This is a genomic window from Zhongshania sp. (genome assembly GCF_029212375.1).
Classification (GTDB): domain Bacteria; phylum Pseudomonadota; class Gammaproteobacteria; order Pseudomonadales; family Spongiibacteraceae; genus Spongiibacter.
Map to the genome: position 1 here is coordinate 1 of NZ_JARGNU010000024.1, position 42,049 is coordinate 42,049.

General features: G+C 48.7%; 40 protein-coding genes. 20 read left to right on the forward strand and 20 right to left on the reverse strand.

The window, feature by feature from the left end:
* The 10 genes from P1U47_RS17000 to P1U47_RS17045 form a co-directional block, all read left to right on the forward strand.
* A partial coding sequence (locus P1U47_RS17000) for a hypothetical protein (RefSeq protein ID WP_301030403.1) occupies positions 1 to 185 on the forward strand: 185 nt, incomplete at its 5' end.
* 432 nt (positions 186 to 617) lie between these two features.
* The gene (rfbA, locus tag P1U47_RS17005) at positions 618 to 1,502 is read left to right on the forward strand and encodes a glucose-1-phosphate thymidylyltransferase RfbA (RefSeq protein ID WP_301030405.1); all 885 of its coding nucleotides are present in this window, start codon (positions 618 to 620) and stop codon (positions 1,500 to 1,502) included.
* Positions 1,499 to 2,038 (forward strand): dTDP-4-dehydrorhamnose 3,5-epimerase, encoded by a 540-nt coding sequence (gene rfbC / locus P1U47_RS17010; RefSeq protein WP_301030407.1) that lies wholly within the window; start codon positions 1,499 to 1,501, stop codon positions 2,036 to 2,038. Before rfbA ends, rfbC begins: the two co-directional genes overlap by 4 nt.
* Positions 2,035 to 2,931, forward strand: coding sequence for a dTDP-4-dehydrorhamnose reductase (rfbD, locus tag P1U47_RS17015; RefSeq protein ID WP_301030409.1), 897 nt, complete (start codon positions 2,035 to 2,037; stop codon positions 2,929 to 2,931). The genes rfbC and rfbD overlap by 4 nt, the downstream gene beginning before the upstream one ends.
* A gap of 88 nt (positions 2,932 to 3,019) precedes the next feature.
* Entirely contained in the window at positions 3,020 to 3,826 is an 807-nt protein-coding gene (locus P1U47_RS17020; RefSeq protein ID WP_301030410.1) for a glycosyltransferase family 2 protein, read from the forward strand.
* Between the two features lie 82 nt (positions 3,827 to 3,908).
* Positions 3,909 to 4,664, forward strand: coding sequence for a DUF4422 domain-containing protein (locus tag P1U47_RS17025; protein WP_301030412.1), 756 nt, complete (start codon positions 3,909 to 3,911; stop codon positions 4,662 to 4,664).
* A gap of 64 nt (positions 4,665 to 4,728) precedes the next feature.
* Positions 4,729 to 5,670 carry a glycosyltransferase gene (locus P1U47_RS17030; protein WP_301030414.1) on the forward strand — a complete coding sequence of 314 codons (942 nt, stop codon included), beginning with the start codon at positions 4,729 to 4,731 and terminating at the stop codon, positions 5,668 to 5,670.
* Between the two features lie 80 nt (positions 5,671 to 5,750).
* On the forward strand, positions 5,751 to 6,158 hold the full coding sequence (locus P1U47_RS17035) for an FdtA/QdtA family cupin domain-containing protein (protein ID WP_301030415.1): 408 nt from the start codon (positions 5,751 to 5,753) through the stop codon (positions 6,156 to 6,158).
* The gene (locus tag P1U47_RS17040; protein WP_301030416.1) at positions 6,146 to 6,685 is read left to right on the forward strand and encodes a GNAT family N-acetyltransferase; all 540 of its coding nucleotides are present in this window, start codon (positions 6,146 to 6,148) and stop codon (positions 6,683 to 6,685) included. The genes P1U47_RS17035 and P1U47_RS17040 overlap by 13 nt, the downstream gene beginning before the upstream one ends.
* 75 nt (positions 6,686 to 6,760) lie before the next feature.
* The gene (locus P1U47_RS17045; protein WP_301030418.1) at positions 6,761 to 7,861 is read left to right on the forward strand and encodes a DegT/DnrJ/EryC1/StrS aminotransferase family protein; all 1,101 of its coding nucleotides are present in this window, start codon (positions 6,761 to 6,763) and stop codon (positions 7,859 to 7,861) included.
* A gap of 25 nt (positions 7,862 to 7,886) precedes the next feature.
* On the opposite strand, the gene P1U47_RS17050 is transcribed toward P1U47_RS17045, so the two are convergent.
* The 3 genes from P1U47_RS17050 to glf are packed head-to-tail and all read right to left on the reverse strand — an operon-like array spanning position 7,887 to position 10,792.
* On the reverse strand, positions 7,887 to 8,660 hold the full coding sequence (locus tag P1U47_RS17050; RefSeq protein WP_301030420.1) for a DUF4422 domain-containing protein: 774 nt from the start codon (positions 8,658 to 8,660) through the stop codon (positions 7,887 to 7,889).
* Entirely contained in the window at positions 8,660 to 9,658 is a 999-nt protein-coding gene (locus tag P1U47_RS17055; RefSeq protein WP_301030422.1) for a hypothetical protein, read from the reverse strand. The genes P1U47_RS17050 and P1U47_RS17055 overlap by 1 nt, the downstream gene beginning before the upstream one ends.
* A 39-nt stretch (positions 9,659 to 9,697) precedes the next feature.
* The gene (gene glf, locus P1U47_RS17060; RefSeq protein ID WP_301030424.1) at positions 9,698 to 10,792 is read right to left on the reverse strand and encodes a UDP-galactopyranose mutase; all 1,095 of its coding nucleotides are present in this window, start codon (positions 10,790 to 10,792) and stop codon (positions 9,698 to 9,700) included.
* A gap of 599 nt (positions 10,793 to 11,391) precedes the next feature.
* On the opposite strand from glf, the gene P1U47_RS17065 reads away from it, so the two are divergent.
* From P1U47_RS17065 to P1U47_RS17080, 4 genes are all read left to right on the forward strand, one after another.
* A complete protein-coding gene (locus P1U47_RS17065; protein ID WP_301030426.1) occupies positions 11,392 to 12,423 on the forward strand; it encodes a hypothetical protein in 1,032 nt (343 codons plus the stop codon).
* Positions 12,424 to 12,592: 169 nt separating this feature from the next.
* On the forward strand, positions 12,593 to 14,086 hold the full coding sequence (locus P1U47_RS17070) for a SulP family inorganic anion transporter (RefSeq protein ID WP_301030428.1): 1,494 nt from the start codon (positions 12,593 to 12,595) through the stop codon (positions 14,084 to 14,086).
* The gene (locus P1U47_RS17075; protein WP_301030429.1) at positions 14,086 to 14,937 is read left to right on the forward strand and encodes a universal stress protein; all 852 of its coding nucleotides are present in this window, start codon (positions 14,086 to 14,088) and stop codon (positions 14,935 to 14,937) included. The genes P1U47_RS17070 and P1U47_RS17075 overlap by 1 nt, the downstream gene beginning before the upstream one ends.
* Before the next feature lie 322 nt (positions 14,938 to 15,259).
* The gene (locus P1U47_RS17080) at positions 15,260 to 17,281 is read left to right on the forward strand and encodes an acyltransferase family protein (protein ID WP_301030431.1); all 2,022 of its coding nucleotides are present in this window, start codon (positions 15,260 to 15,262) and stop codon (positions 17,279 to 17,281) included.
* A 64-nt stretch (positions 17,282 to 17,345) separates the two neighbouring features.
* On the opposite strand, the gene P1U47_RS17085 is transcribed toward P1U47_RS17080, so the two are convergent.
* Entirely contained in the window at positions 17,346 to 19,289 is a 1,944-nt protein-coding gene (locus P1U47_RS17085; RefSeq protein ID WP_301030432.1) for an acyltransferase family protein, read from the reverse strand.
* A 281-nt stretch (positions 19,290 to 19,570) separates the two neighbouring features.
* Between P1U47_RS17085 and P1U47_RS17090 the strand changes: the two genes are divergently transcribed.
* A complete protein-coding gene (locus P1U47_RS17090; protein ID WP_301030433.1) occupies positions 19,571 to 19,987 on the forward strand; it encodes a DUF4124 domain-containing protein in 417 nt (138 codons plus the stop codon).
* 106 nt (positions 19,988 to 20,093) lie between these two features.
* Here P1U47_RS17090 and P1U47_RS17095 read toward each other — a convergent pair whose 3' ends face one another.
* Positions 20,094 to 20,552 (reverse strand): MarR family transcriptional regulator, encoded by a 459-nt coding sequence (locus P1U47_RS17095; RefSeq protein WP_301030434.1) that lies wholly within the window; start codon positions 20,550 to 20,552, stop codon positions 20,094 to 20,096.
* A 105-nt stretch (positions 20,553 to 20,657) separates the two neighbouring features.
* Between P1U47_RS17095 and P1U47_RS17100 the strand changes: the two genes are divergently transcribed.
* Positions 20,658 to 21,125: a DUF1499 domain-containing protein gene (locus P1U47_RS17100; RefSeq protein ID WP_301030435.1), complete on the forward strand. Its 468-nt coding sequence runs from the start codon at positions 20,658 to 20,660 to the stop codon at positions 21,123 to 21,125.
* Between the two features lie 75 nt (positions 21,126 to 21,200).
* A complete protein-coding gene (locus P1U47_RS17105; protein ID WP_301030436.1) occupies positions 21,201 to 22,175 on the forward strand; it encodes a zinc-dependent alcohol dehydrogenase family protein in 975 nt (324 codons plus the stop codon).
* A gap of 385 nt (positions 22,176 to 22,560) precedes the next feature.
* Here the strand turns inward: P1U47_RS17105 and P1U47_RS17110 are convergent, their stop codons facing one another.
* The 5 genes from P1U47_RS17110 to hsdR all read right to left on the reverse strand — a co-directional run bounded on the left by P1U47_RS17110 (position 22,561) and on the right by hsdR (position 31,378).
* The gene (locus P1U47_RS17110) at positions 22,561 to 23,454 is read right to left on the reverse strand and encodes a DUF3800 domain-containing protein (RefSeq protein ID WP_301030437.1); all 894 of its coding nucleotides are present in this window, start codon (positions 23,452 to 23,454) and stop codon (positions 22,561 to 22,563) included.
* Positions 23,447 to 24,982, reverse strand: coding sequence for a restriction endonuclease subunit S (locus P1U47_RS17115; RefSeq protein ID WP_301030438.1), 1,536 nt, complete (start codon positions 24,980 to 24,982; stop codon positions 23,447 to 23,449). The genes P1U47_RS17110 and P1U47_RS17115 overlap by 8 nt, the downstream gene beginning before the upstream one ends.
* Positions 24,982 to 26,598, reverse strand: coding sequence for an N-6 DNA methylase (locus P1U47_RS17120; protein WP_301030439.1), 1,617 nt, complete (start codon positions 26,596 to 26,598; stop codon positions 24,982 to 24,984). Before P1U47_RS17120 ends, P1U47_RS17115 begins: the two co-directional genes overlap by 1 nt.
* A 10-nt stretch (positions 26,599 to 26,608) precedes the next feature.
* Positions 26,609 to 27,682: a Fic family protein gene (locus tag P1U47_RS17125; RefSeq protein WP_301030440.1), complete on the reverse strand. Its 1,074-nt coding sequence runs from the start codon at positions 27,680 to 27,682 to the stop codon at positions 26,609 to 26,611.
* Positions 27,683 to 27,865: 183 nt separating this feature from the next.
* A complete protein-coding gene (gene hsdR, locus P1U47_RS17130) occupies positions 27,866 to 31,378 on the reverse strand; it encodes a type I restriction-modification system endonuclease (RefSeq protein WP_301030441.1) in 3,513 nt (1,170 codons plus the stop codon).
* Between the two features lie 1,016 nt (positions 31,379 to 32,394).
* On the opposite strand from hsdR, the gene P1U47_RS17135 reads away from it, so the two are divergent.
* Complete coding sequence (locus P1U47_RS17135; RefSeq protein WP_301030442.1) at positions 32,395 to 32,592, forward strand: hypothetical protein; 198 nt, start codon at positions 32,395 to 32,397, stop codon at positions 32,590 to 32,592.
* Positions 32,593 to 32,722: 130 nt separating this feature from the next.
* Here P1U47_RS17135 and P1U47_RS17140 read toward each other — a convergent pair whose 3' ends face one another.
* The 10 genes from P1U47_RS17140 to P1U47_RS17180 all read right to left on the reverse strand — a co-directional run bounded on the left by P1U47_RS17140 (position 32,723) and on the right by P1U47_RS17180 (position 39,597).
* Entirely contained in the window at positions 32,723 to 33,994 is a 1,272-nt protein-coding gene (locus P1U47_RS17140; protein ID WP_301030443.1) for a hypothetical protein, read from the reverse strand.
* Complete coding sequence (locus P1U47_RS17145; RefSeq protein ID WP_301030444.1) at positions 33,972 to 35,048, reverse strand: zonular occludens toxin domain-containing protein; 1,077 nt, start codon at positions 35,046 to 35,048, stop codon at positions 33,972 to 33,974. The genes P1U47_RS17140 and P1U47_RS17145 overlap by 23 nt, the downstream gene beginning before the upstream one ends.
* Before the next feature lie 3 nt (positions 35,049 to 35,051).
* Positions 35,052 to 35,435, reverse strand: a complete 384-nt coding sequence (locus tag P1U47_RS17625; RefSeq protein WP_366943193.1) for a DUF5455 family protein — start codon at positions 35,433 to 35,435, stop codon at positions 35,052 to 35,054.
* Positions 35,436 to 35,446: 11 nt separating this feature from the next.
* On the reverse strand, positions 35,447 to 36,898 hold the full coding sequence (locus tag P1U47_RS17155) for a hypothetical protein (RefSeq protein ID WP_301030446.1): 1,452 nt from the start codon (positions 36,896 to 36,898) through the stop codon (positions 35,447 to 35,449).
* A gap of 75 nt (positions 36,899 to 36,973) precedes the next feature.
* Positions 36,974 to 37,201, reverse strand: coding sequence for a major coat protein (locus tag P1U47_RS17160; RefSeq protein ID WP_301030447.1), 228 nt, complete (start codon positions 37,199 to 37,201; stop codon positions 36,974 to 36,976).
* 112 nt (positions 37,202 to 37,313) lie between these two features.
* The gene (locus tag P1U47_RS17630) at positions 37,314 to 37,412 is read right to left on the reverse strand and encodes a tail virion protein G7P-2 (RefSeq protein ID WP_366943194.1); all 99 of its coding nucleotides are present in this window, start codon (positions 37,410 to 37,412) and stop codon (positions 37,314 to 37,316) included.
* Positions 37,412 to 37,759, reverse strand: coding sequence for a DNA-binding protein (locus tag P1U47_RS17165; RefSeq protein WP_301030448.1), 348 nt, complete (start codon positions 37,757 to 37,759; stop codon positions 37,412 to 37,414). The genes P1U47_RS17630 and P1U47_RS17165 overlap by 1 nt, the downstream gene beginning before the upstream one ends.
* Positions 37,756 to 38,826 (reverse strand): replication initiation factor domain-containing protein, encoded by a 1,071-nt coding sequence (locus P1U47_RS17170; RefSeq protein ID WP_301030449.1) that lies wholly within the window; start codon positions 38,824 to 38,826, stop codon positions 37,756 to 37,758. The genes P1U47_RS17165 and P1U47_RS17170 overlap by 4 nt, the downstream gene beginning before the upstream one ends.
* A complete protein-coding gene (locus P1U47_RS17175) occupies positions 38,819 to 39,283 on the reverse strand; it encodes a hypothetical protein (protein WP_301030450.1) in 465 nt (154 codons plus the stop codon). The genes P1U47_RS17170 and P1U47_RS17175 overlap by 8 nt, the downstream gene beginning before the upstream one ends.
* A 98-nt stretch (positions 39,284 to 39,381) precedes the next feature.
* Positions 39,382 to 39,597, reverse strand: coding sequence for a hypothetical protein (locus P1U47_RS17180; RefSeq protein WP_301030451.1), 216 nt, complete (start codon positions 39,595 to 39,597; stop codon positions 39,382 to 39,384).
* Positions 39,598 to 39,768: 171 nt separating this feature from the next.
* On the opposite strand from P1U47_RS17180, the gene P1U47_RS17185 reads away from it, so the two are divergent.
* Together P1U47_RS17185 and P1U47_RS17190 are read left to right on the forward strand one after the other, a co-directional pair.
* Positions 39,769 to 40,473 (forward strand): helix-turn-helix transcriptional regulator, encoded by a 705-nt coding sequence (locus tag P1U47_RS17185; RefSeq protein ID WP_301030452.1) that lies wholly within the window; start codon positions 39,769 to 39,771, stop codon positions 40,471 to 40,473.
* A complete protein-coding gene (locus P1U47_RS17190; protein ID WP_301030453.1) occupies positions 40,463 to 41,476 on the forward strand; it encodes a tyrosine-type recombinase/integrase in 1,014 nt (337 codons plus the stop codon). Before P1U47_RS17185 ends, P1U47_RS17190 begins: the two co-directional genes overlap by 11 nt.
* Positions 41,477 to 42,049 lie beyond the last annotated feature (573 nt).

Here is a 42,049-nt window from a genome sequence, read left to right on the forward strand (position 1 = left end):
GGGGGATTATAAATTGGACCGGATTGGTGATGGCTAATTTTTTAGTCATTCTGAATTTGCAGCGTAGTCATTCTGAACTTGATTCAGAATCTGGTGCTACGGAGCTGGCTGGGTGCCGCCCGCTGAGATACCGGATCAAGTCCGGTATGACGCATTTTTTTACGTCCGGTATGACGGTTTTGTAGCCGCCGGTATGACGGCTTTACCGCCTACGGTATGACGCATTTTTTAAGTTTGGTAGGGCGGCGATGTTTTTGAAGTCATTCTGAACTTGATTCAGAATCTGGTGCTATGAAGCTGGTTGGGTGCCGCCCGCTGAGATACCGGATCAAGTCCGGTATGACGCATTTTTTTACGTCCGGTATGACGGTTTTGTAGCCGCCGGTATGACGGCTTTACCGCCTACGGTATGACGCATTTTTTAAGTTTGGTAGGGCGGCGATGTTTTTGAAGTCATTCTGAACTTGATTCAGAATCTGGTGCTACGTAGCTGGTTTGGTGCCGCCCAATGAGATACCGGATCAAGTCCGGTATGACAGTTTTTAAATGCTCGGTATGACGACTAGGTTTTAATTGTACGCTTGGCGCGCCACAGCGCAGCCGCTAAAGGAATCACCATGAGTAAGAAATACAAAGGCATTATCCTCGCCGGCGGTTCGGGCACGCGCTTGCACCCAATTACCATGGGTTGCTCTAAGCAGTTATTGCCGATCTACGATAAACCGATGATTTACTATCCGCTGTCGGTGCTGATGCTGTCGGGCATTAAAGACATACTCGTTATCTCTACCCCCACTGATTTACCCGGTTTCCAGCGCTTATTAGGTGATGGCAGTCAATTTGGCACTAACATCAGCTACGCCGAGCAGCCGAGCCCAGATGGTTTGGCCCAAGCCTTTACCATTGGCGCCGATTTTATTGGCAATGACAATGTTAGCCTCGTGCTGGGCGATAATATCTTTTACGGCCAGCACTTCTCCGACAATCTCAAAAGCGCGATTGCCAAAGAGACTGGTGCCACGGTGTTTGGTTACCATGTCACCGACCCAGAGCGCTTTGGGGTGGTGGAGTTTGGCGAGGATGGCAAGGCGATCAGTATTGAAGAAAAGCCAGCCAAGCCAAAATCGCCCTATGCGGTTACCGGCCTGTATTTTTACGACAACGACGTGGTAGACATTGCCCGTAACATCAAGCCCTCTGCGAGGGGCGAGTTGGAAATCACCGATGTAAACCTCGCCTACCTCAAGCGCGGCGACCTTAATGTTGAAGTGCTGGGCCGTGGCTTTGCTTGGTTAGATACCGGCACCCACGACTCCTTAATCGACGCCGGTCAGTTTGTGCAAACGGTGGAGCACCGCCAGGGCCTCAAAGTCGCCTGTCTAGAAGAAATTGCCTATCGTCAGGGCTGGATTAGCACCGAACAATTATTACAGCAGGGCGAAGCCCTTAAAAAGACCGGCTATGGCGAGTATTTATTGCGTGTTGCCGCGGGGTATAAATGAAACTGATTCCCACCAAACTTAAAGACTGCGTGATTATTGAACCCAAAGTATTTGGTGATCATCGCGGTTTCTTTTTAGAAACCTTTCAGGCCGAGCGTTACCGAGACATGGCCGGCATTAGCCTGCCTTTTGTGCAAGACAATCACTCGCGCTCTGCCAAGGGCGTGTTGCGCGGTCTGCACTTTCAAAAGACCAAACCGCAAGGCAAATTGGTGCGGGTGGTCAGTGGTGAGGTATTTGATGTGGCCGTGGATATTCGTCCCAGCTCGCCCAGCTTTGGATTGTGGGAGGGGGTGGTTCTTTCGGAAGAAAATAAACGCCAATTCTGGGTGCCGCCAGGCTTCGCCCACGGCTTTGTGGTGCTCAGCGACACCGCTGACTTCGAGTACAAATGCACTGACTATTACGACCCCAGCGATGAAGGCTGCCTAATTTGGAATGATCCCGCGATGGCGATTGATTGGCCGCTGGCAAACCCCACCCTGTCTGCCAAAGACAGCGCCGCCCCCACTCTTGCCGAGCTATTTCAGCAATGAGTGAGCCGCATGCTATGCATTTGCTGGTGACCGGCGCCAATGGCCAGCTAGGCCAATGCTTGGCTGACCAGTTAAATGCGCAAAATATCGTCCACACCCTGCTGAGTCGCCAAGACGCCGACATCAACGACACTGTGGTCCTAGAAAAGCTTATTGCTGATAAAGGGATCACAGCGATCATTAATGCCGCTGCGTATACTGCGGTGGATAAAGCCGAGTCTGAACCGGAATTAGCGAAGCGGGTCAACGAAGATGGCCCACTAGCTCTGGCTAAGCTCTGCGCCCGATTTGATATTCCGCTACTGCACGTGTCGACCGATTATGTATTTGATGGCAATAAAACCACACCCTATGTGGAAGCCGATGCTGTTGGTCCAACGGGTGTGTACGGGCAGACCAAACTGGCTGGCGAGCAGGCGATTAGCCGCCACGCCACTAAATATATTATTATGCGCACCGCTTGGGTATTTAGTGAATACGGCAATAATTTCTTTAAAACGATGCTGCGTTTGGCTAAAGAGCGCGACACCCTTGGGGTGGTGGCTGACCAGTTTGGCTGCCCGACCTATGCCGGTGATATCGCCAAGGCCTTGATCGCCATTGCCAGCCAGTTGCACACCGGTACCGACAAGCAAACCGCGCGCTACGGCATATACCATTATGCTGGTGCCGAGGCGGTTAGCTGGCACGGCTTTGCCGAGGCGATTTTTGAGCAAGCGTACGCGCAGGGCATTATCGCGCGCCGGCCCACGGTAAATGCAATCGCCACCGCGGCCTATCCCACGCCGGCAAAGCGGCCGGCGTATTCGGTGTTAAGTTCGGCTAAGCTCGCACAAGATTACGGCGTGCAAGCCAGTGACTGGCGACTGGCACTCAAGGGCTTGTTGCGTTAAAGCGTATCGCTTGGAAGCGAGAAATTAACATTTTTGTGAAATGGTTTGCGAAAATGTCGTAATGAATTAGGTGGAGTACAGGGCGAGCATGCAAGATCTTTTTAGTGAGATGACCTTGGTCACCATAACGTATAACAGTGCCGAGGTATTGCCTGCGCATATCGAATCTTTGCGTGATAGCGCGAAACATAAACTGCCGCGCTGGTTGATTGTCGACAACGCGAGTACTGACGGCAGCGAAGAGCTGCTTGCGCGTTACGGGCAAGATGTTGAATTAGTAAAGTCGCCGAAAAACCTTGGTTTTGGCAGCGCCTGTAATTTGGGTATTCACGCCAGCACTACCCGCTATGTAGTGGTTTTAAACCCCGATACTCAGCTAGACGAAGCCGAGTTGGAAAAACTGCTGGCCGAACTGAAAAAACACGGCGCGGCTATTGCTGGCCCCGCGCTAGAGCCAACGACGGATAAACGCGTTGAAGCGACCGATTGGCTCGTCGGCGCGGTATTGCTATTCGATACCGAGTTGATGAACGCAGTTGGTTATTTTGACGAGCAATTCTTTCTGTATGAAGAAGACGTCGATATTTGTAAGCGCGCCAATGACGCTGGTCTAAAAGTAATCCACTGCCGTAATGTGAGTATTCCCCATGTTGGTGGTGGCTCAACGGTGCGCAATAAAGCGGTAAACGAATTTATTCATTTTCACAAAGGGCGATCTTTTGTGTTGTACGCCCGTAAACATGGCTCGCCGGCTAGTGTCGTTGAAAAATACGTTGGCGATAATCGCCGCCGCAAATTCATTGCTTTGTTGACGTTTGGCCGCAACCGCTATTTGCGCGCTCGCGCCAAGCTTGAAGGCGTTGCGTCGGTTTTGGCGCCCGGTGAAACGTCCTGAGTGGATAGCCTAATTGTTGAGAATGATTTGTGGTAGTGCTTCAGTGGCTCGTGATCATAACGGTCTAATGCGTGGTGTACACATGAAAATATATATTGCCACTCACAAAGATTTTGTCAGTGAGGTGCCTGAAATCTACGAGCCTATTCTCGTGGGTAGTGATATTAATCAGTCGAGCTCACCAATTAAAAAAGATAATATTGGCGACAATATTTCGTCTAAAAATCCGTACTACTGTGAGCTAACCGCGCTGTATTGGATGTGGAAAAACGAAACGGCAGATATTCAGGGCCTAGTGCACTATCGGCGATTTTTTTCTGGTATTGATGTGCGCGGCAGTCTTTTTGGCTTGCTGACTAAAAGCGAAATACTGCATTACCTCGAAAATCATGATGTGATTCTCATCAGGCCCTATCAGTTTAAAGAGCGCAGTGTTGGTGAGCAGTATAAGGCTTTTCATCTTGATAAAGATTTGCAGGCTATGAAACAACTCATAAATACTCGCTGCCCTGATTATAGCGCGGCCTTTGACCAGGTTATGCAGGGCAATAAATTGATTCGTTACAATATGTTTGTCGCTCGAAAGCCCTTGGTGCAGGATTATTGCAGCTGGCTTTTCCCCCTGCTGTTTGAACTTGAAGAAAGCATTGATCCGGCATCTTACGACGCTTATCAAAAGCGGGTTTTTGGCTTCTTGGCCGAGCGCTTATTTACGGTTTGGCTAATGAAAAACAAGCCAAAAACAAAATATTTGCCGGTGCGTAATATTGGTCGCCGCGGGCGTAGTTATTCCTTGCGTTTATGGCTGGCGGCAGTGCTGCGTCGGATTGCCGCGTGAGCGTTTTAATTTTGCTTGGTAGCGGTGGTTTACGAAATAGCGCTTTGCCTAAGACGGCCGCGTTATGAATAACGAAATGGTGTCGGTCACTTTTTTGGTGCTGTGTTATAACCAAGCAGAATTCATTGACGAATGTGTGAAGGGCGCACTCGCGCAGGATTATCCCGTGGCGGAATTTGTTTTCTCAGATGACGCCTCCAGCGATGGAACCTACCAAAAACTATGCTCCGCAGTTGCGCGCTATGGTCACGATAGGCCGGTGACTGTTAGGCGAAATCCAGTAAACATGGGTTTGATCCCGCATTTTAACCTAATGATGTCGATGGCTCAGGGCGAGCTGGTGGTATTGGCCGCTGGCGATGATATTTCGTTTCCCGAGCGGGTTTCGACCCTCGTTGCGCGTTATCTTTCCGCAGGAAAGCCTGCACTATTGTGTTCCAATGTTGCGGCGATAGACCATGCGGGGCATGCGGCCAATTACGAGCCGCCTGGGGGTGAATTTTGCGCAGCGCTGAGCGTTCGCGAAGCGGCATTGTCGAAATTTATCTATTTGGGGGCCTCGGGTGCATTGTCGCGGTCGTTATGGGCGAATTATGGCGACATTCACTACGCGCATGCATATGAAGACTTGGTACTCGGTTTTCGAGCGCTATTGGATAATAGTTTGGAGTTTATTGACCAGCCTTTGCTGTATTATCGCCTTGGCGTCGGCATATCGACATTACCAGACCCGCTGGGCGCCGATCGGCAGGAGTTAATCGCCGGTCGCTTAAAAGAAATCCGGCTTCGGCATGATGTTTTAGCCCAGCGGTTAAGGGATGTTCGGCACTCCAATCAGCGTTTGCCCGCTGTTGTAGGGCTATTAAATAAGCGTGTTACACGCTTGGCGGTTCGGGTAAATTTTTATAGCGCGCGCTGGAAGTTGTTTTTCGATCTGTTTCGGCGGCCTGCGGCATTTTGGTCTGGAATTAAACGAGAATTTCGTTATCTTCGGGACCTTACTTAATATTGTTACGGAAGTAACCGCGGCAGGTGTCTTTTTAGGTGACTTGAGACGGTCCGTTAAATGATTTTTCAGGAGGAAGCTTGAGTCTAATTGAGCTAATTGAACTACCTGCCAACGGCGATAGCCGTGGGCAATTAGTTGCCCTTGAGTCTGGGAAGAATGTGCCCTTTGAATTCAAGCGAGTCTACTATATTTTTGATACCGCGCAGGGCGTTGCGCGTGGCTTTCACGCCCACAAAAATCTGAAGCAAGTATTGGTGTGCGTCAGCGGTAGCTGTCGTGTGATTTTAGATGACGGCGCTAGCCGCCAAGAAGTGTGGTTAGATAAGCCAACACAGGGTTTGCTCGTGTGCGATATGGTGTGGCGCGAGCTGCACGATTTGAGTGAAGGTTGTGTGCTGCTGGTGTTGGCAGACCAATATTACTATGAAAATGACTATATTCGAGATTACGACGAGTTTTTGGGGCAGTTAGCGTGGAAGTCGTAACAAGTCGTAGTATCTATCTGCGCTTAGTAGAAATTGAGGACGCCGCGTTTATTCATTCGCTACGGATCGATCCGCGTTATAATCGCCACTTGTCGGCGGTGCATGGCGGGGTTGAGGTTCAGGAGGCGTGGCTAACAGCGTATAAGCAACGTGAGGCGGCTGGCCGCGAGTATTATTTTATTATTTGCCGTCGTCGTGACGATATGGCCATTGGCACAATACGCATGTACGACTTTATCGGTGACCGAGATTCATTTGGGCTTGGCAGTTGGATTTTGACAGAAAATAAGACCGCTTCCGCTGCATTGGAAAGCGCGAGCTTGGCCTATCGCTACGGATTTCAGGTGTTGGGTTTTCGCGCTTGCCATCTGGACGTGCGCAAAGAAAACACCAAGGTGAATAGCTTTCATCACAAGTTTGGGGTGATCACCACGGGTGAAGATGCGCTGAATTATTATTATTCAATGACGCCCGCGACCTTTAAGAAATTTGCCGAATCGAATAAACGGTTTTTGACGGCCAACTAAGCCATTTCCAAAATCTATTACATAGCCTTTAGTTAGCGCAGAGTCTCGTTGTGAAACTTTGTTTGGAGATTTCTGGTGGTTCCATTTTTTAATTTACACGCCATAAACCAACAATACCGCCAAGAAATATTGGCGGCGATGGCGCGGGTTGTCGATTCGGGTTGGTATATTCGCGGCGAGGAACTCTCGGCCTTTGAGGCTGAGTTTGCCACCTACTGCGGCAATCGCTTTGCGGTAGGGGTAGGCAGTGGTTTAGACGCCTTAAGCTTGACCTTAAGGGCGTGGATTGAGCTGGGCAAACTTAAGGCCGGCGACGAAGTGTTGGTGCCCGCCAATACCTATATAGCCACAATTTTAGCGGTGTTAAATAATGGCCTGCGGCCGGTCTTCATTGAGCCAGATGCCAAGTGGTTTAATTTATGCCCGCGCAATACCGCCAAAGCGATTACGGATCGCAGTCGGGTTATTTTGCCGGTGCATTTGTACGGGCAATTGGCCGATATGACGGCGATTAATCAGTTGGCAGAACAGCACAATTTACTGGTGCTAGAAGACGCCGCGCAAGCGCACGGAGCGGTAGCCGCAGGGCGGCGAGCGGGAAGCTTGGGTCACGCTGCCGCGTTTAGCTTTTATCCGAGTAAAAACCTTGGCGCCCTTGGCGACGGTGGCGCGGTGGTAACCGCAGACCAGGAGCTTGCCGAGACGGTTCGCCTACTGGGTAATTACGGCAGCGCGCAAAAATATGAAAATACCTTAAAGGGCGTAAACAGCCGCCTTGATGAGTTACAGGCAGCGGTGTTGCGCGTGAAGTTGCGTTTTCTGGATGCGGAAACCCAGCGCCGCCAAGCGCTGGCTAGGCAGTATCGCGATCTTATTCGGCACCCCGATATTGCTCTGCCGAGCTTTAAGGATGATGGCTCGCATGTATTTCATTTATATGTTGTGCATACGGCGCGCCGCGATGCTTTACAGGCCTACTTTGCAGAAAATGGCGTGGAAACTTTAATCCACTACCCCATTGCGCCGCATAAACAAGAAGCGCTTAGCGAATGGAATGCCATGTCGCTGCCGCTAACCGAACGCCTGAGTCATACCGCACTGAGCCTGCCGCTGGGACCGGCGATGAGCGATGCGCAATTGGCTGAGGTGGTGCAGCTCTGTAATGACTGGGGCTAAGCTCGCGCTCTGCGGTGGCGCAATACTACTTGCTAAAATAGCGGCGCCACAGCTGTAGTCGCCGCTTAAGTGATATTGGCGATCGTTTTTTGTCGATGCGATGTACCCGCGAGGTGAGGCAGCGGAGCTGGTTTTTTTGCAGCCAAACATTGAACAGGCGCTCGGCGATAAAACCGTAGATTCTGCTCTGATAGTTGTCGTAGCTGGAAATATCGCAGCGCTCTTCTAGTTCAAATAAAATCGGAAACAACCAGCTGCAGTAATTGTCGACGAGGGGCTTCTTGGCAACAAACATATTGAAGCCAGAAAAACTGTAACTGGCCATTACGGCGTCAAAATCACTCAAGTACTCTGGGCACTGCCGCGCAATTACCGCTCTACATTGATCTAGGTCTTGAATGTGGTGGGCGTCGCGATATTGCTCATATACGGTTTTACTGTCGTGTACTGACGGATTGGCAATAATAATATCGAAATTATCTAGAAACTTGTGGACCTCTTTTTCGGACAACAAGTTTGGCGTTAGGCCGCCGCGGCCACTGCTCAGGCCACTAAAAAGCCGGCGGTAATGCACAAGGCCGGTAATCGCGGCACTGTCGTTTTTCCATATCCAATACAGTGCTGTTAGCTCGCAAAAACTGGGATTGCGGTCTGCAATTTGCTCGCCACTATTATCTCTGAGCATCGCCCCCGCAGCGTTATTTACATTGCTGCCGACCAATATTGGCGTGTAAATATCAGGCAGTTTGGCCGTAAAATCTTTGTGGGTGGCTATGAAGATGCGCACAGGGCTATTCATTAGTTAGTTTCCGCCAAGGGCTGTAGAGAAAGGCTAGATAAATCGATGCCAAATTGGGTTTTTATCCGAGTGCGGATGTCATCAGCTTGGTACTGCTGTTTGCCGCTGCCCTGATCGACCCAAATAGCGTGGCCAGAGTGGCCTTGGAATCCGTGTTGATACCAGTTAGAGCGCTGGTTGATGTTGATCTGCTGGGGCAGTGACTCTTCCGGCAGCGGGTCGGCGATCCTATAGCCTAATTTAACCGCATTATAAAACCAGAGGGCCGCGACATCGGCGCGGCGATAATAATTGCCGAATAGGCAGCCGCTTTTGCGGCTTATCTCGCGGCATAGCGCAACATCAAGCATGCAGCACCATTCGTTGATGCGACAGGCGAAATGTCCCTCGTCGGCGCTGAAACTAGCTGCTTTATCCGCTGATGGGGCGGTCATTGGCCAGTGCGGCGAGGGGCGGTAGCCGTCCATAATACGCTTGGGGTTGCAGCTGGTGGCGTGGCCGCAGCGCCAGCACTGGCCTAGATCACCAACGGCAGCGGTATTGGGCTTGGCATTAATCGCTTGCAAGTATAAGCCGACGATATCGCGCCGAAACTCGACATCGTCATGAATAATGAACAGAAACTTCTTGTCGGTATTGTCGATGGCATACTGATAGCGCACATCGTCTTTGTTGTGGGTGCTGCTGTTGTAAAAGCGGTGAACTTTACTGATAAAAAACCACAGCCCCATGTATTTGGGGCGGTATTTCGCTAAGTAGATTTGCTTGACGCCCGCGGGCTTGGAATTAGACCTGAGGTGGATCTTCCACGGTTTAAAATACGCCCGTATGGTCTCGTTTTGGTAGTAGGCGAGTGTTGCGTCGCCTGAACAGTCGTCGTTGATATACACGGTGTCGATGCGGTCGCCAGCCACCGCTTTTAAGGTCATTAAGGTATAGAGCAATGACTCTGGCTTTTTGTAAGACTGCACTGCAACGTCGACTTTTGCGAATTCCATTTTGTCGCCTTATAAAAAATTCATTGTGGACTATTCGCCTTAGCTCATGGATTGCAGGTCTTTTAGCGCGGAGCCGATAATCTGGTGCATATCGTAGTAGCGGTACTCGGCGAGGCGCCCGCCAAAAATGACCTTAGTGTCGGCCTTGGCCAGCGCGCGATAACGTCGGTAAAGACTGTCGTTAAGCTCATTGTTGATTGGGTAGTAGGGTTCCATGCCCTCCTGCCACTCAGCGGGGTATTCCCTAGTAATAATAGAGTGGGGGGTGTCCACGGGGTCGAAATGCTTGTGCTCAATGATGCGAGTATAGGGCACGTCGCGCGCCGTGTAATTGACCACAGCATTGCCTTGAACATTGGGAATTTCATGGCGCTCAGATTCAAAGCGCAGGCTTCGGTACTCTAGCTTGCCAAATTGATAAGAGAAATATTGGTCGATTGGCCCAGTGTAAATAATGTGCTTAGCAAGGCTGCGATACTCCGCCTGCTTTGTAAAGAAATCGGTGTTGCAGCGCACCTCGATGCCGGTCAGCATTTTTTCAATGATCTGCGTGTAGCCGCCAATGGGTATGCCTTGAAATTGGTCGTTAAAATAGTTGTTGTCGTAGGTGAAGCGCACCGGCAGCCGTTTGATGATAAAAGCAGGTAGCTCAGTGGCCGAGCGACCCCATTGCTTTTCGGTATAGCCTTTAACCAGTTTTTCGTAAATATCGCGGCCCACAAGGCTAATAGCTTGTTCTTCTAGATTGCCCGGCTCCCGACCGTCGAGTTCTTGGCGCTGCGCAGCGATCTTCGCTTGGGCTTCGGCTGGGGTGCGGCTGCCCCAAAGCTGATAAAAGGTGTTCATATTAAAGGGCAGGTTGTATATTTTGCCCTGATAATTAGCGACCGGCGAGTTGGTGTAGCGGTTGAAATCGGCAAATTGATTGATGTAATCCCAAATCTCGCGGCTATTGGTGTGGAATATATGCGCGCCATAGCGGTGAACTTGAATGCCATCGACATTTTCGGTGTAAATATTGCCACCAATATGATCGCGTTTTTCGATGACCAGCACGCGTTTGCCGCGTTTTTTAAGTTCGTGAGCGCAGGTTGATCCGTAAAGGCCGCTGCCTACAATAAGGTAATCGTACATTGCTGGTTACTCGCGGTCGTATAGTCGTTGGCTTGCATTGCATGCCCAAAATTAGAGCGCGTAATATAGCATTTCACTGCTTCAGTCTGCAGGTGTTTCTTAAAGCTAGCGCCGAGTCGGTGTGAGCACGGAAAACCGCGTATAATACCGCCTGCTCGGCAAGCTCGTTAGCGGCCTAGGGCCGCGTGCGTTGGGGTGGCAGGCATTGGCTCTTGGGGCCTACAATAAAACACTGCCATTAGTGCAAGGCCTTACATCATGGTGTTTAATCAAGGTGTACACCTATCACAACTCGGCATGGCAGCGACGGTATGCGCTGCCGCCATTGCGTCGCTGGACTCAGCGCCAGCGGATGAACATAGCGTTGCTAGAACTGGCTGGCATACTTACTTGGTGCAGTACTGGTGGTTGATACAGAGAAAGTGAGTATGGCCTGCCATATTGATGAGTATTTGTTCCCGCGTATTGAGACTTTATTTTCGTAATAGCGACTGCTAAGAGCGGATCGCAATGGTAATTATTGGTTTGGTGAAACAGGTCGGAGCTGACGCTAAGGTAAAAAGTGCAGAGCCTGCTTTGGTGCGCTAGGAGGAGTTTGCGTGAAAATCCTATTTACTTTAGGTGTTTATCAAAAGGATCGCCCCGAGCGCTGGGCTTCAAAACACAGTGTTTTTGCGGGCTTGTCAAACTCGCTCGCCAAGCTTGGCCATGACATTTTTTTTTACTGTAATAAAAAGTCCGTTAAACCTCGATTTATTACTGCAAATGATCGCTATTATTTTGAAGGCGAAGCGAGCTTGGCAGAGGTCGTAACAAAGCATGATATTCGCTGTGTGGTTATTTGGGGCGGGCGCACCGCGGCGGATGACCGCGTGAGATCGGAATGCCCCGCCGATACCAAGTTTGTTTACGCGGAGGCCGGTTGGTTTCCGCAATCGCGAACCTGCTATTTCAGTGATTTTGGCACTAATGCAAGTGCTCGATTTGTAATGGAAGGGCTGGTGCCGCATCAGTTCGATAAACCCAAATTTATGCGCGCTAGACGAAAAATTTTGCTGTCGTCTATTGGGTTTTTGAATTACGTAAAGTTGGGGGAGTTTTTCCAAACCAAAAAATTCGATTCCTCAAAGCCAATATTTGTCCCCTTACAAGATGAGGCAGACACCAATATAGTGTTGTCGTCGCCAGTGGAAAAAATGGCCGATTTCATTAATACGCTGGTTGCACGCTATCCAACTGTCCAGTTTGTGGTTCGCCCCCATCCGCGAGCGAGCTATACCGATTTACCGTTACACGCCAATGTGAGCTACCAAAGCGCCCAAATTAGCCCGTATACCCATTTTGCAGAATACGGTGGCGTTGTTGGTATCAATTCCACCATGCTGCTTCAATATGCCTTGCTTGGCGTGCCTGTTGCGGGAGTAGGGCAGGGGATTGCGACTGGCAGCGGCGCGTATTTTGACCTGCCTTACGATCAGTTGCCCGAGCAGCTAGATGAAATAACGTATGACATAAATTCATCTGCGAAATTTTTTGATTATTTACTGCGAAATAAGCAGCTCGATGTGAAAAAGTTACGAAATGCAAAATACGTGAGTAAATCGTATTTGATGCGTAATTTTAGCATCTAAGGGTAAACCGCCAACCACGGCAGTTAAGTCCTTGCCGTTAGCTTTATTACTTAACAGTGGCTAGCGCTTGAGGGTTTGGCCATTGTTGGAGTGGCATTAATTATACAGTGTATAATGCCCGCTCTTTACGCAAGCTTGCTTGTGCTCTCCTATAAATTCTAGGTTAATTATGCTTTTGTTATCGAAGAAAGAAGACTGGCTGGGTAATGTCCGTGGAGACGTTCTCGCCGGTTTGGTTGTTGCTCTTGCCCTCATTCCTGAGGCTATTGCCTTTTCTATTATTGCCGGCGTAGACCCTAAAATTGGCCTTTACGCCTCATTTTGTATTGCAGTGGTAACGGCAATTGTTGGCGGGCGGCCTGGTATGATCTCGGCGGCCACCGGTGCCATGGCCCTGTTGATGGTGACCTTGGTAAAAGATCACGGTTTACAGTATTTGCTGGCCGCGACCTTATTAACGGGGCTTTTTCAGATCGTTGCCGGCTATTTTAAGCTTGGCCAGCTAATGAGCTTTGTGTCGCGCTCGGTGGTCACCGGTTTTGTGAACGCCTTGGCTATACTCATTTTTATGGCGCAATTGCCTGAGCTAACCAATGTTACCTGGCATGTCTACGCGATGACCGCCGCGGGGCTTGGGGTGATTTATTTATTCCCGCTGCTGCCGGTGATTGGCAAGGTTATCCCTTCGCCGCTGGTTTGTATTCTGAGCTTGACCGCATTTAGCTTGTTGGTGGGGCTGGATATTCGCACCGTTGGCGATATGGGCGAACTGCCCGACACCCTACCCATTTTTCTGTGGCCAGAAGTGCCACTGAATATGGAAACCCTCGCCATTATCTTTCCATACTCAGCGGCCCTAGCGGTGGTTGGCTTGTTAGAGTCGTTGATGACGGCAACGATTGTTGACGATTTAACCGATACCGGCAGTGATAAAAATCGCGAGTGTAAGGGTCAGGGTGTCGCCAATATATTTTCTGGCTTACTCGGCGGTATGGCCGGTTGCGCCATGATTGGTCAGTCGGTCATTAACGTAAAATCCGGTGGTCGCGGCCGGCTGTCAACCATGGTTGCCGGGGTAATGTTATTGACCATGGTGGTGTTTTTAAGCGATCTGGTGTCGATCATCCCAATGGCGGCACTGGTTGCTGTTATGATCATGGTGTCGATTGGTACTTTTAATTGGGGCTCAGTGACCAATTTAAAATCTAATCCTCTGTCGAGTAATGTGGTGATGATTGCCACGGTTGCCGTGGTGGTATGGACGCACAACCTAGCCTTTGGGGTATTTGTTGGCGTGTTGTTGGCGGCATTGTTCTTTGCCAATAAAGTTAGCCACTTTATGTATGTAGATAGCCACTTGGATGGCGACAGTGGCGCGCGTCGTTACAGCGTGATTGGCCAAGTATTCTTTAACTCAGCCGACAAATTTACTGCCTTTTTCGACTTTAAAGAAGCCAATGAGAAAGTGATTATCGACCTGAGCCGCGCCCATTTTTGGGATGTATCGGCCGTGGCTGCGCTAGATAAAGTCGTATTGAAATTTCGGCGCGAAGGGGCCGATGTTGCATTAATTGGTTTGAATGAAGCCAGCGAAACCATCGTCGACCGCTTTGGGGTTCACGATAAGCCAGAAGAAATTGAAAAAGTTCTCGGAGGGCACTAATGAATAATAATTACATACTTGGCTGTATCGACGGCGCGAGTCTAACAACAGCCGTATGCGACTACACGGCTTGGCTGGCGGGTAAAACTGGCGCACCGGTAAAGTTACTGCACAACCTAGAACATCGTCCGCAGGCGCCACTTGCCGACCTCAGTGGCAGTATTGGCCTTGGCAGCCAAGAAGAGTTGCTACAAGAGCTGATTAACGTTGAGCAGCATCGCAGTCGGCTATTGCTGGAAAAGGGCAAATTAATGCTAGAAGCGGCCCGCCAGCGGGTAGCGGCCGGTGGGGTAAGTAATATCGAGACGTGGCAGCGCAACGGCAGCTTGCAAGAAACCCTGATCGAACACGAACAAGATATTCGTATTTTGGTGATGGGTGCCCGCGGTGAGGAGCACCGCGAAGGTCAGCTTGGCGCGCATCTCGAAACCGTTATCCGCTCGCTACATAAGCCGGTGTTGGTGGTAAATAAGGCCTTTTCAGCGCCGCAGAAAATCATGCTGGCCTACGACGGTGAAGAAGCATCGCGCAAGGCGCTCAATATGGTGGTGTCTAGTCCGGCGCTGCGCGATATTCATTGTCACCTCGTGTATGCCGGAGATGATGTCAGTGCAGAGAGCCTGCTCGCAGAAGCATCGGCTAATTTGACCCAAGGCGGGGTTGCCCATCAAATTGTGCATTTGCCAAAGGGGCGCAGCGAAGAGCAGCTATGCCAATATCAGGCTCAGCAAAATATCGATCTCACGGTAATGGGTGCTTATAGTCATCATCCCTTGCGCGGCATATTGCTTGGTAGTCTTACCGCCAAAATGCTACAGAAAACCCAGCAACCCTTACTGCTATTACGGTAATCCCTTCTTTGGTTCGGCGCGCGGTGGTCATTTTGGCCACCGCGCCTTGGCGCAGCTAACGCAAACAGCTTATTATTTTTGTGTCGTAGTGGCTGGCGGCGGCTTAACTGTGGCCTTTAAGTGTGATCTGTCTCTCATTTTGAGTTTGGTTTGGTTTTGTTTGTCTCCTATTATTGCGGCTCGTGAATTTATGCAAAGTTTGAGCGCAACATCGAGCCAAGGACTGCGGCCGATTAAACGCATACTGGAGCTGCGAATGTCCTTTCTTGAATGTTATCCACGCATAGCGCTTACGCCAATTTACATTAGTTAGGAACCATCATTGCACTATCGAGCTGATATTGACGGCCTGCGCGCGCTGGCCATTGTTCCCGTCATTCTTTTTCACGCTGGCGTGAACATTTTTTCGGGCGGGTATATTGGCGTCGATGTGTTCTTTGTTATTAGTGGCTACCTAATAACTCATATGATTCTTAGCGATATGGATAAGGGCAGTTTTAGCCTCGCGAATTTTTATGAGCGTCGCGCCCGCCGTATTTTACCTGCGCTGTTTTTAGTGGTATTCGCCTGTATTTTACCCGCCTGGTATTGGCTGGTGCCAATCGATATGAGCAGCTTTGCGAAAAGCCTCATTGCGGTGCCGAGCTTCCTCTCTAACATGCAATTCTGGCAAGAGAGCGGTTACTTTGAACGCAGCACCGAGCTTAAACCGCTGCTCCACACCTGGAGTTTGGGGGTGGAAGAGCAGTACTACCTGCTGTTTCCGTTGTTAATTTTAGGCTGTTGGCGGCTTGGTAAACGGCGCATAAATTTAATGCTGCTCGCCATGGCGATGGCCAGCCTATTGTTGTCGCGTTGGGCTGCCCACAAAGCACCAGAGGCCAATTTTTACCTTTTACCGATGCGCGCTTGGGAAATATTTAGCGGCGCGTTCATTGCCTTTTATTATAATCGGGGCGGCGTGCTAAAGGCCTCGCTTCGAGTGCGCCAGTGTTTGGGTGTTTTTGGTTTATTCATGCTGCTATTGGGTATGTTTATTTACGACCGCGACACGCGTTATCCCGGATTTTACGCCCTGTTGCCAGTGCTGGGCACGGTATTAATTATTTTATATTCTGCGCCGGGTACCTTGGTTTACCGGCTGCTTAGCGCCCGCGTTTTTGTTGGCATGGGGCTGCTAAGTTACGGGGCGTATTTGTGGCATCAACCGCTGTTTGCGTTTGCCCGCTATTATTATATTTTTCAGGGCGAGCCGCCGGTGTGGCTTATGGCGCTGCTGATGTTACTCTGCCTTGTTTTGGCTTATTTCTCGCGGCGTTTTATTGAAGAACCGTTTCGCAACAAAGCGCGGGTCAGTTCAAAAGCCTTTAGCGCCACGGCGATATTGGCGGCCCTTGTGCTAATGGGTGCGGGTGCATTTGGGCTTGCCGATAAGGGCAATATATTCCGCTTTGCCCCCGACCTGTTAAACACCGTTGACAGCGCCCGCAATAGTCGCAGCCCACTCGCAGAGACCTGCCGAACCGATGCCGGTGAGGAATATCATATTCCCCAAGCTGAATGTTGGTATGGCAGCGGCCAGAAAAAAATACTGATGTGGGGCGATAGTCACATTGACAATACCGCGCCGCAATTGGCAGATTACCTGCCCCAAGCGACGATCTACCACGCGGGCTATGCCTCGTGTCCGCCAGTTAAGGGCATCCATCGAATCGACATTGATTATTCCGACTGCGCGGCCTATACCGCCAAAGTGTGGCAGTGGGCAAAGACCCAAGACTTTGATGCTATTGTGCTTAGTGCACGCTGGCGAGTATTTGCAGAGGCGAGCAAATTTAATAATGGCGAGGGTGGAATAGAAGATTTTGTTGTTAATTTTGTCCCTGATACGCCATACGTCAATGAGCAGGAACGTAGGGCGGGCGTATTGGCCGCTTTTCAAACCTCAATTGCCGAGTTGGCCGATGAGTTTGCAGCGTTGCCAATATTTTTGGTGTATCAAATCCCCGAGGCCGGCGCAGACGTACCCGACCTATATTTGCGCGCAGCCTCGCGGGCGAGTGAAGCCATTATGTTAAGTACCAGTTACGAGGTTTACCAAGCGGCCAACCGCCTGTCGAGCGCCACCCTAAACAGTATAAATAAGCCGAATATTCACCGCATTTACCCAGATAAAGCACTTTGTAATACCGCCCTTGCCGGACGTTGCCTATTGGCACAGGGCAAAGACATTTTCTATTTAGACGACGATCACCTGTCGTACCAAGGCGCGGCCGTGGTCGCTAAATATTACGCCGAGATAATCGCGCCTAGCTTAGCGACGCGCGGCGCTGCAAAACCGTAAGCCGTGCCCGAGCGCAATACACTAACAGCGCAATGCACTAACATTGCGGCTGCTCGCGCTATCGTTACTGGGTGGCCGCCGCCTGCTTAAACCACGCGGCGAAGTTTTTGCCGTAGTATTGGCTGCCATACAAACTCAAATGATGAGAGTCGCGGTATAAGGTGTGGCCGTCGCGCAAAATACTGCAGTTGTCACCTTCGCAAAAATTATTGCTCGGGTCGTAAATGCTCACGTTGGCATAGCGGTCTGCCAATTCAGCCAGCCGGCTCCGGTGTAGCGCCTGCCTTGTAAGTACATCCTTTCTGCTAAAAACACACTCAACTTTGCCCTTTATGCAATCGAGCGGAAAGAATCTTAGCTCTGGAATATCAATAGCAATAACCACTTTTAGTTGCCGCTGTTGTAGTAGCGTTAGCGTGTTGGCTAGGCCACCGTAAAAGGCGTCAGCCCGGTTTAGCTGGGGCTTGTTAAGATCTGTAATTATGCCGTCGCGGGGGTCGAATTTTCGCTGCACGTGATCGGCCGCTATAAACGACGCGAGTGGGTAGGAGTGGGCAAACGACAGCACCACTAACTTGAGCTGTGTTTGGGTTTCAATGTAATTAAAAATTTTCTGCAAGCGCGCAGTGCATACCGTGCCGTCGGCGGCTTCTAATTTTACGCCAACTAGGGGTGGGCAGCTGGAGTTGCCAATTAACTGCCATTGATATTGATCCATCGCCTTGGCAATACCATAAAACTTGTCATCGGCATGGCTGTCGCCAACAACGAGCGCGGTAGCTTGCTCGCTGGTGCCGTGGCAATAGTCGAGGGTCGGGTCTGTTTTGCTCAAGGCCGCTGGGCATTCCACATAGCCAAGGCGGCTGGTGTTGTAGGCTAAGTCTTTAAACAAAGCCTTGTTTCGCTTTTTGGCAAAGCCATCGGAGGCACTGCCCATAACGCCAAATAGGCATACGCTAACAATGGCGGCAACGGCGAGAGAAAAAACCATGGTTCGGCTAATGGCGGTTTTAGACCGAAAAGGCTGCTCAATATACCGCCAAGATAAGTAAGCAAGTAATATCGTGGCGCCTATTAAGGCTATATAACTGGGTGTATTTTGCGCGGCGGTGGCGTGCCGGTAAAAGGCGAAGACCGGCTGGTGCCACAGGTAAGCGCTATAGCTAATCAAACCAATGCCAACCAATAATCGTGTGCTCAGCAATTTTGCCACATAGGTTTCTTTGTTGCCGTAGATCAAAATAAGCACCACGCCGAGCACCGGCAGCAGGGCGTACACGCTCGGAAACGGCGTGTTTTCATCAAAGAAAAATATAGAAAATACCAAGGCCGCCAAGCCGATAAAGGCGAATGCGTTGTTACTCTCAATACCGCGGCGCTGCACAATAAATACCGTAATGGCCCCAGCAAACAGCTCCCATACCCGAGTTGGCGCCAAATAAAAATTTGCCGTTGGCCAGTTGCGCCAGCCCCACTCGCTTAGCGCTAGGCTAGCGAGTGCAAGAGCTGCAATCACCCCAATTACACGGGCCTTGCCCAACCGCCATATCGCCACCAAAAATAGCGGAAACAGCACATAATACTGCTCTTCAACAGCCAAACTCCATGTATGCAACAAGGGCTTTAATTCATTGGCGGAGTCGAAATAGCCGCTTTTTAACCAGAACAAAATATTGGAGCTAAAGCTCGCCGTAGCCACTAGGCTCTGGCTAAAGTCTTTCATTGCTTGGGGGGGCAGCAGGGCCCAGGCAAACGGGGTGCAACACAGCATCACCACAAGCAGTGCGGGTAATATTCGCCGCGCCCGTCGCTCGTAAAAATCAACAATGCTAAACCGTTTGTTCTCTATGTCTTCAATGAGCAGGGTGGTGATGAGGTAGCCGCTAATAACAAAGAAAATATCGACGCCAACAAAGCCGCCGCTAGCAAGCCCAAATCCGGCGTGGAATAAAATAACGGGGATAACCGCAACGGCGCGCAAGCCGTCTATTTCTGCGCGATATTTCAAAATACGATTCCTGTTGTAGAGCGCAGAGTTTACCCGCGGCGGGGCAGCGCGCCGCGCCTTGCTCTTTCATCATCACTATTTGCTAATTGTACCTTTGAGGGGCGATTGAGCGAATAAATCATTTGCTCAAAAACGGCGAATGCGAACTGGGCCGCGCATTTAGCAAATGCGTGAATTCGGCCGAGGAGCAGTGCGGCGGCAAGGGCGTGATTTAGCGCCACTGGCAAGGGCTTATTGTTCGTTATACATTAATGAAAAGTGGCTGATTTCAAGGATGAAATATGCAGGTCAGTAGCGCCGTACTTACCCTGATGCTGGTCTGGTTTAGCCCCAGTCTTGCGGCAGAGTTGTATCAGTGGGTGGACAAAAATGGACATCGCGTTTATTCAGACACAAAACCCGCAGATGGCACGTCTTACACGGTAAGGTCTCAGCAAAGCTTGCCGCCGCTGCTAACAACGCAGAGTGTCGCCGTAAAAAGGCCCGCTACTAAGGTGCGGTCGGCCGCTTCAGCGTCAAAAATCGCAACAGATACGGGTAAAAGCCACGGTAATAGCTACTACTGCGCGTCGGTCAAATCGCAGCTTAATGCGATTAAGGCTAAATTGCGCAAGGGCGACACCAATGGCAACGGCGAGCGGCTGCGGGATCAGCGAACGCGCTTAACTAAAGAGCTTGCCGAACACTGTCGTCGTTAGTTGTGCAGATGGTCGCTAGAAAAGTCAGGCAGGGTAGCCGAGCTTGCCGGCGGTGAGTCGTCGCCCTTTAGTATAAGCGCAGCGTCAGCAGCAAGTACTTAGCGTTTTACTCCGTATCGCCTCCCGTTAAATTGGTATTAATTAGCGCGTACAGCTGCTCGGCAAGGGCTTTAAGTTGCTGCGCATCGTCGGCGGGCATGTCTATTTTGCCGCTAATATTGTCGGGAATTCGCCTTGCGCGCTCGGCCAGTGCCTTGCCTTGGCCGGTTAGCACAATCACTTTTTGCCGAGAGTCAGTACTTGCCTTGACCATGGTCAGCAGTTGTTTGCTTTCTAGGCGCTTAAGAATGGGGGTGAGGGTGCCCGCGTCAAAGCGCGTGCGCTGCACAAGGCTTTTAATAATCACCTTGTCTTCGTCCCACAGGGCGAGCATGACCAAATACTGGGCGTAGGTTAGCCCCAGCTGATCGAGCAGCGGGCGGTAAGCGCGAATCAATGCATTGGTAGCCGAATACAGCGAATGGCAAATTTGGTGCTTGAGCTTAAGGGCTGGAATGTCGGTCAAGGCTGGTCTCCACAGTTTAAAATATTTTGCGCGCAAAACATTGACAGGTCAATAATTGCCTGCCATTATTTTGCGCACAAAGTAATTTGGTGGCGGGGATGGAGTATGAAGGGTAAGGCAATGCAAATCGCCTTAAGTGCTATTGGTATTCTCGTTGTATTGTTTTTGGCGCGAGTGATTATTCAAGGCAATCAGGTTCCCGAATTGGGTGTGCAAAACGGCAAATTAGCCGCTATTAGCAATAAACCCAATAATGTCTCTAGCCAAACCGACGACCCAGCCAAGAAAGTGGCAACGCTGCCATTCAAAGCCTCTCAAACTGCCACTCTAAGCGCCTTAAAGGCGGCGGTAGCCAGTTACGGTGGCGGCAAAATTGTGACGGAATCTGATGATTATCTGTATGTGGTTTTCACCACGTCGTTAATGCGCTATCGCGACGACGTTGAGTTTTGGCTCGATGCCAAAAACCAACAAGTGCATTACCGCTCCGCCAGCCGCGCAGGCTATTCCGATTTAGGTTTAAATCGGGAGCGATACAACAAGCTGGCCGAGCTGTACCGCCAGCTACCCTAGTATTCATAAACACACCGTTTTTACCGCGGCCAGTATTCTGCAAATTTACTGTGGCGCAAATTTAAGGAGCAAACAATGTTAAAAGCACAGTACCGAGAACGCGGGCCCATTCCCCACGCGTCGATTTCTGCCGTTGAATTTGACGCGCCAGCACTAGCCGACGACGAAGCGCTGGTAGAATTGATCGCCTCGCCAATTAACCCCTCAGACGTACTTACCCTCACTGGCGAATACGGCATATTGCCGCCCTTACCGGCTATTGGCGGCAACGAGGGCGTGGGCAAAATAGTTAAGCTCGGCGGCAACGGCCCGGCTATAGGCCAAACCGTAATGCTGCCGGTTGGCATAGGCACTTGGGCCACCCACATGGTGTGTAAAACCGCGCAGCTAATCCCCGTGCCAAACGAAGCCGACGCCAAGCAACTGGCCATGATGACCATCAACCCGCCAACTGCATTGCTCATGCTCGAAGAGTTTGTAAACCTGCAGCCCGGCGACTGGGTAATTCAAAATGCCGCCAACTCGGGGGTGGGCAGCTACTTGGTGCAATTAGCCAAAATCAAAGGCCTAAAAACAATCAACGTAGTGCGCCGCGAATCTGCCGTTGAGGGTGTGAAAGCGCTGGGTGGTGATGTGGTGTTGGTCGACGGCCCCGCACTCGCCAAAGACGTTGCCAAAATATGCGGCGACAATCTACCAAAGTTGGCAATTGACGCCATTGGTGGCGCCGCTACCGATAACGTGGGCGCCTGTCTTGCGACGGGTGGCACCTTGGTCAACTACGGTTTAATGAGTGGCGAGTCATGCCAATTGTCAGCAAAATCCCTAGTGTTTCGTGACGTCACCCTCAAAGGCTTCTGGTTGGCCCGTTGGTTCCGCACCGCCACACCTGAAAAACAAATGGCGCTATTCGGCCAAATCACCAAATACATTACTGAAGGTAAATTGAAGACAAAAATTCATGCCGAATATCCTGTGAGCGAAATTAAACAAGCGGTAGCAGCGGCGGCCGAAGGTGGCCGTGATGGAAAGATCTTAGTTGTTGCTTAAATTTGATTTAAAAATGGGAGTTGGAAAGGCGAGGAGTGAATGGCTCGCCTTTTTTATTGTGATTACCGCGTGAGGCTATTTGTAGAAATTGAAGTGGTGGTACGGCGTTCTTTTAAGCAGGCAATATCAAACCCCAACTCTTTCGAGTTGAGGTTTGATATTTGGTGGGCCGGCGTCACTTTAATAGACATTCCAACTGATTGATATTAAAGGTTTTGTGTTTTTGTGTTTTTATTTATGCCCCCATAAATGCCCCCAGTTCTGCGAGACTGAGGCGATTGTTCATTAATATGGGGGTAGGGAGGTTGATCTAGTTAGCGGGGGTGGCTATAATTCGCGCAAGTGGATTGGGGGTTCCCGGTCGGCGTCGCAGCCTCGGTGAGTATCATCGGGGCTTTTCGCTATCTGGGCTTGGGAAAATTTTTAAACCATAGCCTTCATAGTCGCTTCCGACAGCGTCTCGACCTCCCTCACAGTAAAACTTCCTTTTCAGTACGTCAAATGCCCGATTTTCTTGTTCTGGTTTGAAAACGCTCAGTCCTATCGGTCGGGCGACTAGGTCAGCTAGCTGCAAGCCGGACGACATTGCTTTTTTGTCTGAGAACCTGACATCCAAGGGTAGCTGCCGCGAAAGTCGATTGGCGCCGTCACAAATACGGCGAAACTCCAGCTCTAACTCGTTGTCTTCCTTCCTGCCGCGACATTCAACTACTACATGGGTTTGCTTTTTCTCTTGGCCTTTTTCCTGCAAAAACTCAAAAAGCGTCTCTAAGCAAAAGCCGAGTGCGATATGGTAGGGGTTGGCATTTGCATCGGCGTGGCCCTTTAGTTGACGTTTATCGATGACACAACTGATTAGAATGAAATTGCTACGCTCAATGATTTGGGTCAACTCGTCCATAAACGCAAATTTTTCTTCCTTGCTGCGGAAGATGTTGAACTCGCCTTTTTCCTTCCTGATCTCGTTTTCGTGAAGCACCACTTGATCATGGCCGAAGTGATTGAATTTAAATTTTTCTAAGGCTGAAACGACTTTCTCGCTGTAGTGCCGTTTATGGAAAACGCATAGTGCCAAGACGAATAGCGGGTAATTAGGGTCGATAGTCTGCATACCGTGATCGCCGCTCTCGTCAACGTAGACAATGTACTTGCTATAGCGTGATTCCTTTATTGGGGCAGCATCTTCGCGGTCGACAACATTTTCTGTAGTCGGCTGCTCCTTACTCGGACTAAGCTCAAGATCAAAGAGCGGTAATTGCTGTTCGTCGTTGTTAGGCATCGCTCTTCCTGCCTTTGGTTTTCTTGGCCGGTTTGGCCACAGCCCGCTCGGCCTTGATGCGTTCTAGTAGGGCGGCGGCGCTATTGTCGCCGCTGATAAGTTCGGGGTTGTCTTGGCGCCATTGCTCGGTGAGCTCGCCTCTAAATGCTTTGGCAAGTATGGACTGGGTGAGCTGGTTAACGCGGGCTTGGGCGTTTTTGACTTGTTGCTCGACTTGATCGGCGTAGGTGAAGAGTTGTTCTACGCGGCGGACTATTTCGGCTTGCTCTTCTTCGGGAGGTAAAAAAACCGGCAGGCTATTGAGAGCGCCTTGCGTAAGTTTTGCTCTGCCTGTTGTTCCTGACAGCCAAGGGATAACGTTGTAATACATTAGTGCGTAACAGAGGAAATCATTAGCGTCTTTTGTGGGTGCCCTCAGTACATGAGCATGGTTGTTAACCCAGCACTTACCAGAAAATCGATAAGCAATTGGTTTGACGCGGCCATAAAAAGTCTCATCTTCCGTTACAAGAACTAATTCGTCGTCGAATAGATATTCATCTACTCGGTCAACTTCGCCGTTTGCTCCGAAGTATGGATATAAGCCCTTTGCAGAGTTGCGATCAGCTTTTGTAACTGGAACTCTAATATTATCGAGACATTCCGCGAACTGTGAAACGCTGACAGTTGCCCAGCTTTCAGGAGGTGATTCAATGCCTCTTTCCAGGTCTGGTGATACCGGCTCCTTAAATTGCTTGGGTCGTTTTTGTAGACCTTTTTGGACTCGTAATGCTTGATCTTCGGCGAAGGATTTTTGTCGAACTTGTAGCCAGCGAGTTAGAACTTCGGTGCCCGACGAAAGATTAGGATTCTCCAGTCGCCACTCCTCCGTCAACTTCCCACTCACCGCCGCCGCGAGTACGGATTGGCGGAAGCGTTTGAGGATGGTGGGGATGGCGTCGAGGCGGGCTTTTAGGGTGTCGACCTGCGCCAGTAGTTCGTCGAGTTTGTCGGCGATGACTTTTTGTTCGGCTAGGGGAGGGAGTGCAAAATTGAAATTCTGGACATCGGTTGACTTCGCTGCCGGGTATAGAGCGCCTTGAACTGCACCACTAATAGCGTCGATGAAATGTTGTGAACGAACTAAGTTAAATATATATCGACTTTCAATCACAAAAGGCTTGATTACTTCAAAACCAGTGGAAACGATATGGTTGTCGTATTCATTTGAAACCAAGGCAACTGCATTTAGGTTGGGTCTTGTAAGTGAAACTAATACATCACCTTGATTTATAACTTTTCTTGCTCGGCTTGGTGCGTCGGAGCCAAGTAAGTGTTGGGGGTTTGAGATCTTCTTCTGATCGCGGTCTATGCTCCCAATATCGACATAGATGAATTTTTCATCAACGTCGGGCTTTCGCTGGCTACCTTTAATGGAAACGTCAGATATGTTTGTGATAATCCATTCAATAGGCAGCCTTGGATTCCCGCCTTCGCGGGAATGACTGCTTTGGGGCGTTGCGTTTATACTGTTGTTGGTTTTACTCATCAGGCCGACTCACTCCCAACACCCAATACATCCTGCAATAGCTGCTTCTGAACATCCGCTTCGTCCCCGGCGCCCAATGCCCGCATCAATCCATCCATTTCTCGCAGTGCTTCCGTGAGTTCCGACATGGCCTCTGCGGCCAATACTTCTGGTTCTGGCAGGTTGGCGGCATCGACGCTGTCTTTGTCTTTTAGCCAACTTATATCCAGTGAGTCGCCTTTGCTGTCGCGTATCCAGTCGCGGCTGAATACTCGCCAGCGGCTTTTGGCTAGGTCGTCGTTTTCTGCAGCTCCTTCAACGACGTCAGCCTCTTTGGCGTTCCAGCTCCATTCGCCCTCGCTGCGCTTGGAGGTGCCATCGGCTTTTTTGCCAAACACTTTCTCAAAGGGTTTTAGGTGTTCTTCCGTAAACGGGGTGCGTTTGCCAAAGCTGGGCATATTGGTGCGGAGGTCGTAAACCCAGACATTGGCGGTGCAGTTTTCGTCTTGCAGTTTGTCTTTGGCTGCGCCCTTGGTAAAAAACAGCACATTAGTTTTTACGCCCTGTGCGTAAAAAATGCCAGTGGGCAAACGCAGTATGGTGTGCAGATTGCACTTGTTCATTAGGTCGCGGCGCACCTCGTTACCCACGCCAGCTTCAAATAGAACATTGTCTGGTAAGACCACGGCGGCGCGGCCACCGGGTTTTAAATTGCGATAAATATGCTGTAAAAACGCCAGTTGTTTGTTGCTGGTTTTATAGGTGAGGTCGTCGCGGGTGATGCTGGCATCGCCGCCCTTGGATGTGCCAAAGGGCGGGTTGGCTAAAATAATGTCGGCCTTGGCGAGATTGGCGCCGACCATGCCCAGCGCGTTGCCAAGGTGAACCACGCCTTCGTCGTCGCCTTCCATGCCGTGCAGCAGGCAGTTCATTAAGGCCATGCGGCGGGTGCTAGGCACTAGCTCTACACCGAGAAAGGCTTTGTTGCGTTGAAATTTTTGATCTTTTGCTGGCAGGTTAAATAGGTCGTCGGTGTGCTGTTTAATATAGGCGTCGGCGGCAATCAAAAAACCGGCGGTTCCCGCCGCTGGGTCTTGCACGGTTTCACCGGCTTGGGGCTGAATGCAGCGCACCATGCTATTGATAAGGGCGCGTGGGGTGAAGTATTGCCCTGCGCCAGATTTGGTTTCGCTGGCGTTTTTTTCGAGCAGGCCTTCGTATAAATCCCCCAAGCCATCTTGCTGGGCGCTATACCAGTCGATTTGGTCTAGGGCTTTTACCAGCTGCTCTAGGTGACGCGGCTCGCGCAGCCGAGTTTGGGCGTCGGCATATACGGCAGAAATTAATAGGTCGTTGTGAACCTGCACGTTGTTGGCGTCTTTGCCGGAAGACAGCGCCAGCAGTATGCGCTTGTAGTCGTCGAGTAAATTTAAACCCGACTTGCTGTTGAGGTCGGTCCAGCGACAGCCTTCGGGCAGAATGTGGGTTTTGAGCAAGTCCGACTCGGTGTTCTCGTGCACCATTTTCATAAACAGCAGCATCACCAGCTCGGTGACGTAGTCGCTGTAGTTAATGCCGTCGTCGCGGAGTACGTCGCAGAGATTCCAGAGTTTTTGAACAATGTCGTTGTTGGTCATTTACTAGGCCTTAATTGAGAAACAGTGAAACCAGTGCATGGTTAATGTAGTAATTGCTGCGGCCAATTTTTTCTTTGCGAAGTAGGCCAAGTTCCACGAGTTGTTCTAGGTATTTGCTTGCCGTGAGTCTGGTGATTTGCAGGTCGTCCATCATAAATTCGATTTTGGTATAGGGGTGATTGAATAAGTTGTTTAGTAGCTCTTGGCGGTAAATTTTGGGCAGTTCTGTGCGTATTGTGTTTTTGAACTGTGCCATTAGTTGCTTGATTTCGTTCACCAGCCGAATGGTGGTTTGGGCGGTTTGTGACACGCCTTCTAGCATGTAGAGTAGCCACGGCTCCCAATTGTTGTCGTCGCGCACGGCTTGCAGCTCGCGGTAATAGGCGCTTTTGTCTTGAATGATGTAGCGGCTCAAGTACAACACCGGCAGGTCTAACAGCCCCTTGGCCACGAGGTAGAGAATATTAATGATGCGGCCAGTGCGGCCATTGCCGTCGTAAAAGGGGTGAATGCTTTCAAACTGGTGGTGAATGATGGCCATTTTAATTAGCGGGTCGGCATCGCAGAGCTCGTCATCGTTAATGTAGTCGAGCAGGTTGCTCACTAGCCTTTCTACGTCGTTAGGGTCTTGTGGTGGTGTGTAGACGACCTCGCCAGTGAGGGCATTTTTGAGAACAGTGCCCGGCAGGCGCCTAAGTCCGGCGCGGTTCTTCTCGATAATTTCTTGAGTGTCTAAAACGTCGGCCAGTCGGATAATCCCTTTGCCGCGAATACTGCTAAATCCCGCCCTTAGCGCGATAGCGTAATCTTGGACTTCTTTAGCGGCGGGGTTGGTGATGCCCTCATTAAAGAGTGTCGCTTTGAATAGCTCGTCTTGGGTGGTGACAATGTTTTCTATTGCGGAGCTGTCCTTTGCCTCTTGAAGGGTGAGGGTATTAATAAGAATGGCTTCGTTTGGGATGCTTGCCGCAACACCTTTAAGTTCCGCAAGGTAGCGATGGGCTTCCGCGCATTTTTTAAGCACATTGCGGGTTTCCAGCTGCGGCATGTCAGGAAAGGGTAGCGGGGCAATTATCGTTGTCATTGGCAGTCATTATATATGTATAGAATTTTGGATAGTTTATACATATGGAACGTGACATGTATAGAAAGTGTAAAAATTTATGCATGTTTTCTCGTCATGCTTAAAAAATCGCAAAAAATGTACACGTTCTGTCGACGTGTATAAAAAATCGTGTTTTTTATACATATTCTGCGTTGTTGTGGATTAAGACGCCGCCCACAGCGCGTCGTTAATGGCGTCGAGTACGGTATCGAGCTGATTATCGAGCACTTTGTCGAATTGCTTGGCGCCGCCTTCAAACGCGGGAATCTGGTTAATGGTGTCGCGGTCGATAATAACTTCGTGGGTGAGCTGTTTGCCAAGCCGAGTTAGCCATTTGCGCTGCTTGGCTGTCCAGTTGTGCTGGCTAAGAATTTTTTGCACTGCGTTTTGTACCCGCTGCTCAAAAGGGATCATGGCCTCGCCGATGGCGGCGCGGCGAATGTGGCCAATAATGCTGGCGGCAATGTCTTGGTTGGTTTGCTGCCGCCATGCCGATTGCAGGCTGGGTTCGGTATAGCCGTTATTGTCTAAGAGCAGGCGAATGTCTTTGAGTTGCTGGCGAGTCAGGTCGCGGGGGCGGTTAACCACCGCGCTGAGGGCGGCCGAGTCGTTGAGCTGCTGGCGAACAAATTGATTGAAGCTGTCTAGGTAGTCTTGGGGTTTGTCGTAAACCCCGTAGTTTTGCTCCCGCACTCGTAACTCGTCTTCGTGCTCCGATATTACTGGCATGCGCTCACTGCCCATAATCGCTTTTACTTGGGCGAGCTGGTCTATAAAGCCGCTGTGCTCATTGAGAAAGGCGGCGGCTTGACGGGGGCCTAGAGTGTGCAAGTGTTGGTGAAGCTTGGCGGGTTCGACGCCCCAGCTGTATTGCAGCTCATCTAGCTTCTGGCGCACCTGCGGGTTGTTCTCGGCTTTCTTTTCGGCCTTGCGCAGCACTTGCATGACCTTTTGGCCGAGCTGGCTCAGAACGGTGTCGGCGTGACTGCTGTCGTGGGCTTCGCCGGGGGCGTTTAGGCTTTGCTCTAGTTTGTCGGGGTCGGTCAGCTCGTCGCAGAGCTGTTCTAGGGTGATGTTGGGGTTGCGCACCAGCGGTTTCATGGTGGACACGTCTTGCAGTGCCGCGTAAATGCCAACGGGGTCGTATATGCGGAACACGGTTTTGCCAATGTCGTCGCAGCGGCGAGTGGCGCGGCCCACCATTTGCTCGTAAAGAATGCGTGAGCGCACTCGGCGCATAAATACCAAGTGGGCGATTGTAGGAACGTCGATGCCGGTGGTCAGTAAATCGACGGTTATCGCGATATTGGGGTAGCGCTCGTTTTTGTAGCGGCGAATGAGCTGGTCGACCTTGTCGCTTTGGCCGGTAATTTTGGCGACGGCGGCTTGGGGGTAGTCGCCGTTGTAAACAGCGACAAAGGCCTCATCCAACAGGCGTTTGACCATGTCGGCATGCAGGTCGGTGGCGCAGAAGATTAGGGTTTTTTCATCGCCAAAGGGGTCTAGCTCTTGCACCAGCTGTTGGCAGATGACGTTGTTGAAGTTCTCGCTGATCACGCCGCGATTAAAGGCGTCGACCTCAAATCCTAGGTCGTCTTCTAATTCAGAGGCTTCAACTTCGCCGGTGGCGGTGTTGATTGCGCTGACGGTGTCGCCTTTTTCAAACTTAATGCCGTTCTGGCTGAGTAAGGTTTCGTAGCGAATCGGCGGTTCGTGGTCGATTAGCCAGTCGTCGGCGACGGCTTCGCGGTAGGAGTAGGTGTAGACCGGTTTGCCGAAAATGTCGCTGGTGTGTTTGGCGGGGGTGGCCGTGAGTCCGACCTTGATAGCATCGAAGTAATCTAATACGCGGCGGTAGCTCGACAGGTATTGGCTGGTGTCGCGCAGGGCGAGTTCACCTTCGGTCATCTCTTGGTCGAGGGTATAGCCGCGATGGGCTTCGTCAATAATGATGCAGTCGAACTGGTCAACCGGTGGTGGGGTGTCGGACATAAATATCCGTTTCACCATCGCTTGCACCGTAGCTACTTGAATGCGGGTCTCGGCCTCGGCAGCCATGTCACCGAGTTCTTTTATATTGTAGATTTTACTTAGGGGCTGGTTCTGTTCCAGCGGCGCTTCATTGAACGCGTCGATAGCTTGCTGACCAAGGGCGCTGCGGTCGACTAAGAACAGAATACGTTTGAAGCGCTCCGCTTTTAGAAAACGGTACATCAAACCAATGATAGTGCGGGTTTTACCGGTGCCGGTTGCCATCGCCAGCAGGCATTCACGCTGGTCGCGCTCGAGGGCAGATTCAACGGCGACAATGGCTTTTTCTTGGTAGTCGCGCAGGCGCAGGTAGGTGAAGCCTTCGCCCTGTAATATTTGCTGGGCTTTTTCTTTATCTCTGGCGAGTAAATCCAAAAGGCCCGAGGGGCTGTGAAAGCTTTGCAGTGCGCGGCTAAGGTTGCTGGTTTCTCGCACATCCCGAAACCATGTGCCAGACTGTTCTTTCAGTTGTTTGATGTATTCGCGGCCATTGCAGGAGTACACAAAGGGAATTTGATAATGGCCGTCGTTCTCGTCTGGCCACGCAATTGTGCGGCCCGCGAGTTGCCATGCTGGCGTTACCGTGGCGTCTGGCTTAAAGCCCTTGGCGTAGCGCTCGGCTTGGGGAATCATGCCTGCGACGTTTTTGTTTTCTCGTTTAGCTTCAACAACGGCGATGGGCGTCAGCCCAGCGAATAGCATGTAGTCAGCGGGGCCAGTCTGGGTTGGCCATTCGGCAATGGCTTTGTTCTTGCCTTTCTCGGGGCGGGCGCCAGATTTGTAGGTCAGTTCTTGGGTGTCTGCCTCCCAGCCAGCATCGATCAGCAGCTGGTCAATAAACACGCGGGTGAGCTCTTCATCAAGCACCAGTGTTTTACTGGCCGATTGGGTTTTGTTTAGCACGGACTGGCGCTGCTTTTCTATTGGCGCGGCGTTGTTGGTGGTGAGCTGTTGTTTTAGTGCGGTGATCTGCGCTTCAAACTTGGTTCTCTGCGCAGCAAGCGCCTGTTCCGCCGCCTGGGCCTGCTGTTTAAACTGCTGGGCTTCTTCGTCCATTAGTTCAGCGAGCTGCTGGTATTCGGTCTTCTCCAGCTCTAGCAGGGCATCGCGTTGCTGTTCGACCTCCTGCTGGCCAGCTTTGCTACTTAGTTCTGCATTGAGTTGGTCAATGTGTACTTGCAGCTCACGGAGCTTCTGGCTTGGGTCTTGTGGCGCGATAAAAGCCCCAGCTTTAAATGCGCTGCCTTGCTTGCCAAAGGACTTGTGATACCAAATGGCGAGCTGCCGAGCGACCTTTAAGCCCTGCATCGCTTCTTTGTGCTGGGTTTGAAATTGGTGGGTGGCCTTATTGCCCTCGATGCGCAACACATGAAAGAGATTGCGAACATCCGGCTCTAGGCTAATGTCGCGATTCAATCGATAGAGCAGGTCGGCTTGACTGGTAGCGTCGTCAAAGTCGATACCGGCGCGCAGCGATACGTCTTGAGCAAGGGCTTCGCCAAACTGACGTAGTTTAATCAGGGTGGTATTGGGGTCGGCATAGAAGGCATTTTCAGCAGTGGCGGCAAGCTGAATCAGGATAGGGTCGTGTTCGCTAAGAAAGGCGAAGTTGCTGCTCTGTGGCGCGTCTTCTGCTATTGTCATTATTCCCTCAGTACGGGTATTTATGCTTACTTCCGTGTTCTGGCCTCGACTATAGGCGAATCCCTTTACTGGAACAAATATTTACGAGACCTTGTGAGCACTGTACTGACATCTTAGTGCCGTGATAGTCGGTAGTAAGGTTTTTGCGATCGGTGCTTTTTGCAAAACAAGAAAGTTTGAGGCAAGTTACTTTTGGTATATTTCTATTTTAAAAAGGGCAATAAAAAACCCCAAGTCTTGCGACTTGGGGTTTGATACTTGGTGGAGCCGGCGGGAATTGAACCCCTGCCAACGTGAGGTAGTGTGTACCAATGTGCCACAAATCAGAGACTTACAATATTCAGTACCACATAGGCTATCTGTAGAACCACAGTTATGTAGTCACAAGGTAGTCACTGCCAATCCATAGCCCACAGGTCAGCATAGCTGACGTATTCGGCGTAAAACCGGCGAACTCTGAACTTTGCAAAAAGGCTGCACGTTAAAGTGTCTTTAAGCAGGTACGCTGGGTTAATAAGGAGGTGGGGAGGTTGTTCTCAAAAATTTTCCAAGTTTTGATTTTAGGCAGTTCTGACAAAGATCGCATTGGATCAACGTGCCGTCACCGAAAATTGAACCGTAACCGGCGATACGGTTTATAAACAAAAATTCTTGAAGCTCAATTGGGTCGTTAAAACTTCTTCCGCAGGAATCGCAAGTAACTACTGCCCTGCATACAGGATCAAGGCTATCTGGTCGAGATTTCTTCATGAGAAATATGCTGCAAAGTAAATTTACAAAGGAATAGAGTAGGCGGATATATTTCAACGTGCAAATTTACTGTGAAGTGTATGTATTGTATGTATGTATCGTACATACAATACATACACTGGTAAAATTACGAAAGCGAGTTTCGCTAGCGAAATCGCAAGCAAGCGAAAGAAAGTTAGCTTATAAATCATGATTTTGGTTACAATTTTGATAAGCCGGCGAGAAAATTTTGTAACCAATAAATCGATAGTAAAACAAGGACTGCGATGAAAAAGCCACATTTAAAAATAGAACAAATTGCAATAAGTCGATTTAAACGCGAACTGAATCAGGTCTCAAGAAACCTTAAAAAGGGTAGCGCTGATGGCTATACAGTAACAAAAAATGGAAAAAAAATTGCTTTTATAATGTCGCCAAGACTATATGCAGAATGGCTGAAACTTACAGCTTACGACCCCAATTAAGTTGGTCAGGAATATGCATTGTACGCACAATACATTCAGCGTAAGAAGTTGTTATTAAATGGCTTCGGAAGAAACGCGTGATACTCCAGCCACCGCATGCTGCGCATGCAGCGACTGGAGTCCCCCACGTTTAGATGACAGTTGTTTTAATCAAGACTGTAAGTTCGCGCTGAATGCTAGATTTGCTATTAAACTGAAATAGCCTACCTAACCAAGGTATATCTTTAAAAAATGGCACACCACTGCGCTGAGTGCGAGATTCGTCGCTAACCAATCCCCCCAAAAGAATAGTTTGACCGTCTTTCAATCTAGCGATCGTCGATATAGATCTGGTATTAGTAATGATATCGGCAGCAATCGAACTATCTGTCACCGAAGAAGATTCCTGTTGAATTTGCAAAATAATAGAGTCATTGGAGAGGATATGCGGGACGACCGTTAAAGTTACACCTACGTCCTTTCTTTCGATCTGTTGAATAACGGTACCACCGTCAGTGGTTTGTCTCGATGTAAGAAAAGGTACATTTTGGCCTACCGAAATATTACCACGTTCCCTATCCATTATTAGAATTTGTGGGTGAGATAGTATTTTGGAATTGCTACTCTTCTCAATTGCCGAAATAAGGCCAGCCAAGTCACCGCCCTGCGAAAAAATAAGGTGGCCACCCTCACCCAAGGATGAGGGATTTATAATCGCTCCCAGCGAGTTTGTTGCTACTGCAAAGCCATTTGCTGAAAGTACTGTCGAGAGATTGACGCCTAGACCTTTGCTGATGCCTGCGTCACTTTCAACGATCACGGCCTCAATTACCACCTGCCTACTCTCAGTATCAATTTCGCTAGCGAAATCGTCGACCAATTTAATTTGCGAGGCGGTTCCGCTTAGCAGTAATCCGTTCGATGACGGCAATATTTCAACAACCGGAGGAAGGGCAATGTTTGCGATGGACGTGCCTTCACGGTTATTGCCCATCGCTGAAGATTTCAGTAAAGCTTCAAAAACGCCCTTAGCTTTTGTGTTTCTCAAATTCTGAAGTTTGTAAACTTTAGATATACGAGGTTCACTCGCGCTATATTCTATCGTTTCTATGCTTATTTCTAGAAAACCGTCTTTTGTTGGCTTTACGCTGTAACCGTTAGCTCTCATGACTTGTTTGAAAAACGGCATCACTTGCGAGGAGTCTATGGATTTTACGACAACGGTTATATCACCTTCAACGTCCTTTCCTAAAATTATATTTTCCCCAGTTTGATCTGATACCCACCGAATAAAATCAATCATCGATGCATTTCTAGCTTCAAATGAATCTAAAGGGTCTGCGTATGTATTACATATGCCGCATATACATACAATGCTTACCACTAATAGCTGGCGGAATTTATTGGCAGTAAATAGATACATATTCGTCCCCTTTTACTAATAGCGCTTCGCATGGCCCTCTTGATGTGACCTTTATTCCCTTTAATCGTAACGCTTCGGCCGTCGTTACCTCTCCAGTTTCGCTAGCGAAATTATATGTCGATGGCTGCGATGGAAAGTTGGCATAGCTCTTTATTTTGTATCCTGAAAATTTTTCTTCAAGCGAGATAGGGGCTAATTGTTCCATAGTCTTCTGTTGTAAATCTTGTAGCTCTTCGGGCTTATCTTGAATAAAAACCATGATTGAATAGGTTACTACTATTCCGATTCCTAACGCCTTCAATCTTGACCATTTGCGCAAATATATCTTTGTGATCCGCATAATATTTTTCCATGTGTATTCAACGGTGTGCCTCCCATGTGTGTGCCACGGCGGCAATATGCTATGCACTTGATGAGGGTAGAACTCAGAAAATTGCTGCTTTGTGTCATAGCATGAATACAGTGATGTCCCTATTTCAGTCCATGTATCGACTTTTACCGCGTTTTGAGAAGCACCGTAGTTAACTATTGCTAGATGAGCTTTTGGTACTGGCAGTCTTGAGCCTGTAATCATCTTAAAAATGCCCCCGATAAACGGAATATTTAGCCTATCTGTCCTCCTGCAAATAACTAGATGTTCTGCTAGAGCCGTTCTAGCTTGCTTATCTATGATGCTGAAGTCCTGCACGATAAAAATTATGTCCCAACCGAGTTTTCTAGAATGTAGAAACCAATTTATTAGCTCTTGTCGCGTTTTGTCTCCCCATGATCTAGAGTTGAACCATGTACCGCATTCATCTAGTACGAGCAGTCCATTTAGATTTTCGTCATAGCTACGATTGCCTTTGCCTAATATTATTAAGTCTTCTAGTGAAGGTTTATCCGGTATACGTACCAATCTTGTCTTCTTAGCGTTTCGTCCAAGTAGCTGTGAAAGATTTATGTCTAAATTCGTTGCTACCTTCCGTCCAGCTACGAGTTTTTCCCTAATTTTCTTCATTGCTATGATGGACTTTCCGGCGCCTAGTTTTCCCGTTATAAAGTAAACAGCCATTTTCTAATTCCCGCTTGCGTACATTTCTATGAAGTGTACTTTCCATATCCATAACCATCTGATCGTATTTGCAGAAACGATTGACGACAGACAAATAGGAAGATTTGTCGGAATGATTAACGACATACCTTGTGCAAACTCAGCAGGTGCTACGATTGATATTCCTAATATGAGCGTTTTTATTGCTAAGAAAACAGTTATTGTCAGTCCGCCGACTGACGCAACAATTGTTAATTGCATTGCTGTTTTTTTTGAAAACCACTTTAAGAAGAATGAGGCTATTTCTATTGCTATTCCTGATAAAAATGTAAGTATTGCTAGGACTATTGCATTCCTTCCAACTGCCCCAGCTACGGCAGACGCTATAGGTAATAATAATGGCGACATTTGCTATCTCCTTACTTGCTAAAAGGTCGTGGTGTAATTGAAGTGAATAGTATGTTTATAAGTGTCATGATCGTGAATACGCCTATTATCATTCCGAAAATTTCTTTGAATTTATCGGACGATTCACAATCAATTACGAAATAAAATGGTTGGTTTGGTGTGCCGACTTCCAATGGAATACAGGTTCTGTAGTGAGGCCAAATATCAACGAAGTAGGCGAAGAAGTCAGACAGAAAGCTTGATGACATTTCAGGCCCGAAAATATCTCCTTGTTCCATTTCCTCGACCTGTTCTGTTCTTTCGTCTACTGCTTCGTCTGCGTCTAGTTCTAACTGCCCTTTGAGCGCTTCAAATACGCTATTCATGTAGGAAAGTGTTACGGGATTTTCGTCATCTGGGCACGTTTCCGTAGATGTGGAAACACATGCTTCTAACTTATCTGCAATTTCTTCCAGTGTTTGATTTCCCTGTTCTACAGCGTCTTTAACTTCTCCCAAACCAGTTGTATTAGTTGAGCCTAGTCCTGCTATGGCGTTGTCTATAGTTGTTTGTGTATCTTCAAAACCTTCACCTGTTGATATTCCTAATGCTTGAATAGCGTCTTTTATTGCTTGCGCGCTTGCCTCGGCATTAGTTGATGATTGATTTATGGCTGATTCAACTTTAGAAGCACCTTCCCTAGTGGCCCTTTCTACATTGCTAAAATCATTCTGTAATGCTCCGTCAATCGCATTTGCCAGCGTTGCTACGTCTACTGCCCCTACGCCTGTTTGTGGTGCCGAATTAGGGTCATTGTTAGCGTTACCGTCTGCGTTTCCGCCGTTTGCGGGTGAGTCTGGTGATGTTGACTCTATATCTTCACATGCAAGGCTATTGACTGTTGGGCTTGTGTAATTGAAAACTTCGACTTGTTCGCTTGTACAACTTGCTTGGTTTTGTCGTTTTTCTTGTAAGCAGGTATCAAAATCATAGCAATTTGTTGTTGGACAAAATTCTGTCTGTCTAATGAATATACCCCCTTCACATTCCTTTATTAGGGGCCTATCACAGTTGTAATACATCGTCGTGCCAACCAATACGTCCGCTGGGTATTCGTCTTGTGGACATTCCGGTTCTGATTGTCCGTATCCTTCTTGGCAGCTTGCTATTCCATCCTCATTAGCGCTGCATGTACTTCTTGATACGGTTACTGTTGAACCGCTTAGACTGCCGTTTGATAGTGCTCTTTTATATACCGCTGATGTGGTTGTCTCACTTTGTAAAGCAACACCTGAACATGACGGATTGTTTGCGGCGTATAGAGCGCATTCGGCCATTGCAGCTTCAAAATGTGTTGATCCTTTAATACTTGAATTTACATACCAATAGTAGCCATATTCGCCGGTTGGCTCGTCTGCTTGAGCCAGTGGCATAATTAATGAGTTGATCATGATAGCTATGTAGATAATCAGTTTTTTCGTCATATCGTTCACCGTTGGACCATAAAAAAGGGGCCAAAGCCCCTTTAGTTTCTTTCAACACTTCGGAATGTTGTCGGATTACACGGCTTTATTCACAAAGCTCTTGATTAGACGAATGCCAATCTTAGCTATCAAAAACGCAGCAACTACGGGCCATACGGCTGTTGCTGTGTCTGTAACGGTTGCTAAGACGCTATCTAATACACCTTGCGCTTCTGTTGAAACTGCGGCACTAGCTGAGCCAGCAACCACGATCAAGCTTGTCGCGACTGCGGCTACCTTGCCTTTCTGGTTAAGATTTTTCATTCTATTGATACCTCTACGATTTTTTGAAAATAGAGCATTGACGCCCCGAAGGTAAAACCGAAGACATACGACGTAAACAAACTACCTACGAGAAACGCTAAGTCATTCGAATTCATCGCTGCCCTCCTTTTATTGCACCAAGCCCGAAGACAATCACGAGCGAGGTGCAAAAAATTAACAGCCAAAGGCTGTCGAACTGTTCAGCAGTCATTACTTGCCCAGTTTGTTATTAGAATTTTCCAGTTGATTCAGCCGCTGGGGCACACCGTCACCGGACAAAAACCACGAGGTGTAGGTTTTACCCTTAAACTCGTTTGTCATCATGAACACTTCAATGAGCACTTCATTGCCATTTAGGTCGTTAAGTCGCTTCTGAGTACCTGCGTCAATTTGTGCCTTGGTAAGCTGAAATTCAGAATCCTCTAACTGTCCTGCTATACCGCCATGTTTAGGCGTCTGAATAACTAGGAATAGTTTTTCCCAGCTTTCACCGGTGTTCTTGTTGTACTGTGGACGTGCTGCAACACCTAATATTTTACCTTTCGCGAATAGCTTCATGCTGTCACCTCATTGGGTATAAGCCCTATTTTTGCGGGCATAGTAAGTAGCCTGTCGGGGAATCCGTCAGGGTTGTAAAACTCCTGAATTATTTGTTCAGGGGCCAGATGCAGGCCACGACCCGCAAAATTTATTAATTTTCCATACTGAAGACGACACCAGTAACGAGCATGCTCATAAGTTATTTTTATGCGCTTTGCGCTTGTCTTGATTACTTCGGTGATGCTTGAAATAAATGACATTGCTGGATAAGAGCCGGCTAGGTACTTTTGGGGGTGTATGAGCACCTCGAACGGAATTACACGCTTGTTATCGCCAAGCCACTCAACCTCAAAACGATTCCAGCTTGATGATTTATCGCCTAGTTGCTTTCCTTTTTCGTAGGCACGAAACATCTTTCCGCCAAGTCGAGAGCCGACATAAAACGTACAGCCCTCATTGCTTCCCATGTCATTTATTAATTTTGACTTTGGTGGTCTACCCCTAGAAGTGAATGCGCCATCCTGATAGGCAGTAATAGCGTCTTGATACGTGTATTCACCTTCGTGGAAATCACATGCTACATCGACTCGATTAATACGAACGTCATAGCCTGCACAGTTAGCATCACACATTGCTTGATATAAGCGGTGCCAATCTTGGACGCGCTCGCAACCGGCACCATCTAAATAAAGTTGAAAACGCTCTTTTCTTGTTTCGACGCCGTCAGCTTTGCGCACGATATTATTGCCGCCAAACGCTATAAAACCGGCGCCGTCATCAAGCAGAAGGCGATTATCAAACCCATTTCGTCCATTGATGATGTGCGGAGCGATACTGATCGCATCACCAAAAAGTTTTTTAATTAGAGATTTGAACCTGCCAATAATTTCTTCATCACTATGAGTCCAACGGCTAACAGAATCACCGGATTTAGAAAGACCAGCCAACTGCATACTCATTGAAAAGGTATCAATGAGTATTTCACCCTGTAGTAACTCCGAGCGAGTTTCTTGCTCGGAGCACTTTCCCCCCGTATTACTATACGGGGTTAGTTTGGCGTCACCGGCTAACCCTAAATCAGACATTGGGGATTTCCCGTTTTAATTGCAGGCGATAGGCGCGAGGATTTATGTTTTTCGGAATGTCGTATATAGGCGCCGGTGAGCGCATGTGTGCTGGTAAGCAATCAAGTATTTGCTTGTGGTTGAACTCTTGAGATTGATGGATTCGGCGTTCTTCAGCTTTAAATGCTTTAAATTCACGAAATGCTTCTAGACTAAGAAGATTCGAGCGCAGCATTACATGAGCATTGTGATCGCCACGAAGCCATTGAAGATAATTTTCGTAAACCCAATAAGCTACACCTGTCTTTAATGAGCCATCTGAATTCAACCAATGGGGAAGGGATGGCTTGCCATAAAGTTCGGTAGGTGTAGATGCACATTTGCGCTTTGTAGGAGAAATCGCAGTTTCGCTAGCGAAATTGGGCGTAGATCCTGCCTGCAAACTGGATTGCCGGCGGCAAGACTGGTGGTGTAACATCTCTGCGTCCTTATGTTTTGCGACTGTTGGACAAACTGGGTGAGTGTTGACGCACTCGCCTTAGCCATGCCAGCTGACGCCGGCATGGCTATCTTCCTTTACCTTTCGAAATCCGATTCCAAAGCTTCTTTGGTAAGCAGTGCAACGTTTACCAGTCGATGCTTACCAATTTTCGCCGTTGGCAAATAACCTCGTTCGATCATTCCCCTTATCGTCTCTTCGCTAAGTCCGCTAAGCTGAGAAAAAAGCTTCTTAGTTACGAGTGGGCCAGAATGAACAGAAGCGCCTAGTGTTGGGAACGCTAAATCTTCCATTATTAACAAAGCTCTTGTTGTTGCACTTAGGCGCACGTTACGCCACTATATTCAGCATTAAGACCCATTGAGGTGTCCAGTAAGGCCTTTATGTGACCATAGTGAACCCTTTGTATGGTTCTCGTGAGTCCTTTGGTGGGTTCAATCTAGTATTTCTTGGAGGGCATGTCAATGGAAATACATGAAAAAATAGAAGAGGTTAAGAAGTATTTAGGTCTATCTCAGGCCGAGTTGTGCGACAAGATTGGTGTTCCGCTTAACTCATATAAAACAATGATGAAGCGAAAGAGTGCGCCAAATTTTGAAGCCATCGCGGCATTGGGTGAGCTATGTCCAATGTTTAGTCTGTGGCTTTTAACTGGGAGAATTGACCCAGAGAACGGCCAAGTGAATCCTTTCTATGACAGAGGTGAGCCGGAAAATCGGATGTACAGAATTGTTGATTCTGTTGATGCTAGATTCATGGGGCGGGGCGTAGTCAAGCCGCTTAGTTTTAAAAAATTAATTTTCGTGCAAAGTGATGGCAACGAATATGATTTAGCTGCCCTGCTGACAATTGATAATGATCTTATGTACAGAATTAGCGTCAGGGAGTGGGATCTTGGGGCTGTATGGGTAGCAGCGGGAAATATGAGCTTTGTAAGTGAGGGGGGCGGTAAGCTAGCGCTGCGGGAATTCAGGCGGTGGCTTGCTGAGGAAAATCTCGATTTAATAGAAAACGCTGAATATTTTCGCGTAGATGCAGAGAAATTTGAAAGTATCTGGAAAGAGCTTAAATTGACGAAAACTGCATTGGTATTAGAGGATCGAGAGATTCTAGTTGAGCGGTTTAAAAGCTGGGTAAGCGGTGAGATGTACGCTACATATGACGATTAAAAAATCTGGTGAAAAATGGCTCGTGGACGCCTATCCGGATGGCCGAGCTGGAAAAAGAGTCAGGAAGAAATTCGATACTAAATCAGAAGCGAGTAGATTTGAACGTTTCGTATTAAGTCGTGCACACGAAGGCAAGTCTTGGAACGAGTCATCTGGTGATACGCGAAAACTCAATGAGCTAATTAATCAATGGTACGGTGCAAAAGGCATGTACCTAAAAGATGCAGTAAAGCGAAAAAATTGCCTGCTGGCTGTTTCAGCATGGATGGGCGATCCCGTTGCATCAAAATTATCACCTAGTGATTTTCTTCAGTATTCGGCGTACCGGAAGCAAGAGGGTGCTTCGGAAAAGACCATTAACAACCATTTGGGGTATCTAAACGCTGTATACAACTATCTCCGCAGTATTGATGTAATTGACTACGAGAACCCATTGGCTCGGGTCAAGATGATCAAAATAGATGAGCGTGAACTGTCTTGGTTATCCAGTGATGAAATTTTTCATTTGCTTGCAACAATAGAAAGTTTTACGGGTAATCCGCATATTCTTTTACTTACGAAAATATGCCTTTCAACAGGTGCGCGATGGGGAGAAGCCGAAGGATTGACAGTGCGAAATGTTACAGATGGTAAGCTTCATTTCATTGGTACAAAAAGTGGTAAAAGCCGGAGTGTTCCGGTTTCTAATGAGCTTCATCGAGAGATACTGAGCCACCTAGCAAAGCACAAAAGTTTTTCACCGTCGCACAGTGCTTTCAGGCGGGCATTAAAAGCTTCAAAAATACAACTTCCGAAAGGGCAGGCTGCTCATGTTCTAAGGCATAGCTTTGCAAGTCATTTTGTAATGAATGGCGGCAATATTCTAACTCTCCAGAAGATACTGGGACATTCTACGATTGTAATGACCATGAGATATGCGCATTTATCACCTGATCACTTGAGTGAAGCGGTTAGTCTTAACCCCCTTTCAAATATTATGAGCCAAGAGGCTCAGGTAGGATAAAATTATTCTACGTAAGGATGAGTTGCATCTTTAGCGATTGTTGTCTTCCTTTAGATATAAAAGTAGCTGGTTACTTGCATCGTGAATCTCTTTAAGTGGGTTGGCTGCGCAATATTTATCTACGTAGCCCCATAAGGCAGATGAATCTACTTTCCGAAAATTCACTTTGCCTACTAATCCAGCCTGTACACCTGTATAAAAACCGTTAATCCATTGGCCTGTTTGATGCCAATCGGAATGTGTTCTCCGATCACTTAGCCACTTTCTGCAAGAATTTATACCCGACCCAACAACAGTTACATATTGTGCCGTGGCAACGCCTTGGTACATTAAAAGTATTCCAATTATCAGAATTCTTCTCATCCTTAAGTTCCATCCTTATCCGTGAATGAGTATTAATCGCCTCAAATGGTAAAGACTCAAATACTTCCATGTAGTCACTTGGTGGTCATTTTTGTTTTTCAACAGACTGTTATTGCAAAAAACCCCAACAAAATCAATCTGTTGGGGTTTGTTTTTTGGTGGAGCCGGCGGGAATTGAACCCGCGTCCGCCAGTCCGCTGCTTAAGGCTC

Excerpts from the sequence above, each read along its gene's own strand:
- P1U47_RS17020 (WP_301030410.1), top strand. The coding sequence starts at position 3,020 with ATGCAAGATCTTTTTAGTGAGATGACCTTGGTCACCATAACGTATAAC.
- rfbD (WP_301030409.1), top strand. The coding sequence starts at position 2,035 with ATGAGTGAGCCGCATGCTATGCATTTGCTGGTGACCGGCGCCAATGGC.
- P1U47_RS17115 (WP_301030438.1), bottom strand. The coding sequence starts at position 24,982 with ATGAGTAAAACCAACAACAGTATAAACGCAACGCCCCAAAGCAGTCAT.
- P1U47_RS17125 (WP_301030440.1), bottom strand. The coding sequence starts at position 27,682 with ATGACAACGATAATTGCCCCGCTACCCTTTCCTGACATGCCGCAGCTG.
- P1U47_RS17100 (WP_301030435.1), top strand. The coding sequence starts at position 20,658 with ATGAAGGGTAAGGCAATGCAAATCGCCTTAAGTGCTATTGGTATTCTC.
- rfbA (WP_301030405.1), top strand. The coding sequence starts at position 618 with ATGAGTAAGAAATACAAAGGCATTATCCTCGCCGGCGGTTCGGGCACG.
- P1U47_RS17190 (WP_301030453.1), top strand. The coding sequence starts at position 40,463 with ATGACGATTAAAAAATCTGGTGAAAAATGGCTCGTGGACGCCTATCCG.
- P1U47_RS17135 (WP_301030442.1), top strand. The coding sequence starts at position 32,395 with ATGAAAAAGCCACATTTAAAAATAGAACAAATTGCAATAAGTCGATTT.
- P1U47_RS17110 (WP_301030437.1), bottom strand. The coding sequence starts at position 23,454 with ATGCCTAACAACGACGAACAGCAATTACCGCTCTTTGATCTTGAGCTT.
- P1U47_RS17625 (WP_366943193.1), bottom strand. The coding sequence starts at position 35,435 with ATGTCGCCATTATTATTACCTATAGCGTCTGCCGTAGCTGGGGCAGTT.
- P1U47_RS17120 (WP_301030439.1), bottom strand. The coding sequence starts at position 26,598 with ATGACCAACAACGACATTGTTCAAAAACTCTGGAATCTCTGCGACGTA.
- P1U47_RS17055 (WP_301030422.1), bottom strand. The coding sequence starts at position 9,658 with ATGGAATTCGCAAAAGTCGACGTTGCAGTGCAGTCTTACAAAAAGCCA.
- P1U47_RS17105 (WP_301030436.1), top strand. The coding sequence starts at position 21,201 with ATGTTAAAAGCACAGTACCGAGAACGCGGGCCCATTCCCCACGCGTCG.
- P1U47_RS17165 (WP_301030448.1), bottom strand. The coding sequence starts at position 37,759 with ATGAAGCTATTCGCGAAAGGTAAAATATTAGGTGTTGCAGCACGTCCA.
- P1U47_RS17145 (WP_301030444.1), bottom strand. The coding sequence starts at position 35,048 with ATGGCTGTTTACTTTATAACGGGAAAACTAGGCGCCGGAAAGTCCATC.
- P1U47_RS17175 (WP_301030450.1), bottom strand. The coding sequence starts at position 39,283 with ATGTTACACCACCAGTCTTGCCGCCGGCAATCCAGTTTGCAGGCAGGA.
- hsdR (WP_301030441.1), bottom strand. The coding sequence starts at position 31,378 with ATGACAATAGCAGAAGACGCGCCACAGAGCAGCAACTTCGCCTTTCTT.
- P1U47_RS17070 (WP_301030428.1), top strand. The coding sequence starts at position 12,593 with ATGCTTTTGTTATCGAAGAAAGAAGACTGGCTGGGTAATGTCCGTGGA.
- glf (WP_301030424.1), bottom strand. The coding sequence starts at position 10,792 with ATGTACGATTACCTTATTGTAGGCAGCGGCCTTTACGGATCAACCTGC.
- P1U47_RS17630 (WP_366943194.1), bottom strand. The coding sequence starts at position 37,412 with ATGACTGCTGAACAGTTCGACAGCCTTTGGCTGTTAATTTTTTGCACC.
- P1U47_RS17170 (WP_301030449.1), bottom strand. The coding sequence starts at position 38,826 with ATGTCTGATTTAGGGTTAGCCGGTGACGCCAAACTAACCCCGTATAGT.
- P1U47_RS17185 (WP_301030452.1), top strand. The coding sequence starts at position 39,769 with ATGGAAATACATGAAAAAATAGAAGAGGTTAAGAAGTATTTAGGTCTA.
- P1U47_RS17180 (WP_301030451.1), bottom strand. The coding sequence starts at position 39,597 with ATGGAAGATTTAGCGTTCCCAACACTAGGCGCTTCTGTTCATTCTGGC.
- P1U47_RS17090 (WP_301030433.1), top strand. The coding sequence starts at position 19,571 with ATGCAGGTCAGTAGCGCCGTACTTACCCTGATGCTGGTCTGGTTTAGC.
- P1U47_RS17075 (WP_301030429.1), top strand. The coding sequence starts at position 14,086 with ATGAATAATAATTACATACTTGGCTGTATCGACGGCGCGAGTCTAACA.
- P1U47_RS17140 (WP_301030443.1), bottom strand. The coding sequence starts at position 33,994 with ATGTATCTATTTACTGCCAATAAATTCCGCCAGCTATTAGTGGTAAGC.
- P1U47_RS17030 (WP_301030414.1), top strand. The coding sequence starts at position 4,729 with ATGAATAACGAAATGGTGTCGGTCACTTTTTTGGTGCTGTGTTATAAC.
- rfbC (WP_301030407.1), top strand. The coding sequence starts at position 1,499 with ATGAAACTGATTCCCACCAAACTTAAAGACTGCGTGATTATTGAACCC.
- P1U47_RS17050 (WP_301030420.1), bottom strand. The coding sequence starts at position 8,660 with ATGAATAGCCCTGTGCGCATCTTCATAGCCACCCACAAAGATTTTACG.
- P1U47_RS17155 (WP_301030446.1), bottom strand. The coding sequence starts at position 36,898 with ATGACGAAAAAACTGATTATCTACATAGCTATCATGATCAACTCATTA.
- P1U47_RS17160 (WP_301030447.1), bottom strand. The coding sequence starts at position 37,201 with ATGAAAAATCTTAACCAGAAAGGCAAGGTAGCCGCAGTCGCGACAAGC.
- P1U47_RS17025 (WP_301030412.1), top strand. The coding sequence starts at position 3,909 with ATGAAAATATATATTGCCACTCACAAAGATTTTGTCAGTGAGGTGCCT.